The following is a 57,671-nucleotide window of genomic DNA, read 5'->3' as shown; positions in this document are numbered from 1 at the left end:
GCTAGCTTTTGCTCGCTCCGTCCGACGCTCTTGCGAGCTGCAGCCAAATAGATTTACATTTCTAGAAAAATAGATATACTAGGCTTATGGAAACTTTATCGATCATCAAGGCGCTGTCGAACGAGACGAGAATTCGCATACTGGAGTGGCTGAAAGAGCCTGAACGGCATTTTGGCCCGCAAAGCCATATGCCTGCGGACTGCGATTTTCAAGGGGGGGTATGCGTAGGATCAATCGCGGATAAAGCAGGACTCGCTCAATCGGTCATATCGGGCTACCTTGTAAAGATGCAGCAGGCGGGCTTGCTGGAGTCCAGAAGACATTGCCAATGGACGTATTACCGCCGCAATGAAGAGGGGATCCGCCAATTTATCGAACGGCTTCAAGCCAGTCTCTAGGCTGCGGCTTTTCCGCCTTGGCGTATATCTAAATTTATGTATATACAGATTCATTACATTGGAGGTTGTGGAGTGAGCAAAGAAACCTATAGCGCGCAGCAGCGTGCGTCCGAAACGTTGTTTAAGCCGTTCGCGTCGGAGAAGCTTCAATTGTCTAATCGGATCGTCATGGCACCGATGACTCGGAGCCGTTCCCCGGGAGGAGTGCCGGGACCGGACGTGGCGGCTTATTACCGGCGCAGGGCGGAGAACGGAGTCGGGCTGATCGTCACCGAAGGCACGATCATCGATCATCCGGCGGGGACGGGAGACCCTAACATCCCGTTGTTCCACGGCGACGCGTCGTTGAAAGGCTGGGCGAAGGTCGTCTCCGAGGTGCACGAGGCAGGCGGCAAAATCGTGCCGCAGCTCTGGCATGTCGGCATGACGCGCCAAAACGGCTCGCTCCCGAACCCGGAAGCGCCTTCGGTCGGCCCCTCGGGTCTTACTCTAGCGGGAGAGAAGACGAACGAGCCGCTGTCTGTGGAGGAGATCGAATCGATCGTGGAAGCGTTCGGTCGGGCCGCCGGGGAAGCCAAGCGCCTCGGTTTCGACGGCATCGAGCTGCATGGCGCGCACGGCTATCTGATCGACCAGTTTTTCTGGGAGCAGACAAATCGCAGGGACGATCCATACGGAGGCGATATCGTCTCCCGCACGAAGTTCGCGGCCGATATCGTCAGAGCAAGCAGACGCGCGGCGGGCGAGGACTATCCGATTCTTTTGCGTATTTCCCAATGGAAGTCGGGGTTTTACGATGCGAAGCTGGCGAAGACGCCGGAGGAGCTGGAGCGATTTCTCGCGCCTCTTGTCGACGCCGGCGTCGATATTTTCCACTGTTCGACGCGCCGCTTCTGGGAACCGGAATTTCCGGGATCTGACTTGAATCTTGCAGGATGGGTGAAGAAATTGACCGGCAAACCGACGATCACGGTCGGCTCCGTCGGCCTGGACGTCGAATTCAACGGAGCGTTCCGCGGGCAAAACTCGGACGTAGCCGACATCGGCCAGCTCATCGATCGGTTGGAGCAAGAGGAATTCGACCTCGTCGCCGTCGGCCGCTCGCTGCTGGCCGATCCGCTCTGGGCCGCGAAAATTCGCGACGGCCGTTTCGACGAGCTGCAGACGTTCAAGGCGGAATCCCTCCGGACGCTGTATTAAGCCTGGACGGAATTCCTAGGCCAACACGCGCGGAAAATCGACTCATCCATCATGGGCTGGACACGAGCGGCAGAGCGCATCGGGAAGCGAAACGCTTCGCTGGGACCGCGTTAAATGGTCGCCGTCTGCCGGCTTCGGGAGCGGAGATACGCCAATCCGCACGCGATCGAGGCGAGAACGACGACGGCCAACCCCCAGTAGATGTTGGAGAAGGCGCGGGGGAGCGTATACGTCTTCTGCCAGCCGAGGGCGCTCGCCGTCAAGGCCACGCCGAAAGCCCCGCTGAAAAACTGCAGCAGCTGGAACAGCCCCATGCCTGAGCCGATCTGCTTAGGCTCCAATATTCTGGACATCTCGTTGGAAATGCTGCTCGTCAGGAACGTAAAACCGACGCTGAGAACCATATAGGCGAGCAGGATGGCGACGTATCCCGATCCGACGAACACGGCGAACAGGACGACGGACAGCAGCATGACGAAGGGAACATAGCGGATAATCGCGTCGTTGCCCTTCGAATCGATGAAGCTGCCGACTTTCCTCGAGACGAGCATCGACAGCAGCGACCCTGGAAAAATGACCATCCCCGCTCCGATAGCGCTTAGTTCGTAATGGGGCACGAGAATTTGGGGGAGCAGGTACAGCGTCGAGAAGCTGCACAAGTAGCCGACGATGCCAACGGCTCCAAGCATCAGATAAGTGCGGTTGCGGAACAGTGCCGGAGCTACGAACGGCTCTGCCGCCGTTCTGATGCGCACGACGAAGAGCAGCAGCGACGCCGCTCCGGCCGCTAGCGCGATCCAGGACGAGCTGGTCAGGAAGAGCAGCAGCCCGGTCGTCCCGATTGCGGCGAAAGCGGCTCCCGGAACGTCGAAGGAGCCCTGCTCCGGCTTCTCCGCCGGAATGAGCGCCGCGAAGAAAGGAACGAGCAGCAGCGTGATCGCGGTGACGACGAACAGGTAGTGCCAGCCCAAGTACTCGACGATCGCGCCGCCCGCGACCGGACCGAGACCGAGGCCGAGCGAAGCCGCCGACATGATGGCGGCCATCGCTTTGCCTCTGCGTTCGATCGGCACGTACCGCGCGATCAGAACGAGCGACAGCGCCGGTACCGCACCGGCTCCGGAGGCTTGCACCAGACGCACGAGCAGCAGCGACAGGAAGCTGTCGCTGAAGTAACCGGCCACGGCCGCCAGGCTCAGCGACAAAATGCCGATCAGAAACAATCTTCTAAGAGGAATGAAATCGGAAAGCCTGCTGTACGTAATCGAGGAAATCGCGAACACGATGGAGTAGCCCGTCACGATCCATGAAGTCGAAGAGGGAGAGAGACGGAAGTCCGCGGCAACATCGGGAAGGGCGAGATTAAACATCATCGTATTCATGATGACGAGAACGACCGTTAGACCGAGAATTAAAGTCACGACGCCTTCTCTCATCGCAGGTCGCTCCGGCCGGCCGCCGGGCAAAGCTTGTCGCGGATTGGACATGTCGGGTTCTCTCCATTTCTATAGTTCGATTGTAATCGAATATTAGAAATATAGCACGGCATATGGTAAAATGCAATAAAGAGCTTGCGAAGGGGAGGCATGACAAACGATGAAGCCGCTGTACCATCCGGATAACGCTGACATCCAGCTTTCCTCGGTGCTCTATGCCTTGAGCGATCCCGTGCGCCTATATATCGTCTCCGGACTGCACAAGGCCGGAGAGCTGGCCTGCGGGAGCATCGACGTTCCCGTGGTCAAGTCCACGTTCTCGCATCACTCGCGCACGCTTCGGGAAGCGGGCCTGATCCGGGTTCGCGTGAAGGGGACGCAGAGATTGCTCTCGCTGCGGACGGAAGACCTGGAGGAGAGATTTCCGGGGTTGCTGGCGTCGGTATTGGATGCGTATGACAACTCGGGAGACAAAGCTGCGCTCGCTCCTGAAGAGTAATCGGCCATCAGCGTCAAGACCGCGAGCATCGCGGTCTTATTCCGCGTTCCACGGCGTAAAAATCCATTAAAAGAAAAAAGGAATAGGGAGGGGTCGCGCAGAAAGTTATGGTGAGTAATTAATAACGTTAAATAGAAGGGAGTGGCCGCTATGTTTCATTACCGCAACGCCACAGACGCGGATTTCCCGGTGATCGCATCTTTTCCGCTAAACGAAGACGAGGCTTTCTACATGTATCCGAAAGCGACTTATCCGTTGACTGCGGAACAGCTTCGCGCGGCCGCCGCCGACCGAAGCTGCCCGACCGTCGTTACCGATTCGGACGTCGTCATCGCATACGGCAATCTGTACGAGGTGAGCGACGGTGAAGATTGCTGGATCGGCAACGTCATCGTTCGTCCGTCATGCAGAGGCTCGGGGGCGGCCGGCTATTTGATCCAGACGCTGATCAATCGGGCGGCCGAGGAGCATGGCGTCAAGACGGTTCGGCTAATCTGTCATAACACGAATACGCGCGCGCTGTTATTCTACGCCGGCCTGGGATTCACGCCCTACGAGGTCCGTCTGCAGGAAGGCTCGCGCAAGCTCGCGGGAATCCGGATGAGCATGCCGGTCGAGGGGCAGGTGACGATATGAAGCGGACGCTGATGATCAGCGACATTCACGGCTGTCTGGAGCCGTTCGAGCGCTTGTTGGAGGAGACCCGCTACGATCCCGGACAGGATCGGCTTGTTCTGCTGGGCGATTACGTGGACAGAGGCCCGAGGAGCAGGGACGTCGTCGACAAAGTGATGGAACTGGTCGAACGTCACGGGGCGGTAGCGTTGAGAGGGAATCACGATCAGAGGCTGGTCGACTTGATTCGTACGAACGATTCGCTCGTGCGATCGAAGTTTATGGAGCATGGCGGCAAGCGGACGATTTTCAGCTACTGCGGACTGGGCCGGGACGAAATGAACGGGGACACCCTAAGCGAAGCGGTCTCCTATATCAAACGCAACTACGGGCATCATATCGATTTTCTGAGCAAACTGCCTCTTTATTACGAGGACGATCGGCATATTTGCGTTCACGCCGGACTGAATCCCGCATATCCGAATTGGAAGGATCAGCCTGTCCGCGATTTCATGTACATTAAGAAGGAGTTTTTCCGGTTTCGAACGAAGGTCGACAGGACGGTCGTGTTCGGGCATACGAGAGCCGAGGAGATCCACGGCGCGCCCGAAGTGTGGTTCCATGAAGACAAGATCGCGATTGACGGCGGATGCGCTTACGGGGCGCAGCTCAACTGCCTCATCTATGAAGAAGGCGCGTACTCTACGCTCGCGATAAGAAATCGTTCGTCATCTCTCTGATCGTATAAATCGGTGAACGCATGGCCGGTTCTGCCGTACACGCGGCAATCTCCGGGCAGCAGTCGGACGATCGCGGCCGTAGGCGTTGATCTGTCGTCGCTTGCGTGTTAAGATGGGCTTGCTATGCGATTGGCGATTTTATCCAGCTCGAAGAGGGTGAACGGATGGAAGTCCGGGAATTTGAATTATCGGCGATAACGCCGCTGCTGAGAATCTTCGACGCAGCGAAGGCGAAGGAGTTTTACGTCGGTTACTTGGGGTTCCGTCTGGACTGGGAGCATCGCCACGAGCCCGACATGCCGCTGTATGCGCAAGTGTCGCTGGGGCGCTGTGCGCTGCATCTGACGGAGCATCACGGAGACGGTACGCCGGGCTCGGCGATGCGCATCGAGACGGCAAAGCTGGCCGAATACCACCGGTATTTGACCGCGAAACATTATGGCTACGCCAGGCCGGGATTGGAACAGGCTTTTGGCTGTCTGGAAGTGCGGGTCGTCGATCCGTTCGGCAACCGGCTTACGTTCTTCGAAAGGTTGGGCGGTCGGTCTCCCGAAACTTGACGGTGATAAGCCGATCGTCTGCCGTATAGAAGGAAAGGAGCGAGGGCTTGGAAACGTTCGGAAGGGGCTGTCTTTATTTGATCGGCTTTGTCGTGCTGGTGATGATTCTGGCGGCGATTACGCAAAGCACGATCCATATTCCGTGGTTTATTCTCATTCCGGTCATCATTTTGGCGTTCTGGATCGCAAGCAAGAAGAGCAGGAAGTAGGGCGTAAGCGAGCCTTGCTTCCTGCTCTCTTATTACTTGGGATGGATCATATGCTCCGGACGGACGATCTCGTCGAATTGCTGCTCCGTCAGCAGTCCGCTGCGCAGGGCGGCCTCCTTCAGCGTTAAGCCCTCCGCATGCGCGGTCTTGGCGATCGAAGCCGCGTTCTCGTAGCCGATGTGCGGATTCAGCGCCGTCACGAGCATAAGGGAACGTTCGAGATGTCCCTGAATGACGGGGATATTGGCCTCGATGCCGACGGCGCAGTTGTCGTTCCAGGAATGGATCGCGTCGGCCAGCAAGCGCGCCGATTGCAGGAAATTGTAGATGATGACCGGCTTGAACACGTTCAGCTCGAAGTTGCCTTGGCTTGCGGCAAAGCCGACCGTGACGTCGTTGCCCAGCACCTGGGCGACGACCATCGTCATCGCTTCCGATTGGGTCGGGTTCACCTTGCCCGGCATGATCGAGCTTCCCGGTTCGTTGGCCGGGATGGTGATTTCCCCGATGCCGCTGCGGGGGCCGCTGGCCAGCCAGCGAACGTCGTTGGCGATCTTCATCAGATCGGCGGCTAACGCCTTGAAAGCGCCGTGAACGTGGACCAGCTCGTCGTGGCTCGTCAGGGCGTGGAACTTGTTGTTCGAGGAACGGAACGGCTTGCCGCTTAACTCGCTCAGCTTCTCCGCCACTTTGTCCCCGAACTGTGGATGGGCGTTGATGCCGGTTCCGACGGCCGTTCCGCCGATCGCCAGGTCCCGCAAATATTCGGCGGAGTCCCGGATCATCCGCTCCGATTTGTCCAGCATCGCGACCCAGCCGCCGATCTCCTGGCCAAGCGTAAGGGGAGTGGCGTCCTGCAGATGCGTTCTGCCGATTTTGATCACGTCCGCGAACTGCTCGCTCTTGGCTTGCAGCGTCGACTTCAGCTTGCCGATCGCGGGCAGGACGAGATCCTCCACGGCGATAAGCGCGGCGACGTGCATTGCGGTCGGGAACGTGTCGTTGGAGCTTTGCGATTTGTTGACATCGTCGTTCGGGTGGATGCGCTGCTCGGAGCCGCGGTCGGCCAGCAATTGGTTGGCGCGGTTGGCGATCACCTCGTTGACGTTCATGTTCGACTGCGTGCCGCTGCCTGTCTGCCATACCCCGAGAGGGAAGTGCTCGTCCCAATCGCCGCGCGCGATTTCGTCCGCCGCGTCCACAATCGCCTGCGCCTTGTCGGCGTTCAGCTTGCCCAGCTCCGCATTGGCGAGAGCGGCGCCCTTCTTGAGAAGGGCGAACACGCGGACGAGCTCCAGCGGCATTTTCTCCGTGCCGATCCGGAAGTTGCTCAAGCTTCTTTGCGTCTGCGCGCCCCACAGCTTATCCGCAGGAACCTGCACCTCGCCGAGCGAGTCTTTTTCAATCCGGTAATCCATCTTCATGCACCTCGACTTCTTCAGAAATTGAGCAAGAACGACCACGGCCTCGACTGTAGCATCTAACTGATGGAAGCAAAATAATCATGACCGCTTTAGAGTTCCGGCGCTCTGATGTTAAAAGGGGAAAGTCGTCCCGCTTTAAGCTTCTTCCCTGCGCCGGTCGATCGCTTCGGCCATCGTCTTGTCGGTGAGATGGGCATAGATTTGCGTCGTCTCCGGGGAAGCGTGGCCAAGCTGTTCCTGGGTTTTGTACAGATCGTTGCTCAAATAATAGTCGGTGGCGAAGGAGTGTCTCAGCTTGTGCACGGACAAGTAGGGCTTGCCGAACCGTTTGGCGTACTTAAGCACCATCGCCTGGATCGCCCGCTTCGTCATGCGAGAGCCTTCCTTCTTGCCGTTGGCGATCGCCAGAAACATCGCCTTTTCCCGCTTGGGCGCTTTATACCTCGTATCCCGCTGGGCGACGTATTCCTCCAGATCGGGAATCGTATCCTGGCGAAAATAGACGGGCGTCTTGAACGTATCGTCGTTTTTCCCTTTGCGGTAGACGTAGACGAGCCGTTTCTTGATATCGACGTCGTCCACGTTCAAGTTGACGAGCTCCGACACGCGCAGGCCCGAATTGAGAATGAGGCTGACGATGCAGCAGTCTCGGACCCGGTTAAGCTCATGAGAGTAAACCGCCTGCTTGTTCGCGGCGACGTCGTGGGCGTAATCTTGTTTAATGTAATGAATGAATTCGACGATCTCCTGTTCCTGCAGCAGCTTGCCTTCCAGCTTGGCGGCGGTATCCTTCGGCTTATGCGTGCGTTTGACCGACACTTTCGCCATCACGTTGCGCTTCAGCAGCGGGTAGAAGTTATCGTCCTCGGCAATCTGGCTCAAATAATGAAACAACGATCGGAGGGAGGACAGCTTGCGGGAGATCGTCGTTTTCGTATTGGCATGATCCCGCTTCGTCGCCAGGTGCATCCGAAAATGATCGACGCTGTCCATATGCAGGCGCTCCAAATCCTCCAGCGGCACGTCCGCCATTTTCGACGCAGAGGTCAGCCCTTCCGCCATCAGCCAGGAGAGGAAAATCTCGTAGTCTCTGACGTATTCGAGCAGAGTGGAAGGGGAGAGATCGGGCAGCTTATAGTTGATGAACTTGTCGACGTACCAGGGCATGGCCGGAATGCGCCGCTCGAGCTCTTCGCGGTCTTTGCGTTTTTGCAGATTCATGCGCTCACCTCGTTAGGGATAATTTTACTGTAAACGGACGAAGGCCCGAATTCAAGAGCCGCAGGGCTTAGTTACACGATTCAGAACGGTTCTGAGGATGTCGAAGGACATGGCGCGCATGAAGCCCTTGGAAGGGCAGCGTGGAAGAGGCGGCGGGAGGTTTCGTTTTCCTTGGCCGCGGAACGGTCATTTCGCCTGGCTGCCGGATTTTGTTACAATGAAAGAGAGTTCGAAGTCGTCTTCGAAAGGAGAGACCGCATGCACGGACCGGTGTACGTCATCGTTTGGATCGTATTCGTCGCCCTGCCGATACTGGCCGGATTCAGGAGAAGATGGTGGCCGCTTGGCATCTATGCGACCGGCTGTCTGATCATGCTGCAGGCACAGCTGCGCCACACGGGGGAATGGGACGATCTGGGCGACTTTGCGACGATGCTCGTCATCGTATTTCCGCTTTATTTAATCGGTTCAATCGTATGGGGCATCCAAGCGGCATACGATCGTTTCCGGCCCAAGAAAAATATCGATCGACCTTAAAGGTGACATAACAAAATTAAAGTAAACCGAGGACATAGCCTTATGATTAATGCCATTAATTTGAATTCGAAGCTGGAAGGAAAGGAGGGGTTGAAGTGGCAATCGTACAAGTGACGATTGTGCCTCTGGGCACAGGCTCGCCAAGCGTGGGCGAATATGTCGCGGCCGTTCACCGGGTGCTGGAGCAGTCCGGAGACCGGATCCGCTATCAGCTGACGCCGATGAGCACGATCATCGAGGGAGAGCTGGACGAGCTGCTGACCGTCGTTCGCCGCATGCACGAGGTTCCGTTCGAGTGCGGAGCGGCGAGAGTGTCGACGACGCTGACGATCGACGACCGCAGGGACAAGCGGGGAACGATGGAGCAGAAGCTTCTCTCGGTGGAAGAGAAGCTTAAGCGGTAACGGAGGCGAACGCCGATCCGTATGCGGCCGCCGGATAATTCGGCTCGTAGCGGGACAGATAGCCGGCGATCGTCCCCCGGTAAATCTGCTCGCCCGAGAGCGACTGCTCGAAATCTCCGGGCGTAATGAAGCAGGCCGGCTTGTCGACGGGACGGCAGCCGCAGCGCTCCAATACGGAAGCGACGAAGTGCGAGCAGAAATAAGCGTTCTCCCTAGGAATTCTGCGCCGAAGCAGCACGCCGATCAGACCGAGCAGATGATACTTGTAGCGTTCGGGATTTTGCTTCATCTCGCCGATGAGACGGCGGGCCTGCTCGAAGCCTCGTTCTCCGACTCGGATCCGGTATACCGCGCAGCTCGCCTGGCCGTAGAACGGATGCTTGAAGTTTTCTTGAATAAAGCCGGCGAAGAACGGATTGCGAAGCTTCTTCCGTCCGAAGCTGTACACCTCGTTAAGCTCCGGATCAAAGGCGATCGAGGCGTGATTGAGCGGCGCTTTCGTAAACCACTTGATCGTCTCGCTGAACAGCGTTCCGGTGGCGGTCAAGACGATGTAGACCTCGTTTTGGTTCATCAGGGGCAACTCCTTCCGCACATTTCTTCTGTGTTCCATCTTATCGAATAGACCGCCTGTTCATAACGCACCCGAGTTGTGTTCGCACTCAAGACGTTGGTCCGAGCCCAACCCCGACTAAAGGCGGATTCGCGGCAAGGCCGGCGGCAACTAGAATTTGGTTTTAAGAGTTACAAGATTTCGATTCGGGAAGGGGGGATGCTTGTGCACCGGATTATGATCTGCGAGGACGATCCGAAGCTGGCGGCGCTGCTGCAAGCGAACATCGAGAAGTACGGCTACGAGACCGGAGTTGTCGAAGATTTCGCTCTTGTGACCGATTTTTTCCGCAAGTACGATCCTCATCTCGTTCTCATGGACGTCAATCTGCCGAAGTTCGACGGCTTCTACTGGTGCCGCCAGATCCGCGCCATCTCCACCTGTCAGATTCTGTTCATCTCGGCGCGCGCCGGAGAGATGGATCAAGTGATGGCGCTCGAATACGGAGCGGACGACTATATTACGAAGCCCTTCCACATGGAGGTCGTCATGGCCAAAATCCGCAGCCAGCTAAGACGAGCTTACGGGGAGTATGCCGAGCGGAGCGAGGAGAGAATCGTGAAGCTGGCCGGACTTCGACTGTTTCCGGAGAGGCTGGAGCTGTCGCTTCATGGCGCGGGCAGCGCGCTGACGAAGAAGGAGGCCGTCCTGCTGGAGACGCTGATGAAGCGGTCTCCGCGGATCGTCGGACGCGAGGCGCTGCTGGAGGAGCTGTGGGACGACCAGGCGTTCGTCGACGAAAACACTTTAAACGTGAACATCGCCCGCTTGCGCAAGAAGCTGCAGGAATTCGGCATTGAAGACAGTCTGGAAACGGTGCGCGGGGCGGGATACCGGCTTCTGCCGGTCTGGGAGGCGGGCGACGGGGAATGAGATTGTTTATCCGCGAGCATCTGCCGCTCATTCTGATGCAGATTGCCCAGCTTTTTCTCGTTCTGCTGATCTACTGGCTGGACGGCTATCGCCATTTTCTGACCGGATTGTATGCGGTATTTATCGGGCTTGTATTTCTTGCCGGGTATTTGATCTATCGCTATGTCTCGCACCGGTCGCTCTACCGCGCCTTAAGCGAGCCGACGGCTTCGCTGGACGATTCGATTCACGGGCTTGGAACCGCTCCGCTGGCCGAAGCGGCCGACGGCCTGCTGCAGGCGCAATACCGCCACTTTCAGCAGCAGATCAAGGCGGCCGAGAAGTCGCGCAAAGATCATCTGATCTTCATAAACCAATGGGTGCATCAGATGAAAACGCCGCTCTCGGTCATCCGGCTTACGATGGAGGAGGAGGACGATCCGCGCTCGGCCAGCGTGAGGGAAGAGGCGGACCGGATGGAGCGAGGGCTGGAGACGGTGCTTTACGCGGCCCGTCTGGAGACGTTCGAGCGAGACTTCCAGGTAGAGCCGGTCTCGCTCAGGTCGATCGCCGAAAATGCGATTCGCGAGAACAAACGGCTGTTCATCGGCAGCAGCGTGTATCCGGACCTGCAGGTCGACGCCCGCCTGCTCGTGGAGAGCGACGCCAAATGGCTCGGCTTTCTGGTCGGTCAGCTCGTGACGAACGCCGTCAAGTATTCGGCGGATTCCCGCGAGAAAGTCAGCTTTTCTTCTTTCGTTCGGGGCACCGAGGCGGTTCTGGAAATTCGCGACCGGGGGATCGGCATTCCTCCGGAAGATCGCAAGCGCGTGTTCCAGCCGTTCTTTACCGGCGACAACGGGCGCAAATACCGGGAATCGACCGGAATGGGCCTCTATTTCGCCCGCGAGATCGCCGATCGGCTCGGCCACCGGCTCGAGCTGGAGTCGGAGCTTGGCGTCGGCACCCGCGTCCGCGTCGTCTTCTCCTCTTACCTTACATCGATGTAAGGAAGCTGAAAGACAAATCGATAGGCCGTCATTCTCTCCGCAGCTACAATGAGATCATCAAGCCGGCTTCGGACGGCCGGATAGGGAGAGAAAAAGAAATGGAAATTCTGAGCGTACGTCAACTTACCAAAATCTACGGAGGGAAGGTGCCTTCGAAGGCGCTGACCGACATCAACCTGTCGGTCGAGCAAGGAGAATTCGTCGGCATTATGGGCCCGTCCGGCAGCGGCAAAACGACGCTGCTGAATCTGGTCGCCGCGATCGACTCCCCGACGACGGGGGAGGTGCTGATCGACGGCCGGAATCCGCATAAGCTGAAGAAGCGCGAGCTGGCCCGCTTCCGTCGCCGGGAGCTCGGCTTCGTGTTCCAGGATTTCAATCTGCTGAACACGCTGACGGTGGAGGAGAACATTGTGCTGCCGCTGACGCTGGAGGGGGAGCCGGTCAGAGCGATGGAAGGCAAGGTTCGGGAGATTGCGGGCAAGCTCGGGATCGAGTCGATTCTGAACAAGAGAACCTATGAAATCTCCGGCGGCCAAGCGCAGCGGACGGCGATCGCCCGGGCGATGATCCATCGGCCGAAGTTTCTGTTCGCGGACGAGCCTACGGGCAATCTGGATTCGAAGTCGGCCAAGGACGTCATGGAAATCCTCAGCGCGATCAACCGTTCCGAACGGACGGCGATGATGCTGGTTACCCACGACGCGGTCGCCGCCAGCTATTGCCATCGCGTCGTCTTCATCAAGGACGGACAGCTGTACAACGAGATCCACCGCGGGGAGAGCAGGCAGGCGTTCTTCCAGAAAATCATCGACATGCTGTCGCTGCTGGGAGGGAACGCGCATGACCTTTCGACGATTCGCGTATAACAACGTCATGCGCAATAAGCGCACGTACGCCGCTTATTTTTTGAGCAGCGCTTTTTCCGTTATGGCGTTTTTCGTCTATGCCGTGTTCGCGTTTCATCCCGACATGTCCGGAGAGAACGTCCACAGCAACGTGTCGGTCGCGATGCATTTTTCCGAAGGGCTTATTTACGTGTTTTCGTTTTTCTTCGTGCTCTATTCGATGAGCGCGTTTCTGAAGACGAGAAAAAAGGAATTCGGCTTGCTGGTCATGCTCGGCATGAGCGACTCCCAACTGAAGACGATGGTGTTTCTGGAAAATGTGCTGATCGGCTTCGGCGCGACGGCGGCGGGCATCGGCCTGGGACTTGTGATGGCCAAGGTGATGCTGCTGGCGGCGGAAAACATGCTCGGGCTGGACGAGACGCTGAAATTTTATTTGCCGTGGGAGGCGCTCGCCCTGACGCTGGCCGCTTTCCTCTTGCTGTTCGTCGTCATCTCCGCCTTCACGGTGGTCATTCTGCGCGGCCATCGCCTGATCGATCTGATTAAAGGGAGCGCGATGCCGAAGAAGGAGCCGAAAGCTTCCGTTCTGCTGTCGCTGCTGGCCGCGCTGCTGATCGGGGCGGGCTACGCGATCGCGCTTACGGTTAAAGGCTTGAGCGTCGTCGCGGCGATGATTCCGGTGACGCTGATCGTGATCGTAGGGACCTATTTCCTGTTTACGCAGCTAAGCGTATACGTCATCCATAAAGCTCGCCGCAAGCGTTCCTTCTTCTGGCGCGGGACGAACATGCTGTTTCTGTCTGACCTCGCCTATCGGATGAAGGACAATGCCCGGACTTTTTTCATGGTGGCGATCTTGTCGACGGTCGCGTTCTCGGCGATCGGCTCTCTGGTCGGTTTTCGGACGCTGATGACGAACGCGCTGATCGAAGAAAACCCGTTCGCCATCGAATACACTCCGGCATCGCCGCGCGGCGAGACTTCGTCCGACGCCGAAGGAACGCCGGTCGATGCCGATCAGGAAAAGACGGAGCTTGCGGCGATCGAACAGACGCTGCGAAACGAGAGCATCGAGTACCGCAAATTCCAGGTGTCGATGTCGTCGCAGATGAGATCGGATTCGGAGAAAAGCGTGGTCGTCGTGAAGGCTTCCGAATTCAACGCCGTGGCGGAGGCTGCCGGAGAGAAGCCGGTCGAGCTCCAATCGGACGAGTCGATGCTGATCTACTATGCGAACCCGTCGTTATCCGGCCATCCGGTGCCCTCAGCCGAGAAGGCCGTGCTTGAGGCGGGAGCGGTCGAGCTGAATCCGAGCGGAGTGCAATCGTCCGTTATGCTGCCGATCTTCGAGCCTTATTACGTCGTCTCCGACGAGAAGTACGAGCAGCTGGAGCACCCGTCCGTCCAACGCTTCTACGCGTTCGACGTCGACGAATGGAGGAAGACGAAAAAGGCCGGCGAAACGCTTGAGCAGCAGTTGAAGGAGAGCCGCAGCCAGTTCGTATCCGTCGCTTACGAGCTCTACTTGGTCAACCAGAGCTTCGGCATCATTTTGTTCATCGGTCTGTTTATCGGCGCCGTATTTTTCGTCGCGTCGGGAAGCTTCCTGTACTTCCGTCTGTACGCGGATTTGCCGGACGACCGGGCCAAGTTCAAGTCGATCGCGAAGCTCGGTCTGACCGAGCGGGAGCTGTCCGGCATCGTCACGAAGCAGCTGATGCTTCTGTTTTTCGTGCCGATTGTCGTCGCTCTCGTGCACGGCGCGGTGGCGCTCACCTCGATGCAGAACATGTTGGGCACCTCGCTGATGACGACGTCGCTGTCGGTGCTCGGGACGTTCCTGCTCATTCAGATCGCGTATTTTCTGCTGATTCGGGCGCGTTACGTGAAAGAGGTCAGGGTATAGATTTCGTGCAAGGAACGGGGGATGCAGGGGCGCGGGCGCCGTTCCGTCCGGTTGCGAAAGAAGGGAGGGGTGTTCTATACTAAACGAATATTCGACGAAGGGAGGTTGATGGGATTGACAATCAAAGATTGTCGGACTCGCCGGACTCATGCAAAGCCCGAACCGGAGGCGATACTTTGCATGAGGCGAATTTTGATTCATCCTATCGCCCCTTAAGCAAGACGTGCATCGTTTCCGTCATTCGGCTTTGCGCCTGTTTGTACCCAACAAATAAGGAGCTGAAGTCCAAATGAGGGACGCGTTTATTGTCAATTATCAACTGAATGCCATTAAGAAGCATGCGGAATCGGTGCTGAGCGCCGTTCGGAACGCTTCCGACCGCAAAGTCGTCGAATCGGTCAAAGCCGGAGCCGAAGCCGGCATCGCCGGAATGTTCCCGCATGCGACAAGCGAGCAGCTCGGACGGCTGGGGGAGATCGTCAACATTCAGACGCCGGACGACTACGCCCGTTACGTCCGTTCTCTGGAGCCTCATCTGGCCGAGTTCCCGACCATCGACAAGGCGCAGATCACGAAGCTGTTCCCCAAAAGCAAAAAGCTGAAGCTGCCCGATCTTGCCGCGATCGACTATCGTTACGTGACTTACTTGAACTGGGTTGACATCGCGACGAACAGGCTGTTTCTCGTCTATCCGCTGGACGGAAAATTCGTCGGCATTGAAGGCAAGTATACGCCCACGAACAAAAAGAACTACTGCTTTATTTGCCGCCGGTACGACGAGCTCGCGCTGTTCTCCGCCGTTACGAGAAAACGTCCGCCGAACAGCACGCCCGACTATTACAAGGCGGTAGGCAACTATCTGTGTCTGAACGGAAGCGAATGCAACCGGAACATTACCGATCCGTCGGCGCTGGAAAGCTTCATACGCTCGGTGCTGGATTAGGCCGCCGGGCTGCAGGCCAGCGGGCCGGAAGGGCGAATCAGAATAACGACCGAGAGAGAGCGTCTTAGGCGCTCTCTCTTCATGAGCAGGTTCGGATTAGGGACGCCTCCGAATCTCCATTTTAGCTCTCATATCTATTTTAGTTTACATAATAATTATTATGTGTATTTAGCTCGCGATCCGTTCGCGGGCGTCTTGGCGTTGCCTGGCATGAGCGTCTCGGCTCCTTCATATATTGACTATACGACTTCTTGTCCGAATGGAATGGAAAGGAGGTTTGCGCGATGGATCGGATCGCCATTACAGGCATCGGCACGGCCGTTCCGCCTTACCGGCTGGAGCAGGAGGACGCTTCGCGTCGGCTGCGGGAGGCGATGAGAGAGCGCCCTGCGGACGCCAGATGGGTGCAGCGGATTTTCGCCCATAGCGGAGTGGAGACGCGGTATACGTGCGAGCCCGAATTGCTGGAGGCTGCGGACGGATGCCGCTATGTCCCGGGAGCTCCCCCGCACCTGGTTCCGACCACGGAGGAGAGGCTGTCGATCTATCGGACCGCATCCGTCCCGCTCGCCGTGGAAGCCGCCCGCAAGGCGCTCGGCGACAGCGGGGTTCTCCCTTCCGAGATTACGCATCTGACGGCGGCAAGCTGCACGGGGATGTTTCTGCCCGGACTGGACGCGGAGCTGGCCGCGCGACTGGATATGCGCGCGGACGTGCAGCGCGTCCCGCTGACGTTTCTCGGCTGCGCGGCGGGACTGACAGCGCTGAGAAGGGCGGAGGAGATCGTTCGCCGCGATCCGCTGGCGCGCGTGCTTGTCGTCGCGGCGGAGCTGTGCACCCTTCATATTCAGCCGTCCTTCGAGCGGGATCAGCTGCTCACCGCCTCGCTGTTCGGCGACGGCGCTTCGGCCTGCGTGGTGGAGCGGGCAGAAGCCGGACGAGCGGGCCAGCTCGTCCTGCACCAAGCCGAAGCGGCCGCGATACCGGGCTCCGCAGACGACATGCAGTGGACGATCGGCAACTTCGGCTTTCGGCTGCGGCTTTCTCCGGAAATTCCGGAGCGGATCGGCCGCGAGGCTCCCGAAGCGGTTCGCGCTTTCTGGACGGACGAGCGAATGCCCGAGCGATGGGCGATTCACCCGGGCGGCCGAGGCATTATCGACGCCGTTGCGTCGGCCTTCCGTCTGACGGACGAGCAGACTGCGGACAGCCGGGCCATCCTCCGCGAGTACGGCAACCTGTCGTCGGCGGCCGTGCTGTTCGTGCTGAACCGAATGAGGGAGCGGCTACGGCAGTCGGGCGGGACGGAAGAGCAGGGCCTAGCCTTGGCGTTCGGTCCCGGAATGACGGTCGAGATGGTCCGCTTCTCGTATGTTCCATGAGCGGATCTCGGGGATTGAAGCGGCGTTCTGGCCAGCCCGAACGGATGGACGATTTCTCGACCGGGGGAGAGCCGCTGCGGGAAGCGCTCCGTCATCTGCGCAGGCTGAATCGGCTGTTCGGCGCTAGCGGTCCGATAATTTATGGCATTAATCAATTATGGAAACAGGCGGGGAGACCGGATACGCTGACGGTTCTCGACGTCGGCTGCGGCTGCGGCGATATTAATCTGCGGGTGCTGAAATGGGCCGAACGGCGGGGCGTTAAGCTGAACGTCGTTCTGACGGACGTGACGGAGGAAGCGGAGGCGGAGGCGGCGATGCTGTTTCGCAACGAGCGCAGAGCGACCTTCAGGAAGCTCGATCTGTTCGCGCTCGAAGACGGTCAAGCGGACATCGTGACAGCCTCGCAGCTCGCGCATCACTTCGCCGAGGAGCGGCTGCCGGACGTCGTCAAGCGAATGCTCTCGGCTTCGCGGCTGGGCGTCGTCCTGAGCGACATTCACCGGCACCGGCTGGCGTGGGCTGCCGTATGGCTGGCCGTCCGTCTTCTGTCGCGCAACCGGTATATCCGTCATGACGGCCCTCTGTCTGTGGCCAAAGGCTTCCGGGCGGGCGATTGGCGCAGGCTGGCCGAGCGGGTCGAGCCCGACAAGCTGGCTTACCGCTGGCGGCCGCTGTTCCGCTATGCGGTAATCGTGAGAAGACAGGAGGCCGAGGACGATGCGAACGGACTTTGACGTCGTCGTGGTCGGCGCTGGCATTGCCGGAAGCGCCGTCGCGCATGCGCTGGCCAGACGAGGACGGGAGGTTGCGCTGTTCGACAGAAGCAGGTTTCCTCGCCATAAGGCGTGCGGGGAGTTTCTGTCGCCGGAGGCGCTCGGGACGCTGCGGGCGCTGGGACTGGACAGGACGATCGCCGCCCTGCGGCCGGCGGAGATTACGACCGTCCGCCTGCATGCGGACAGCGGAGGCGTATCGCTGGAAATCCCGCTGCCCGGACCCGCGCTGGGACTGAGCCGACGAGCGCTGGACGCCGCCCTGCAGCAGGCTGCGCATAACGAAGGGGCGAGCGTCTATACAGGAACGACGGTCGCCGAGGTGGCGGAAGCCGAAGGCGGCCGTCTCGTCGCGCTCTCGGCCAAAGACGGCGGAGCAAGGCTGAGGGCGCGCGCCGTCATCGCCGCGTGGGGACGTCATCCGCTCACTTCGCCGAGCGCACCGGGGAGGACGGCGGACGCCGGCAAGGCGTATGTCGGCATGAAATCGCACTATGCGACGGTCGACTCCGACGCGGCGGTCGATCTTTATTTTTTCCGGGACGGTTATGTCGGACTGGCCCCGATCGAGGACGGACGTCTGAACGTCGCGGCGATCGTCACCCTGTCCGCCTGCCGCCGGTACGGACCTGCCGACGCGCTCGGGAGCATTCTGGATAGAGCCGCAGAGCGCATTCCGGCGCTGGGCCGCAGGCTGCAGAGGGCAGTTCCCGTGCCGGGGACGCAGGCGGCGGCGGCTCCTGTGCCGATCCGCTCCCGGCCGATCCCCTGGAACGGAATCCCCGGCGTTGGCGACGCGTTGGCGGCGATTCCGCCGTTCTGCGGGGACGGCATGTCGATGGCTCTGCGCTCCGCCGAGCTGTGCGCGCCGCTGGCCGACGCTTATCTGCGCGGCGATTGCACCTATAGACAATGGGAGAAGATCTACTCGCAGCACATTCGCCGGCAATTTGCCGGGGCGCTGAGATGGGGCGGCTGGCTGGAGCGTCTGCTGACCCGTCCGGCGCTTGCCGCCTGGCTGCTCAGAGCCGGAGCGCTTCTGCCCGGGGCGGCGGAGCAGCTCGTGCGGGCGACCAGATGGAGAAACTAGTCGGGAGAGGGTATCGATGAACAGACGAGTAGCGGTTACGGGGATGGGCTGCGTCACTCCGATCGGAGCGGATGTGCCGGAGACCTGGCGCAGCGCGGTGAGCGGCGTATCGGGCATTCGGCTGCTGTCCGGCGAACGGACGGCGGAGCTGCCGGTGAAGCTGGGTGCGGCGGCCGAACGCTTCGATCCGCTGCGGACGATGTCGGCCAAGGAAGCGAGAACGACCGATCGCTTCGCGCAGCTGGCGATCGCCGCGGCGGCGGAGGCGCTGCAGGACAGCGGATTGGCCGCCGGCGACAACGCGGATCCGCTGCGGACGGGAGTGTGGATCGGCAGCGGCGTCGGCGGCATTGCGACGTTCGAGACGGGAATGACGGAAGCGCTCCGGCACGGATTCGGGCGGGTTTCGCCGTTCGCGCTCCCGATGTTTCTGCCCAATCTCGCGGCCAGCCGGGTGGCGATCCGTTTCGGCGCGAAGGGGATCACCTCTTGCACGGCCGCAGCCTGCGCTTCGGGCTCGCAGTCGATCGGGGAGGCGCTTCGCGCAATTCGCAGAGGCGACGCGGACGCGATGATCGCCGGAGGCGCGGAAGCTCCCCTCTGCCGCATCGGACTCGCGTCGTTCGCCGCGATGCGGGCGCTGTCCCCCCAAAGCGATCCGTCGCTCGGCTGCCGCCCGTTCGACAAGCTCCGGGACGGATTTGTGATGGGAGAGGGCGCCGGCGTTCTGGTGCTCGAGGCTTGGGAGCACGCCAAGGCGAGAGGAGCGCGCATCTACGCCGAGCTGCTCGGCTACGGCTCCGGCGGCGAAGCTCACCACATCGCGGCGCCGCGCCCGGACGGAAGCGACTGGGCCAGAGCGATCCGCCTTGCGCTGGAGGACGCCGGCCTGACGCCGGAAAGCGTCGGCTACTTGAACGCTCACGGGACCAGCACGCCGCTGAACGACGCGGCGGAAACCCGCGCGATCAAAACGGCGTTCGGCTCCCGCGCCTACGAGCTTTCCGTGAGCTCGACCAAATCGATGACCGGGCATTTGCTCGGTGCCTCGGGGGCGGTAGAGGCGGTGCTGTCGGTGCTTGCGCTGCGAGACGGAGTGATCCCGCCGACCGTTCACTACTCGGAGCGGGACGAGGAGCTGGACCTGGATTACACGCCCAATAAGGCGAGACGCCGACGTCTGGAAGCGGTCATGTCGAACACGTTCGCCTTCGGCGGCCACAATGCCGTGCTGGTTTTCGGACGATGACGTTCCGCCGGCTTGCGGACTTCACCATTCGGCATCGCCGCCGTGTGATCGGCTTCTGGCTCGCGCTCGCGGCCTGTCTGGCCCCGTTCGCGGCGCAGCTGCCGCAGGTGCTCGGCGATCACGGTCTGGAGACGGACGGCCCGTACGCCGAGGTTCGGGGGCTGCTGTCGCGGGAGCTCGGAGTGCCGGAGGAGCCTGTCATCGTCCTGTTCCGCAACGCGGGCGGCTTGCCCGAGGACGATTTCCGGACGTCGATCGCCGGCATGCTGGACCGGATCGGCCGAATCGGCGGCGCCTTCGTCGCCGCATCTCCTCTGGAGCGGCCGGAGATGAGGAACGGCGAATACGCCTTCGCCGCAGTAGACCTTCTCCCCGGGCGAGCCGAGGACAAGCGGCTTGCGCTGGAACGAATACGCGAGCAAGCTTCCATAGGCGGTTCCGGCATAGAGGCGGCTTTGACGGGAAAGCCGGTCGTCCAGCAGGACGTCAACCGGTTAAGCCGGACGGATATGCGCGCGGCGGAAACGATCGGGCTGCCGGCGGCCTTCGCGCTGCTGGCCGCCGCTTTGGGAGGCCTGCTGCCCGCGATCGTGCCGATCGCGGCCGGCGGCATTACCGTAATCGTCTCCATGGGCATCCTGTACGGAATCGGCGCGTACGGCGGCCTTTCTCTGTCCGTATTCGTGCATAACGTCGTGCCGATGGCGGGGATGGCCGTATGCATCGACTTCGCGCTGCTGATGGCGGGCCGATTCCGCGAAGAGCGCAGGAGCAGCTGCGCCCGGGAGGCTCTCCGGAAGACGACCGCCACATCGGGGAGAGCGGTGGCCGTGTCCGCAGGCTGCGTCGTTCTGGCGCTGATCGGCGCGTTCTTCATTCGCATGCCCCTGTTCCATACGGTGGCCCTCGGCGCGCTCGTCGTCCTCGCGGTCTCGCTTCTCGTCAATCTGACTTTTGTTCCGGCGATGCTGTATGCGCTCCGGCGCCGCCTGCCCGCCCCGAAGGCAGCCCTTCGAGCGACGCGAAGGGACACCTTCGGCCAGGCGCTGTCGAACGCGGTCATGAAGCGTCCTCTGCTCGCGGCGTCGCTAGCCTCCGTCGCGCTGATCGTCTGCATGAGCCCGCTTCGCTCTCTGGAGGTGGGCGTGCCGGGCCCCGAATCGCTGCCGCAGAGCCGGGAATCGCGTCTGGCAGCCGAGACGCTGGCTCAGCATTTTAACCCCGGGCCGGCATCGCGCGTCTGGATCGCGGTAAGTCCGGAGAACCGTTCGGGTGCCGGGCGAATCGCTTACGATCTCGAACGGGATCCGCAGGTCATTCTCGCGGAGCCGTTGGAAAGCCGGCTCGGCGAGGAAGGACATCGCTGGTTCTCCGTGTGGCTGAGAGGGGAGGAAGCGTCGAAGGAAGCGATAAGCTGGGTGCGCGACCGGGAAAGGGAGTATAAGGGACTCGAGGTAAAAATCGGAGGCGAGCCGAAATATCATCAGGAGGTGAGAGACGAAGTGTTCGGCCGACTGAAGTTCGTGCTGCTCTTCGCCGTTCTCTCCAACCTGATCGTCCTGGCGGCGGCTTTCCGTTCCCTTCTCATTCCCGTCAAGGCGGTTGCGATGAATCTCGCTTCCATAGCGGCTTCTTACGGCTTGCTCGCCTGGCTGTTCCAGGAAGGGCGCTTCGGCCTGGAGGCGACCGACATCGCGATCATGGTTCCCGTGTTCATCTTCGGATTGACGTTCGGAATCAGTATGGATTACGGCGTATTCCTGCTGTCCCGGATGTATGAAAGCTACTTGAAGACGAGGGACAACGAACGGGCGATCCGCGAGGGCATGGCCGCTTCGCGCAGCCTGATCGCGCCGGCGGCGGCGATCATGATCGCCGTTACCGCACCGTTCGCGCTGGCCGGAGTGTCGGGCGTGAAGCAGCTCGGAATCGGCATCGCTGCTGCGATCTTCCTGGATGCGACGGTCGTGCGCATGGTGTTGGTGCCGGCCTGGATGAAAGGTTTCGGAAAATGGAATTGGTGGATGCCGTTTGCGAGAAACTAATCCAGGATGTCCAATCTCTAACGGTCAAAAGGAGCCTACCCGATGAATCAGCTTCCCCAATTTCCCCAGTCGTACTGGACGTCGTCGGTCCGTCTGCCGGAATATCCCCGATTGACGAAAGATACGGACGCCGACGTCGTCATCGTTGGCGCCGGAATAACCGGAATTACGGCCGGTTACCTGCTGTCCCGCGCCGGCAAGAGAACGGTCATTCTGGAAGCCGGACGCGTTCTACACGGAACGACGGGCCATACGACGGCCAAGATGACGGCTCAGCACGGCTTAATCTACGATGAGTTCATCCGCCACTTTGGCGAGGAAAAGGCTCGTCTGTACTATGAGGCCAATCGCGACGCGATCGATTTCATCCGTGAAACTGCGGCTCGGGAGAACATCGCATGCGATCTGTCGGATGAGGCTTCGTATGTCTATACGGAGTCGGATTCGTCGGTCGACAAGCTGGAGAACGAACGGCGCGCCTACGAGAAGCTCGGGATCGAAGGCGAGCCTACGGACCGCGTCTCGCTGCCGATAAGCGTCCGCGGAGCGTTGGTCATGCACGGCGCGGCAAGGTTTCATCCGGTCGCTTATTTAACGGCATTAATTCAAAAGGCGGCCGAGTCGGGAGCGCAAATCTACGAGCATACGACGGCGATGAAGATCGAGGAGGGGAATTCTCCTGTCGTCGTGACGGAAACGGGCGTGCGAATCCGCTGCGGCCATGTGATCTGCGCATCCCATTTTCCATTTCCCGACTGGAAAGGCTTTTATTTTGCCCGCATGCATTCGGAACGGTCGTACGTGCTGGGAGTCCGAATCGCGCAGAAATACGGCGGCGGGATGTACTTGAGCGCCGACAAGCCCAAGCGTTCGGTTCGGGTTGCGCAGGACGGAGAGGAGCCGCTCATCCTGATCGGAGGCGACGGGCATAAAACCGGACAGAGCGACTGCACGATCCGTCATTACGAAGCGCTGCGATCGTTCGCCGAATCGACGTTTAAGGTGAAGGAGATCGCTTATCGCTGGTCCGCCCAGGACCTGGTCACGCTGGATAAGATGCCGTACGCGGGGAAGATCGCGCCGGGCTCGGACCGCGTGCTCGTCGCCACGGGTTACCGCAAATGGGGCATGTCCAACGGAACGGCCGCCGCCCGCCTGCTGGCCCGTCTCGTTCTGGAGCAGGAGGACCGCTACAGGGAATTGTTCGATCCGAACCGGCTGCATGCGGATCCGGATATCAAGTCCTTCGTTGTCGACAATGCGGACGTCGCCAGGCAATGGATCGCCGGGAAGATGGATATCGTCTACCGCACGCCGGGCAGCCTGATTCCCGGCGAAGGCGCGACCGTCCGGATTAACGGCAAACGGGCGGGCGCCTACCGCGATGCCGAAGGGAACCTGCACCTCGTCGATACGACCTGCACGCATATGGGATGCGAGACGAATTGGAACGACGGGGATCGCACCTGGGATTGCCCGTGCCACGGCTCGAGATTCTCGTATACGGGCGAGGTGGTGGAAGGCCCGGCCAAGGAGCCGCTCGCCAGACTGGAGAACCCGGTCATTGAAACTGGCTCTCCGACTTGACGAACGGGGACTCTCCGCTCTGGACGCCGGTGTTCAGCAGCTTGACATGGACTTGAATCGAAGAATCGGCGTCTGCGAAGCGTTTGGGCCATCCCGGCTTCCACCGCTGCCACAGGTGGGGGCGGTAACGAGAAAGCTGCTCGCCGACGCCGATCACGTCGGCCTTCTCCTTCTGCAGCCGCTCTAATGCCTCTCCTAACCGGTCTTTCGAGAATTGCGCGACTTGCTCGTTAAACGCCGCGATTTCTTCACGGGTAACGGCTTTACGGCAGCCGAGCTCGCCGATCGAGCCTTCGAGCCGAACCTGAATTCCGATCGTAAGAGCGTCTCCGCGGACGACGGGACGGATTTTCGTCCCGACCTTCAAAATTTCGAAGGAGTCCGAGAGCGAGTTTTTCCCGCCGCCGCCTTCGCAGGGCAGATCCACGACCCCGCCCGCAAATACGTTCATCAGTATCAGCGTATAAGGCGTCAAAGGAGGAGGGATGTAGCCTGACATCATGCCTCCCGAGAAGTCGACAATGGCAAGCCCGTGCGCAGTGGACAGCCTGTGATGATCCTTCTGCAGCCGGAAATACGGAACGATCGCCATGGGGACCTCGCTCTTGGAGCGAATGTCCAGGTCGGTCAGGGTAACCGGAATCGATTTGCCCGAATACGAGGACGATTTGTGTTCGATTTCCTTCAACTGCTGGCCCAGCGTCGATTCGATAAACGGCGGAATGAGCAAATAACGGCCCGCGCTTCCTTCGGTAATAATGACCGAGACGTCCCCGCGCGGCTCGTGATCCCGCGTAAAGAAATCGAGCAGCTGGCCGATATGTCTCGTCTTGGCGATTTGGTCGCTGATAAGCAGAGCTCTCATATGGCTCAGCTGAAGCTTTCTGCCCAGATCGTTCGTTGCGTCCCGGACGGCGCCCAGCAAGGAGCGGTTTTCCGTCATAATGGCGATATAGGAGTTTTGGCTGCTGGGCGTCGGCGATTCCTTCATCGCGCCGCCGGGCTTGTAGACTTGCGTGGTGAGGCGGTAGCCGCCCAGGCCGGGAGCCGCATCGATCGCCGCAGCCTGCACGAATCCGCGGTCGGTCAGCTCCATATTGCTCCAGCATCCGGTCAGAACGAGCGCGGCGGCTCCAACGGTCAGCATCGAAACGAGCGGTTTCATGCACGGCAAGCTCCTTCGCTTCAGGATTGGTTTTGTCCGCTTCGGCGCAGCTGCCGGTTGCGCGGCGATCGCAGGAACGCCTTCAGCGGAACCCGAATGAACAGATCCCGGAAATTTCTCGGCTTGAGCGGGGCCAGCGTGGACAAGTACGGCTGACCCAGCGTATGCAGCCGGGTCATATGGAGAAGCGTGAGCAAAGCGACGATCATGATGCCGAAGCCCCCCAGCAGACCGGCGGCGATGATCAGCGGAAACCGGATGATTCGAAGAGCGACGCCCATTTCGTAATGCGGAATGGCGAACGAGGCGATTCCGGTCAGCGCGACAACGATGACCATGATCGGAGAAGCGATCTGGGCCGTAATCGCCGCCTGGCCGATAACGAGCGCTCCGACAATGCTGACGGCGGATCCGACCGGACGCGGCAGGCGAATGCCCGCTTCCCGCAGCAGCTCGAACAAGATCTCCATCACCAGCGCTTCCAGGAAAGCCGGGAACGGGATGCCCTCCCGAGTGTCCAGAATGGCCAGAAGAAGAACGGTCGGGATCAGCTCGGGATGGAAGGTCGACAACGCCACATACATGCTCGGCAGCGTCAGCGCGATGAAGAAAGCCAGCAGACGAAGCAGACGAATGAGCGATGAAATAACGGTACGCCCGTAATAGTCTTCGCTGGTGCCGAAGAAATCGACGAACACTGACGGACAGATGAGAATGTTCGGCGAGTGGCTGACCATGACGAGAATTTTGCCTTCAAGCAGCGCCGCAGCCGCCGTATCGGTACGTTCCGTATACCGGTATTGGGGAAAGGGCGAGTAGGTGGAGTCTTCGATCCAGTCCTCGACATAGGAGGTTTCCGGAACTTCGTACCGCTCGATTCCCTGAAGTCGCTGCAGAAACTCGTCCAGTACGTCCGGGTTGACCGCCTGCTCCAAATATGCGTATGCGATCGTCGTCCGCAGCTCGCTCCCGGCCGTCACGTAACGCACTTTAAGACGCGGAGACTTGACCCGCTGCCGAATCATGCCGAGGTTGGCCTTCAGACTCTCGATCGTCCCTTCGCGAGGGCCCTGCACGCTCGGTTCTCTGACCGACTCCGTCACCTGTCGCTGCGGCACCTGGATGGCGTTGTAGCCGAGCGCCCGGTCCCATTCGTCGAAGAAGAGAACGATGTAGCCGTTCAGCACTTTGTCGATCGCTTCGTTCGTCCCGCTCAGCAGAGCGTAGGGCGTCGCGGATACTCCGCCCCGCTCGAAGAAGCTTCGAACGTGTCCGGGCGTGACGTTCTCCGCAGGACCCAGCTCATGAGCGATCAGGCTCTGCAGCGTCGACTTCATCGCATGGTTGGAGGCGTCGTCGACCAGGGCGTGGCTGTATACGGAAAAAGCGCGATAGCGCAGGTCGGGCCCGTAATGCCAGCAATCGACGATGATGTCGTCGCTGCCGCCGATCGCTTCCTTCATTCGTTCCAGGTTGTCGGCTAATGAAGGAGAAATCGTATCGTTGCCTGGTTTGGCGTTCATCTTCGCGCACCTCCGCCTTTTGCGGGTCGCCGCATCATCGTTCTGAGCAGGGTCACGAATGTCAGCAGGACGACGTAGCTGCCGCCGACCGCGATGACCGTAAAGGGCCAGATTCCGTACACCTGATCGACGAACGAGGCCGGATTTTCGAACATCGTAATCGACAGCATCAAGCACACGAGCCCGGTCGGAAAAATCAATATCCGGTCGTCGTCCAAACGAAGCCACTCCGCGAGCACCCGATTGAAAATAAACAAGAAGATGGAAGCTTTCATATACGAGCCGAGAATCAGGGCAATCCCAATGACGGCCTCGATTCTTTGAATAATTTCGGCGATTTCGATCTCTCCGGCCAACCGGAACAGCGAATACTTCATCGTCCCCGCCACCGGACCGAACGCCATGAGCGTGCTCAGCGTCGACAGCATGAGCAGCGTCCCGCTGACGGCAAATCCCAGCAGCAGTTTGCGGCCGAGCTCCTTGCGCCGGGCGCTGGCGAAAGGAAGAAGCATGGAGAAAAAGAACACTTCGCCGAAAGGAAACCCGGCCACGATGAACGTCCCGTGCAAGATCGGACTCCATCCGTGCGGAAGCAGGGGAAGCAGAAATTCCGGCCGATAGTCCGGGATGGCCAGCACGATGACGGCGACCGCGCAGACAATCATGACCGTGATCAGCAGAAGGAACATTCTCGCCATCACCTTGATGCCCGAACGCGCGGTCAGCGCCGCCGTATACAGGCTGAGCGAGTTGAACACGTAACCTGGCGTTTCCTTCATCATCACCGTCGTAAAAAAGTCGCCGATCCCCGCAGTGATGGCGGAGACCGCAAACAGACACATGGCAATCAAAAGGACGGCCGCGACGGACGTGAGGAAGCCGCCGATCAGTTCCCGGCTGTATGCGATCAAGCTTCTGCCCGGATGCTTGCCGTGCAAATAAAGAATGCAGGCGAGTATGAGGAGTCCGAACCCGAACGCCGGAATCATCGAGAGCCAGGCGCCGTTCTTGGCCTTCTCGCTAATCGGGTTGGGAATGTAGACGATCGCCGAGCCGGCGGAAAAGGCGACCAGCATGCAGGCCAGCTGAAACGAATTAACGGAGGCGGACTCCGCTTTCATGGGACGGTCAGCAGCCGAATCAGCTGCTCCGTCGGCCATCCGTATACGGCCTGGAGCAAGTCGGTCAGATTCGGCCACGGCAATTCCCCTATGAAGATAACCATCAGATAGAGCGCGGCGATCAGGAAAGCCGCATACGGCAACGCTTCTTTTCGTTTCAGCTTGCTCAGACGGCTGGCGTCGCCCATCAGAACGACGAAAAAGAACAGCAGACTGAGCGCGGTTTTCTCCAGCATGGCAGGCCCGTCCTCTAAATTTGTAAATGTGGTCGGTTAAAGCCGGATTAGTATTTGTTGGAAAAGAGAAAAGTATACGCCGCTCAAGCGAAAGCGGCGAAGAAGCGGGACGCGATGTGGCCGACGGATTGAACCACGCCCGGCTTCATTCGGACCAGGATGCCGCCGCTCAAGCCGGTAACGGCGACGGCGATTGTACTCAGCGCGCTGCATATCTGGAACGATTTTTCGCTGCCGGAGACATCCTTTGTTTTTTTCAGAAAATCGTTCATCGCATCGTTCATATCCCCTGTTAAACGATATAAATAAGGATATCGAATCAGAATATTATCCATCACAAACCGAATTCCGTCGATTGGATCTCCGTCGCTTTCGGCGTACATTGGAGAGGTACAGAAGCGAGAAGGAGTGATAGCGAATGGCGGTTACGATTAAGGAGCAGCTGGTGGACATTCCGACCTACGGCATCGGAGAGCCGGATCGGAATCCGATGTTTCTGGAGAAAAGGGTGTACCAGGGAAGCTCGGGCAAAGTGTACCCGTATCCGGTCGTCGACAAGATTCTGGACGACAAGCGCCCGCAGCCGTATCGGATTGTCGTGCTGGAGAACGAGTACGTGCGCATTGAAGTGATGCCGGAGCTTGGCGGACGCATCTATCGGGCGCTCGACAAGACGAACGATTACGATTTCGTCTACTACAACCGGGTGATCAAGCCGGCGCTGGTCGGCCTGGCCGGGCCCTGGATTTCCGGGGGCATCGAATTCAACTGGCCTCAGCATCATCGGCCGAACACCTACGGACCGGTGGAATATCGGCTGGCTGAGAACGGCGACGGCAGCGCGACGGTGTGGGTGAGCGAAATCGACCGCATGTACGGCACGAAGGTGACGACCGGCTTTACGCTGCACCCGGGCAAAGCGTATCTGGAAATATCGGCGCAGCTTTACAACCGTACGGCGATGCCGCAGACGTTCCTCTGGTGGGCCAATCCGGCCGTCGCCGTCAACGATTATACGCAATCGGTATTTCCCCCGGACGTTACCGCCGTATTCGATCACGGCAAGCGCGACGTATCCCGGTTCCCGATCGCGACGGGCACGTATTATAAGCAGGACTACTCGGCGGGCGTCGACATTTCACGCTACCGCAACATCCCGGTGCCGACTTCGTACATGGCGTACAAGTCGGACTACAACTTCGTCGGCGGTTACGATCACGGCGTTCAGGCCGGACTGCTGCATGTGGCGAATCATCACGTCTCTCCCGGGAAGAAGCAGTGGACGTGGGGCAACGGCGAGTTCGGCCAGGCGTGGGACCGCAATCTGACCGACGAGGACGGGCCTTACATCGAGCTGATGACCGGCGTCTACACGGACAACCAGCCGGACTTCACCTGGCTTGCCCCGTATGAAGAGAAATCGTTCAAGCAGTACTTCATGCCTTACAAGGATATCGGCGTCGTGAAGAACGCCTCGATCGACGCGGCGGTCAACCTGGAGGTGGACGAAGGCACGCGTCAGGCGACCGTTATGGCTTATGCGACAAGCGTGTTCGCGGGAGCCGTCGTCGAGCTGCGCGGGCGCAAGCGGACCTACATTCTCGAGACTGTCGAACTGTCGCCGACGTCGACGTTCAAGTCCATCGTCCCGCTGGACGAAGAGGATCGCGCGTACGATCTGACCGTATTCGTCCGCGACCGCGAAGGCCGCACGCTCATCTCGTACCGACCGGCGAAGCCGTCCATCGAGCAGGTGCCGGAAGCCGCGAAGCCGCTGCCGGAGCCGACCGAGCTGCGGACGAACGAACAGCTCTATTTGGCCGGCTTGCATCTGGAGCAGTACCGCCACGCGACGTTCGAGCCGGAAGCCTATTACCTCGAAGGATTGAAGCGCGATCCGTCGGACATCCGGATTAATGTCGCCTACGGCACGCTGCTGCTGCGAAGAGGTCTGTTCGCCGATGCGGAGCAATGCTTCCGTACGGCAGTCAAGTCGCTGACGTGGCGCAACCCGAACCCTTACGACAGCGAAGCGCTTTATCAGCTCGGTCTGGCGCTGAAGCTGCAGGATCGCATGGAGGAAGCGTTCGCGGCGTTCTACAAGGCGACCTGGTCGTCGGCCTGGCAGGACGCGGGCTTCTTCTCTCTGGCGCTCATCGCCGCCGGACAGGGGAACTATACAGAAGCGCTCGGGTTGGTCGATCGCGGGCTCGTTCGCAATTCGCACAACTACAAAGCCCGCCATCTGCGCGCCGCGCTGCTGCGCAAGCTGGGGAGAGCGTCGGAAGCGATCGCCTACGCCGAAGAGACGATCGGGCTCGATGCGCTGGACTTCGGATCGGCATGGGAGCGCGGACTGGCGCTGGCGAGTCTTGCGGAGAGCCAAAGGGCGGAGGCGGCCGAAGCGGAGCTTGCCCGGTTAATGAGGAACGATGCGCACAACTATATGAATCTGGCGGCGGATTATGCGGAAGCAGGCCTGTACGAAGAAGCGGCCGGCGTGCTGAACCGGCTGCTCCGTCTGAGCGGTTCGGAAGCGGATGCGTATCCGACGGTGCATTACGCGCTCGCCTATCTGTACGAGCGCTCGGGAAATCCGGAGCAGGCGGCAGTTCACCGCGCCGCAGGACGCGCGTCGAAGCCCGACTATTGCTTCCCGAACACGCTGTTCGAGCTGCTGGCGCTGGAAAGCGCGGTTCGCGCGGATGAGACCGACGGTTTCGCCCATTATTATCTCGGCAACTGGCTGTACGACAAGCGCCGTCATCGCGAGGCGATCGCCCGCTGGGAAGCGGCCCGTTCGTCCTGCGGAGGCTTCGCCACCGTGCATCGGAATCTGGCGCTTGCTTACTACAACAAGCTGGAAGACGCCGAAGCGGCGCTGCGCTCGCTGGAGACAGCGTTCGACTGCGGACCGGACGACGCTCGCGTTCTGTACGAGCTCGATCAGCTGTACAAGAAGCTCGGACGCTCCGCCGAGCAGCGCCTCGCGAAGCTGGAATCGCATCCCGAACTGGTCGATAAGCGGGACGACTTGTATCTCGAACGCGTAGCGCTGCTGAATGCGCTAGGTCGGCACGTAGAAGCCGCCGCAGCGCTCGCCGATCGCAAGTTCCATCCGTGGGAAGGCGGAGAAGGGAAGACGACGGGACAGCATGTGTTCTCCCGCGTCGAGTGGGCGAAGAAGGAGATGGAAGAGGGACGCTTCGAGAAGGCGGCGGCGCTGCTGCGGGAGGCGCTCGTCTATCCGGAGAACCTGGGCGAAGGCAAGCTTGCCGGCGCGCAGGAGAACAATATCTACTATTACTTGGGCTGCGCCTATCTGGGGCTGAACGACGCCGAAGAGGCCCGGAAGCACTTCGCCATCGCATCGCAAGGACTGGAGGAGCCGGCGAGCGCGATGTATTACAACGATCAGCCGCCCGATATGATTTTCTATCAAGGCATGGCTTGGCAGAAGCTCGGGAACGAAGCGGAAGCGCGCCGGCGCTTTAACAAGCTGATCGAGTACGGGGAGAAGCATCTGTTCGACGACGTGAAATTCGATTATTTCGCCGTGTCGCTTCCGGACTTCCTCGTGTTCGAGGACGACTTGAACAAGCGCAACGAAATTCACTGCCGCTACATGATGGGGCTCGGTTGGATCGGACTTGGCCGCTACGAGAGGGCGAAGGAGGAGCTGGACGCCGTGCTGGCGCTGGATCCGAACCATTCGGGCGCGGCGGCGCATCGCAGGCTCTGCGAGTAACGGCCGCGAAGCCAGTCTCGCTGCCCAGGGCTAGAGAATGCGGAACGGAGAATAAGCGACCGGGGACAGAAAACGGCATCGGGCCGTCTCTGTCCTCGGTCGTTGTTTTATCGGCGGGCTCCAGCGGAATCTGCCCGAACTGGCGTGGCCCGGTTCCGTACGAAGTGGTCGGTCGCTGCTGGACGGAGCGTCCGTATACGGTAACTCGTCCAACATTATTAATCACATTAAATTTATTTTCAAAAAGGGTACCGATGGGGATTAAAAATGAAATAAGATGACATAAATAATATTATGTAAACTAAAAGCGGAACGGTCTCCCCAAATCGCCGTTGGTTGAGGAATACGGAAACAAATCTGCCAAAGGAGAACGGGCGCTCAACACAGGATTGCGGATGAACATAAAAAAGGTTGGGTCAGAATCATCTCTGCCCAACCTGTCTTTCTATGATAATAAGCTGCTTAATGGTCTACGAGGAGAGCTAACGCCTCAATTAAATAAAGCACAAAAAAACGTTTCGATTGACAAGAACGGAAACATTGATTAGAATTTAAATTACAAATTTAATCGTATCACAAAATAAATAAGATGTCAACGATTAATTTGGTTCTTCGAGAAAATTGATGGCATGGTGAGAGCGATGGGCTGTATATAGAGTCAAAAAGGGGGATGACTACATGTATTTGTCTCGGATTTTCAACTCCCTGAACGTGCCTATGCAGGAACAGGATATGACCGAATTACTGGAATTGAACGAGAAGACCAAGGAAAATGGCCTGGTCCTGACTCTGAAGGATGTTCAATCGATGATGGCGGCAAGAAGCCAGATCCTTTACAGCTACGGGCGGGTGGAATTAAGCATTGAAGTGACCAAGGGGCTCGTCGAGGTATTTTCGACGTCATCGTTCATCCAGCAGGAGAACTATGCAGATACCCTGAATGAGCTGCATGAGATTTTTTATTATCTTAAAAATGAAACAGAAGACAGAATCAGCGACATGAAGCTCCTCCATAGGATGAAGGAAGTGTTCGAAGAGGATTGCGAGGGCTCATTGGACTTGTTGAAAAGCAGACTCGAAGAGTACGCCGAAGATTTTCGAAGACAATTGCTGAAGAAAGAATCTTTACCTGAAGGAGAAGATGACTATTGGGATCTGAAAATCTAAAGGACAGGCGCGAGTTGACCGTTCAGGGCGGCATTCGCAAATCTCGGCTGCAGCGAAATCAATATACGATCTCCTTAATGAACGAAGGCTTGCAAGCGGGGTTGCTCACGAGCCAAGACATGATGCGCATTCAGAATGCGTTCATGCAGATCCTGCAGGAGCTGATCAAGAAATACACCCAGGGCGAAAGCAGCTCAGTCACCACGGAAACAGCAGAAAGCATCTTAACCTCTATCATGTATGCTGCAGACGCGTATCTGTTCAGCTTAGAGGAGCCAGAGAAGGCGATAACGCATCTCAAAACGATTGATGTTCGCCAAATCTATGAAAGAGGTGTCGAAAAGGTCAGTCAATGCTTTGAAGAGACCAAGCAGCTATTTAAGGAAATCACTGCTAATAAGCTGGAGGTGCCGGTCGACGCTTATAATATGACCATCGATGAATCACTACCTGTCTTTCTCAGGAAATACGGCATCATCTTCGATGCCCACAATACGATGGCCAGTATCGATTACCCGTTGGCTCTCGATGACATGCGGCTTCAAGGCGTTTTCTATATGAAGCAATACCTGGAACGGCTGAAGCTGGAGACCCAATTTTGCGCGTTGTTCGATCAGCAGGAGCTATTGGACTTGCTGGTCCACTACGGAAGGGAATGCAGGTTTAACTACCGAATCGAGCTGTTCAACATTTATGAGTTAGTGCTGAATAATGCGATATTCTCGATTTTATCGGGTGGAGATGCCGATGAAATCAGGATTTCCGAGGGTCAATACAAACGCTTGGAGCAGCAACTCTCGAGCCTCGCTGAACCGCAAATTCGATCTGTCATCTCTGATGCGATGGGAAGGCTTCAGCAAGAATTGCCGATGGATTCGCAATTAAAGGAGTATATGGACGGGTACGAAGAAGCCCTCGCTCGGCGAGTGGCCAATGCCGCAAAGCACAACAGCTTACGGACTGTCATTATTACAGAGAGGGAGAAGGAAGTGAAGTCCATTGTCATTTTGTTCAACGAAAAGGACAGAATGAGCGATGTCCAATTAAGAAGACTGCTGCATGAGATTTTGGCATGCGAGAGAAAGGAGGACAAAGTCAAGCTCATTTTGTCCAGCTTTCATTCCTTCCATGACTACCTCGATATGCTTGAATCAGACTGCTTATACGGGGATGAGTATGACGCCCTTTTCCATGAATTTAGCGATATGGAATTGGCTATCCTGGCGAAAATTGTTTTTTATGAAGAGCTGCGAAGCGAGACTCTGGACTTGCCATCCATTCTGTTATTGGAGAATGAGTATCCAATGGAGTGGCAAATGCGATTTGCCCAGTGCCTTCGGGGGATGAGCCGAGAGCGGCTGCAAGCCGTCGAAAAGTATATGAATGAGATGGATTATGAACAAATGAAATTTTAAATTCTATTGATCACTTCTAATCCTTATTGCTAGACTATTTCACAAAACCCGTATTTTATACATATGTCAATAAATCTAATTAAGACCTTGTAATGACTGTTTATATATACAGTGACAACCTTATATGTACTTCTATCTCGGGTTCAAAAAATAACTTTGTATGTCCCTGTAAGGCCTCAACTAAGTCTTCAGGAGTCTTTTCGTCTTGAGATTTCCAAGTCATAAAAAGATCCAGTGCCATTCGAACCGGCAGTCCCAATCTCGTCATTGCCGCCAAGATCCATTTGAGTTTATTTCCGACATCGTTGATGGGTTCGATAGTTGGCCTTGTATTGCTTGGGCAACCGTGTCATCCACCTTTCAATAAAATCATCCTCATTGCCAATTTCTATTATTCACCATATTTCGTCATGAAATTAGATAATCCTCTAGAAGAGTAATGATATTATCCATTGCGGGAGACTATCTATCCACTATGGTCTCGATAATTAGGTTTAACTAAATTAATAAAGCCGCCCACATAGGCGGCTATTACACATCATAGAATTCGCTTGAGTGAATCATCTCTATTCTTCTTGCGTCTATTCCACAGCTAATCAAGCTATCAAGCATACGTTGCCTTTCGCCATCGCAGTAATAGTAAACCTTCCATGTTGTCCTTCGCTGCGTGATTCTTTCGATTTCTTCAAAATAAGGAATGTCTACACCTGCAAGAGAATGCCCTATGATTATAACTTCATCAACCTCTTTATTACTCAAGCGACTTAGTTTATATATGTAATTTCTTATATTCTTAAAGGTTCGCTTATAATAATTCTCCACAGCTCTGCAGATACTCATTGCTTTTTCATCAAATATCTCCTCAGCATCATAACGCTTCCCCTTGATATCATTAATTCTCTTTTCATTTCCATGTCCTAAAATAGGATCATCATCATTTTGCCGTAAAGATCCGTGTATATGTAATATTGTATTGTCGTTTACTTTGTAGACTGTTTCTAACACAGCCGTATAATTAAACGTAATATAAAATGCATCATTTTCATTTTTAATCATGGTTGTTTTAGGCATCACATCTCTAATTCTAATGGTTCGTACCCACAGCTTCAGGTACCTTGCTAACTCTTCTATGTATTTATATTCGTTCTCGAAATACTCGTCCAACGTATCTAAAATGCCGACATCACCACTTTCTAATCCCAGATCCATATGGAGTGCATCTTCAATTATGACATCTTCATCGATATTAGCGAGATTTGTTTCTAATTCATTCCATAGTAACCGTTGCTTTTCCTCATCAAACCAAGCTGGATAGATATCATAATGTTTCTCAAATTCATGTAAAAATCCAGGGTACATGTTTTGTAAGTAAGTCCTAAAATTCCAATATGAAGTTGATAAACCGTGACCTCTATCAAAGCCGTTACCTATTACAAATAACTTCACTCTTACTCACCCTTATTTAGATTGTTTCTGCACTTAGGCAACTCCACTCGAACAGTAAATTTATTCAACTTAAGATCAAACTATCCTGCCTGTTCGTTAGTATAATTCACAAATTTTAACTAAAAAAGCCCGCGAATTACGCGGACTTCATTCGGACAATGTTCTTGTCATCCGACACCTTCGGAGCATCGTCTTCTATTTGTTCTTCATACCGCCTGCGCACCCAAGCAAGAAAAGACCGCAACGAACCGGACCGCGTGTCCGCAGCCCAACGTTGTGGTCTCTCCCATTCACCAACCCGTTATTAACTTGTCGTCAAGCCTGCGGTTGTATGCCGCGACACAGGGCGCTCCCGCTCCATAGCTGCCTCCGCGACAGAACCTCCGCGTATTATTTGAACGCCCTTGCCGCTTGGACAGCTTTTTTCCAACCCGCATACAGCTCCTCGCGGCGCTCCGGCGCCATCTCTGGCTCAAATCGGCAATCCAGCTTCCAGCCCTGACGGATATCCTCGCGGCTCTTCCAGTAGCCGACCGCAAGCCCCGCCAGATAGGCCGCCCCGAGGGCCGTCGTCTCGTTCACCACCGGCCGCTCCACCGGCACCTGCAGCATATCGCTCTGGAACTGCATCAGCAGCTTGTTGCGAACGGCGCCGCCATCGACGCGCAGCGAGGTCAGCGCGATGCCGGAATCCTCCTCCATGACGGTCAGCACATCCTTCGTCTGATACGCCAGCGCCTCCAGCACGGCCCGGATCAAATGCTCTTTCGTCACGCCGCCGGTCAGGCCGAATACCGCGCCGCGGGTGTCGCTGTCCCAATACGGGGTTCCCAGCCCGACAAACGCCGGCAAAACATATACACCCTCTGTTGACGATACCCGGGACGCGTACAGTTCGCTGTCGCTTGCCGTCTTGATCATCCGCAGGCCGTCGCGCAGCCATTGGATCGCCGAGCCCGCCACGAATACGCTGCCTTCGAGCGCATATTCCACTTCGCCGCCGATGCTCCAGGCAATTGTCGTCAGCAGCCCGTGCTTCGACTGGATCGCCTGCTTGCCCGTATTCATCAGCATGAAGCAGCCGGTGCCGTAGGTGCTCTTCGCCATCCCGCGCGAGAAGCACGCCTGCCCGAACAGCGCCGCCTGCTGGTCGCCCGCCATGCCGGCGATCGGGATGCCTTGGCCGAAAAAGTGGTGCTCCACGGTATGACCGTAAACCTCGGACGAGGAGCGCACCTCGGGCAGCATCGACGCCGGCACGCCCAAAAGGTCGAGCAGTTCTGTGTCCCACCGCAAATCGTAAATATTGAACATAAGCGTCCGGGAAGCGTTCGTATAATCCGTCACGTGCCGCTTGCCGCCGGTCATTTTCCAAATGAGCCAAGTATCAACCGTTCCGAACAGCAAGTCGCCGCTCTCCGCCCGCTCTCTCGCGCCTTTGACATGATCCAGTATCCACTTCACTTTGGTCCCCGAAAAATAAGGATCGACGAGCAGCCCTGTCCTGGAACGGAATGTCTGCTCATGCCCTTGCTCGATCAATTGCTGGCAAATATCGGCCGTCTGGCGGGACTGCCACACAATGGCGCGATGAACGGGACGGCCGGTATGGCGATCCCATACAATCGTGGTTTCACGCTGGTTCGTCATGCCGATGGCTTCGATCTGCTCCGGACGAATATCGCCCTTAAGCAGCGCCGCCGCCATTACGCCAAGCACCGACAGCCATATTTCGTTGGCGTCCTGCTCCACCCAGCCCGGCTTCGGATAGTAGGACTTGATCTCCTCCTGGGCCGAGCTGACGATCTCACCGCTATGATTGAAAATCAAGGCCCTTGTGCTTGTCGTTCCTTGATCGATGGACAAAATATACGTATCTCCCATAAGTGCCTCCTAACCGTTTCGTCTATCAAAATACTTCCACAAATCCGCGTTGGACGTAGTGACCGCCTCCGCGCCGGCCTCAATCGCCTGTTCCACATCCCGCACGGAGCGGATAAGACCGCCGGCCAATATCGGGATGCCAGTTCGCTCCTTCACTTCCCGTATCATGTGCGGCATAACGCCGGGCAGCACCTCGATATAATCCGGCCGCGAACGCTCCAGCAGCCTATAGCTTTTCTCCAGCGCGCTCGAATCGAGCAGGAACAGACGCTGGATGGCGAGCAGACCCTTCTGCTTCGTCTTGGCGATAACGCCGGTCCGCGTCGAAATCAAGCCGGCCGGCCGCATGGTCTGGCATAGAAACTCCGCCGCATATTCGTCGTTCTTCAAGCCTTCGACCAGATCGGCATGCAGCAGCATGCGTTTGCCGCTGGCCCGCGCCAAATCCATGATCGGCTGCAATTGACCGACATGGCAGTCAAGCAGCACAATATAGACATAGGAGCTGCCAAGCAGCTTCTCCAAGTCCTTCATTCTGCGTACTGCCGGAAGAATGGGCTGTTGCAGCGTCATATGTACCTCTTTCCCGGAAAGCCCAAGCTGCCTCCGCTTCGCTAAAAAATCCACATCAAATTGCACTCCTCCCCGGAATTACAATCGATGTGGATCTCCATTTTCTCCATCACGCTATGAACTTAATCACATTATAAGCAACCTACGAAAAAAATGTCAATCCGACAACGGATATTTGCTTCGGACGTTTGCTTAATGAAATATCGGGAATCGGTACTATTCCGTTATTTCGATGGTTGGTCCAGCATCCTTAGCAGCATGACGACGGCTTCCGCGCGATTAGCCCTATCGTTCGGAACAAACCGACTGCCGGCTCGCCCGTTCACAATACCAAGCTCTCTAGAGGCCGCCGCCGCCGTTTTCGCCCAATTTGGAATTTCAGCATCGTCCGCAAAGCCGGTCGAATCGACGGCTCTGCCGCTTGGAAGTCTCAATGCTCTCATGATCATCGTTACCATCTCCGCGCGGGTCAGGCTGTCTCCCGGCCGGAAGCTGCCATCCTCATAGCCCGAAATAACGCCTGCCTGAACGGCCGCCGACACAGCATCCACAGCCCAGCCGCCAATGGCGGCGCGATCCGTAAATTCAAGCTGGGCTTCGCCTCCTTCGAGCCCGAGCGCCTTTGTCAGCATCACCGCAAACTCTGCGCGCGTGACGAAGGCATTCGGGAGGAAGGTCCCGTTCGAATAACCGTCCACTATGCCCATTTGGCGGGCTCGATAAATGGCTGCTTGCGCCCAATGTCCGGATAGATCGGTTAGCTCGGCAGCCGGCTCCTCCGGCATTCCCGGGTTCTCCGGTTGATTAGGCGGCTTCGGTATCGTCCGGCGGATGATCACGGCATACGCCTTAACCGATCCATCGGCCGCTCTCACTTCCAGCTCGAACGCATTGTCTCCTTCTTGCAGTTGGATGCGCCCCTGCGCGTCGCTCGCGATTTTTTTCAATTGGTACGTAGCCCCGCTGTCGGCAGGATTGGCCTCAATCATCGCCCATTCGGCATTCGTCTCCGCCCAGTACACTCGTTTGCCGTTCTGATCGATGATCACAAGCGGCAGCGATTCCCCGCCGACACGCAGTTCTACCTGATTCAAGCCGGCATTGCTTGATGGCGGCGCCGGAATGACGACGCTCCCGCCGCCGCAGCTTCCGCATCCGCCCGACACTCGCAGCGTGTATACGGCTACCGCCATTCCCGAATTTTCATTGCCCTTTGTATCGAACGCCGTTACCTTAAAATCGTATTTGTTGTCCGGCGCAAGACCCGTCACCGTATATGACGCCGCTTCTTCTCCGACTGTCGCAAGCTCCGCGTCCCCTTTGTAGATCCGATAGCCGGCTACGCCTGTAGCGTCCTCCGCATACGGCCAGCTTAGCTTAACGCTCATCGGCGTAATTTCCGAGACGGTTACGGAGCTGCCGGCAGGCCACGCAGGCGGCTGCGTATCGGAGCCCTCAAGAACAATGACGGTGCGGGACACCCGTTCGGCCGCGTTGCCTGCCCTGTCCGTCACGTCGTAATGAATGACGTAATGGCCAGGTGCGCCTGTATCGACGGCATCGCCACCGACCCGTACGTTCGCCGATATATCCCCGTCGAACGTGTCCGTCGCGTCAGCTCCCGCATCTCGGTATACGCTGCCATAAGCCACCTCAGTCACCGCGTCTCCTCTCAGCGTAATCACCGGCTTATCGCGGTCGATATTCGAGATTTCGATCTGTTTCGTCCGTTCGTTGCCTATTCCGTCTTTCACGTAAACGGTGAGCCAGCCATTCTCCGACACCTCGATGGGAGCAGCCGGGTCAGCTTGCGAGATTCCACCGGTTTTAAAATAGGTCGTATCCAGCTGTCCCCAGTCGTATTTCATTTCCTGCAATCCGCTGGTGACGCTCACCGCGGCAACAACGTTTACCCTTCCATTCGTCGGAGAGCTCGGATTCGGCACCAATAAAATCGTCGGCGCGCCGCGGGTGATGTTCCATACCTCGATCGTCCGTACCGCTTCATTGCCTGACAAATCCTGAGCGTATACGGTATAGACGCCATTGATGGTGGCGGCGAAATGATGGTCAAAGGGGATTCCGCCGTCTGCAAAATAGCTTGCCGGCTGATTGCCGTAAGCCCACTTTTTCACCCCGATGCCGCCATCGTCATAAACGCTCGCCGTAACCGTTACGTCCTGATCCGTCGGTTCGAGCCGGTCGGCTGCCAGAACGATAACGGGCGGCGTCTTATCGGATGTGTCGTGGCCGGCCCGGAAGCTGAACCAGTTAAGCGCTGCGACGCCGAGCGTATTCGTCTTCTTGACGTACATGATATACAGGTCATGCACGCCGCTTGCTCCCGTGAGCGGCACTTCAACGTTAGTCCAGGTCGACCAACTCCCGGTGCTCGTAACGGGATGCGAGCCGATCAGCGGCCCCGTCGTGCTGTCCAGACGAAGCTCGATCGTGCCGCCTGTATTCGCGGTAGCCATACGGAGAGTCATGCTGTCCGTTCTGTCACCAAAGTCCAAGCCGGTGTAAGACATCCACGTTCCATCCGAACCGGAAATATGATAGTTGCCGCTGACGTCGGTCGTGACGGTTCTTGTCGGCTTGTTCGCGCTAGCATAATTTTCTGCTTCAATGACCGTCTCGGACGACGGCTCCAACTCGAAGCTTGCTTCGATCTTGCGACCCAGAGAGCCGCCTACGTCGACGGTCAGTTGAATGTAAGGGCTGAGCCTGTTCACCGTGATGCGAGGGTCCGCGGCAATAACGCTTTTTGCGCTTTTGGCCAGCTTAAGGGTTACGACTCCGGACGCCGGCTGATTCGGATCGGATACGGACAGCGACAAGCTGCTGTCGCCTTTCTCCCGCACCATAACTGCCGCTTTGCCGGAGCTTGTAAGCATATCAACCGTTTGCTCCGAATTCGTCCAGAAATTAGCGCCCATAACGCCAAGAGTCTTCTCCTTCACCGCCTGGACGCCCGAATTGTTCGCAAGAACGATAAAGTCGGGATTTTCCGTGTAGCTGTTCACCTCGGACGCCGTCTTGCCCGGAAGCAGCGCGTAAGCGTACGAAGCATCTGTCGGCGCGGTGCCGTGATTGAGATACAAATTCAGGAACCGGTTCGTATGCGTAGGATCACCCGGCTCGAGCACTCCGGTATATTTCGAAATGTCGAACCACTTGCCGCTTCGTTCCTCGCGCAAGCCTTCCAGGGTCGCCACACCGGGGAAATAATACCCGATATCCGCACCTGCGGTGCTGCCCGCAAGATGCGCCCATTTCACGCCCGTCATCGTTTCCGTCCAGCCGGCAGCGGAAGATTTAAGCACGCCGTTAACGGTCAGCGCGTTGTCGCCGGCGGCGTTCAGCCTCCGGTTCTCTACGATGGTCTCCACGTCGTTCGACGGGTACGTAGAGGTGATGCCGGTTCCCAGCGCCACAACCTCGTCGTCGAACATGAACCAGGATTTCTTCGCGCTCATGTCCGCCGTGATATCCGCGTCTACATGCTCAAACGACATGCCGACGACGCTATATTCGTCCCCAAGGCTTGTGCCGCCGACCCACGTCTGATGGTTCAACGACTCGGCCAGCATGGTTTTGCCTGCGACGGCCGTCGTTCCCGGAAGTCGGTACGAATTGACCGTCGGCCAAAAGTTGCCTCCGTACTGATCGGAGTCTCCGTTATACAGATAGGTCATGCCCGCCCCCGTATACCATCCCTTCAGATTCTGGCCGTTCGTCGTTTCGTAGTTGGCGATCCGCTTGGAAAACATACTGACGCCCACTCCGAAGCCTGGCCGCAGGTGAAGCGCCCGGTCCATCGCCGGATAGAGCTTGGAGGCAATCGGTTCCGGCGCAGGCGTGATTGTAGAATCGTTTAACATGGCTTTGGCCTGCCGTATAAAGTCGAGGGACAGCCCTTCGTAGAAGTTATGGCTGGTATCGTTTAGGAGCCAATATTTGATCACGCTTTTGTAACGAGCGGCATCCGCGGGTTCGGCGGACTGCGCCATTCGAAGCAATGCCGCGGCCATTCGGTGGCCCGTCTCGTGGTCCTCCCGGCTAAATACGGAGATGTCCCTCCCCCGCACCATATCCATTAACGCGCCCTTGTACACGAACGGGATAAACGAGTCGTCCACCCATCGATAAGCGTTGGCAGCATCGGGATCGGTAACGTCCCAGCTGGAGCCAGTAACGAAATAGAGCACCGTGCTCAAGTTTTCGATCAAGCTTAAGCCATACGATCCGTTATACGCGAATTTCTCATGCTGGATGAAGGAGCCGTCCTCGTAAAATCCGTCCCCCGATGTCACATAGTCGAATACCGGACTCAGACCGTCGACGCCCCGCTTAATCGTTGCACCGTCCTTGGTCAGGATTCCCCTGCCCACCGCCACCGCACACGACCATACCCGGTTCGCTCCGGTATCTCTCGGACCGGCTACAAAATGCTTGATGGCGTCCATGTACGTTGAGACTGCCGAAGACGGCAATTCGTCGTACAACAGCACGACGGTATCGTTCAGCGCTAGCGGCGCTCCGATCTGCCACTCCCACCAGTTGCCGTACGGCGTAACGGTGTTGTTGTAATACGTTTCGTTCAGGAATTGAAGTCCGTCCAGCACGCTGTCCCTGATCGCGCTGTTGCCCTCCAAGGAAGAACCGTTCGTCCGGTAAGCAAGCGCCATCTCGTACAGCCTGAGATACGACAGACGAATATGCGTCGGGTTCGTCGCCCCGTTCGCGAGATCGCTCCACAGATACGTTCTGCTGCCCGGTCCGGCGCTTATTGTCTCCCAGTTCGACTGCGCTTTGTTCGTGATAGCCAGAATTGCGCTTGCGATATCCGGATCGGCGGGGTCGTAATTCCCGCCTGTCAGCATCTCGTACCACCGCTGCCTCAGCCCGTCATACTCGTCGCCAAGGTCTGCCGCATGAACCTTCCCTAAGGTCGGGAGCCCCGCCCAGACGACGGCCAGACCTAAAAATAAGATGATATACCTGCACATTGCCGTTGGTCGTATCAATCTTATTCCCTCCGTTTCATTTGTTAGCGCCAAAAAAACGCTTACATTTTTGATCCCGAAAGACCGGAAGAAGATCGCCTTTTCCACCGTTACGGAATGGTCCTTTCGGAAGTTATATAGAAGCCTTTAGTTTCCTAATTGCATGCAGCTGCTCTTTCATTATAGACACCCGAATGCGGGTAAACGATGAACAATATCCCTCATTACATAGAACGAAATTACCGATCCATTGGCGAGATCTTACATTTTCATGAGCTAATAGAACAATCTCTTCATCCATGGAGCGGCCGCCGCACGGAACGTGCCATCCTCAAAAGAGCTGCCGCCCGGCAGCTCTTTCTGAAAGGAACTTGCTTCCCCCGCTCTGTTACTCATACACTCGCACTTCCACCAGCTCCGCACACGGAGCGCCGTTTGTTTCCAGGATGACGATGCGAAGAGCGTCTGCGGCAACAGGCTGGTCGAACCGAAACCGGTTCGTACGGCGCCGGTTGTCGCGCACTTCGGACAGGCTCGTCCAAGCTCCGCCCATACGTGCCTCTAGACGGTAATGCTTCACGAGCTCGGGGATCACGTCGAAAGGCGTGCGGTGATGGTGAAGATTGATCAGATCTTCGTTCACGTCGTCGTTCCATGTCACGATGATTTCGCGGGCCGCGACAGCGCTGTCCCAACCGAGCTCAAGCCATTGCTCCGCGCCTGCAACCATCCGTTCGGACGCCCACAGGTTCGGGCCGCCATACGGGCGCTTGTAGCCGCCAACTGCCTTCTGGGGCGAATATGCGCCGGTCGCTGACCCTATACGGAAACAGAACGGACGGCGCACGAGCTTCTTCATGCTCCAGTCGACGATCGGCTGCGATGCGTCGTGATCCTCCAGCTCCGCCACGGCGTGCGGTGCCGCTCCCCTCTCGAAAGACAGCACGCCGGTCAGCGGTTCGTCCGACAGATGCAGAGCAATCTTCTCATTCGCGCGAATAATGACAAACGCATTACAGGCGCGATCCGGCTCCCAGTCCAGACCGCTCACGGGAACCCACAAGCCTGCGCCGGCAGGCACTTCAACCTTTGCGCTCGCAACGGGCGAGCGCGGCACATAATTTTCCGCGAGTCCCGTGTCCCACAGCTCCACCGTCAGCGTCGTGTCCTCGGAAGCGTCAACGAGCAGCTCCAATCCTTGCAGGGAAGGTTCGACCGGAAACAGGATACCCGCGTCATGCGTGAGGGGATGCTGCCCGCGGCTCTCCTCCACTGCGATTTTTGTGCGCGCAGACGACGCCGACACCTTCGCCCGGCGCGCCAGATCCTTCGCATCCTCGTTCGCGATCCCGATGACCGAAGCGTCCTGCCGCAGCAGCGTCTGCTGAAGCGCGCCCATCTCGCGCTCGTACAGACTGCGCGGCGTCACGCCCTTCTCCACGCAAAGCGCCGCAGCCGTTCCCGCCGCTTCTCCCATCACCGCACAGGTGGCCATCACGCGCGTCGTTCCGAAGGCGACGTGCGTCGCGCTGATGTTTCGTCCCGCGAACAACAGATTCGTCACGTTCGCCGAGTAGAGCGAGCGATAGGGGATATGGTAGATGCCGTCCGCATGCATATGCTTGGAGCCGCTCTCCGTCGCGTACATCCCCTGCGGCGGATGCAGATCGATCGACCAGCCGCCGAAGGCGATTCGATCGTCGAACTGCCGCTGCTCGATGACATCGTTTTGGTTCAGCACATAGTCTCCGATAAACCGGCGGTACTCGCGCTTGCCGGGAATCGAACCGACCCATTCCAGCGTCATATGATCCGCGTCGAATTGCCCGGAGTTTTTAATATAATCCCAAATCCCGTAAATGACCGACCACAGCTCGTCGCGGATTCGCTCGTTGTCATGCACGGTATCGAGCTCGCCGCCCCATTCGATCCACCAATAATGACAGCCGGAGTCTCCGCTGCGAATGACCCGATTCACCGGAATCGGCGTCTGCGTAATCTCCTTGGCGAAGCTTGGCGGCACAAACTTAACCGGACGGCCCGCGTCCTTCGTATAAAAAAGCAGCGTGCTGCCAAGCGTAATGTCGTCCGCGACGTCCGGCGCCCATGCTTCGCCGTATTCGCGCGCCGCCTCACGGCCAATCCGATAGCGCGCACCCGCAAGGAATCCGATCAATCCGTCGCCGGTGCAATCAAGGAAATACGAGCTTTCGTAGCGGATCCGGCGCTCGGAGCCCATCATCCAGCCTGTCACCGAGCGGATGCTCCGGTTGTCCTCTCCGCCGACCGCCTCCACCTCGTGAACGTCGGTATTCAGGAACAATTGAATATTCGGCTCAGCCTTCACCGTCTCCATCACGACCAAGTCCCATAAATACGGATTGCCTTCCGGATTGCGGAATTGGTTCTCCACGAACATTTCGCCCATAATGCCCGTCTCCCGAGCATATCGGTTCGTGCCATGGGCCGTCGCCCCGCACACCCAGACGCGAACCTCGCTGCTGGAATTGCCGCCGAGGACGGGACGATTCGTCACTAGCGCAACCTTCCGGCCGAGCCTTGCCGCCGCCACCGCCGCACACACGCCAGCCAAGCCTCCGCCGACGACCGTAACATCCGACCACACCATTTCGCTGCGCATCCTTCTCACCTTATCCCTTCACCGCTGAATTGGTTATGCCTTGAATAATGTAACGCTGCCCGATCGCAAATACCGCAATCATCGGCAGAATGCCCGCTGACGCTGCGGCCATCATTCCGTTGTAATCAACCGTGTTCTCTAAAATAAAATTTTGCAGACCGAGCGGAACGGTGTACAGCTTTTCGTCAATCAGGAAGACGAGGGCGTTCTCGTAATCATTCCACTGCCACGAGAAGTCGATGATCGCTAGCGTAGCGAGCGCCGGCTTCGCCAGCGGCAGGATGAGCCGGAAAAAGATTCGGAAGTGTCCCGCGCCGTCGATGAACGCCGATTCGGTAATTTCGTTCGGGATGGTTAAAAAAAACTGACGGAGCATGAATACCCCGAATATCGTAAATAATCCGGGCAGAATCAGCGCCAAATGCGTGTTATAAATGCCTGCCCATTCGAACATGAGGAACTTCGGCACGAACAGCACCTGAGGCGGCACCATCATCATGGAAAGGTACAGCATAAACAACGCGTTGCGTCCTTTAAATTGGATGCGCGCGAAGCCGTAGGCGGCGAAGGCGGACAGGAAGGTCGCGCCGGCCATGCCGATGATCGAAATCTTGAGCGAATTCCAGTAGTAGACGCCGAAGCTTTTCGGGCCTGTCCACACCTTTATATGATGCTCCCAGGTCGGATTGGCAGGAATCCACCGGATGGGATATTCGAACACCTGCGCCGGGGTTTTGAGCGATGTGCTGATCATCCATAGGAACGGAATGACCATCAGGATCGCCAGCAGCAGCATAAGGAGCGTTAAGCCCAGCCGCTTCGGCGCGTCCGAGGACAGCCTTTGTTTAATTTCCATCGTCTGTGTCTTCCTCTCTCTGCGTCTTAGTAGTGAACCCAGCGTTTCTGACCGATCCATTGAACCAGCGTTATGAGCAGGATCACGATGAACAGCGCCCAAGAAAGCGTCGACGCGTATCCCATATCATAGTAGCGGAAGGCGTTCTGATAGACGTAGAGCGACAGTATCGTCGTACTGTTGCCCGGTCCGCCATTCGTGATCGCCTGGATGATGCCGAACGTCTTGATCGTCATAATCAGTCCGGTGATCAGCAGCAGGAATGTTGTCGGACTGACGAGCGGCCAAATGATGCTGCGCAAAATCTGCCCGCGCTTTGCCCCGTCGATTGTAGCGGCCTCCAGCAGCTCCGGCGATACCTCCTGCAGCGCGGCCAGGTAAATGATCATGTTGTAGCCGAGCAGGAACCAAACCCAGATGATATCGATCGCGAACATCGACGACGTTGTCGTGGACAGCCAGCCGGGCGGATGGTCAATTCCGATACTGTGCAGCAGACCGTTAATCGGTCCTTGCGTTGGATGGAACAGAAGCATCCAGACAAACGCAACGGCGACGCCGCTCGTAATGTACGGCATAAAGTAGAGGCCGCGCAGCAGCTTTTTGAGATAAACTTTCTGGTTAAGCACGACCGCCACGACAAAACCAAGCGCGATCGATACAGGTACGGCGAGCAGGAACACGGCCGTATTTTTCAGCGACAAGTAGAACATCGGGTCTTTGAACAAGCGGATGATGTTGTCCAGACCGACAAACTCGACGTTCGGATTCATGAACTTATAATTCGTAAACATGAGCCCGAACGAATACAACGCCGGAATCAGAAAAAATAGCAGGATCCCGAGCATACTGGGGCCAATAAAAATGTAGCCGAGCAGCCGTTGTCTTTTCATCCAGTTGTTAGTCATGCGTCTGTTCCTCGTTTCTTCATGGAATACGTAAAGTGTAGCAACAGCCCCTTGAATCGGTAATGAACATTCTTACCGGATTAATCCCACGTTTTTACGCAAAAAACCGCCCCGGAAGGGCGGTCTCGACGATCGCATACATCAAAATGTTCTATTCGCCGACAAGCGGGCGCATAAACCGGGCCAGTCGCTCGCCGATCCGGATCATGCCGGCGTTGCCGGGATGGAGCAGATCATGGGATAAGCCGCGCCAGTCGTCCAACAGTTCGCGGCCGTCCGCATAGTGAACGTTCGGATAGCCGCTTCCTTCGGCGATCCGCTTCAGCGTCCGGCGGTACTCCTCGCTGCTGGCTTGCACGTCGCGTCCCGGCCACGTCCAGCCGAGGTCCGCGAAGCTCGGGAACAAGCTGATGCATACCAGCGGCTTGCTGGGATGCGCGGACGCGATCCTCCGAACCATCGCTTCCGCCTTCTCCGCGAACTCGCGCACCGTTACGCCCTGATTCAGCATATTGACGGAGATGCATAACGACGCAATATCCCAGTCATTTCGGCCTGCGATATGCTCCGCAATCGCCGTCTCGCAATATGCGGATCCCGGCATTCCGAGATTGATCGTATCGAGCCCGAGCCGCCATGCCGTCTGGCCCACGTAGGTCATGTCCGGCGTAGCCGCCGAAATGCCGAACGTGATCGATGTGCCGTATGCGAGATAGGTTAACGCCGGCTTCTCCTTCGCCTCCGGCGGTCGAAGACCTTCTCCGCTTCTATCCAGCAAATGCACTTCAAAGCCTTGAAGGACGAGCCGCCACACCGGACCGTATGACAGTCTCGGCACCTGTTCCTTCCACGGGTATTGAAACTGAAAGCCCGGTTCGGGCTCCTTAACCGCAATCCGCTTCGGCTCCTCTCCTAGCTCATGATCTTCTAGCCAGTAATCGCCGTAGTATACTTGAACGGTACTGGTACCGCCATAGCTGGCAAGCGTGACGGACGAATCGCTTCCTGCCGGAGCGCAGAACCGGATTTCTACAGCCGCCGCGCGGCGAATTTGCTGACTTCCGAGCTCCCCGAGGCCCGCTCGCACCGATTCGGGCACACGCTGCAGAAGCAAGCCCGGCCGCCCTTCTACCGGCACTAATTCCTCTACGTTATGCAGTTCCATCTGTCGGTAAATCATGGCTGGCTTCCCCTCCCTATGAAAAGAGGACAGCCGCAAATACGGCCGTCCCCTCCTGCTGCCGGGCAATCTCCCTATTGGTTTTGCGCGATATATTCGTTATGGCGCTTCACCATAGCGGCGATCGTATCGTCAACGGACTGCGTGCCGAGGAAATACTTCTCATATTCCTGAGCGCGCGCATCCATCACTTCTTGAGGCAGGCTTCTGACATAAGTTGGAGCCGGGTTGTTAAACATGACGTACATCAAGGAGTCGACATCATACGTATCCGCCTTGTCGCCGAGCAAGCTGTCCAGCGCCGCATCCTGATCCGCGTCCTTCGACGCAGGCAGCCGTCCGCCGGCGGCCATCGGCGCCATACCGCCGTCGGCATACCATTTCAAGAACTCCCAGGCGGCATCCTGATGCTTCGATTTCGTATTGATCGAGATATAGTCGCCGAGTCCGCCGCGAGTGACGAAATCAGCCGCGTTGTCGGCGAGGCGAGGCACCGGCGCGAAGGCGATTTTGAAATCGCGCGGGAAGTCCGTGAAGTTGTTCGAGCTGCGCAGCAGCCATGCGCCAATATTAAGCATCGGCGCTTTGCCGCTTAAGAACTCCTGCTCGACCGGCATCTTGGACGTGAGCTGCTCGCCGAGCGGCGGCGTCGATTTGTCTTCCGTCATCATGGCGTTCAGCGTCTCCAGCCATTTTTTCACGAGCGGATGATCCAGGTTGGACGTGCCGTCCGCCTTCGTATAGCCTTCCTTCGCCAGGACCGAATCGATCGGATCGACATACGGCTCCGTATGCTGGATAAAGCCGTAGCCTCCGTCTTGCTTCAGCTGCTTCGCATATTCGCGCAGCTCGTCCCATGTCCAGTCCTTCGGCACCTCGAGACCCGCCGCATCAAGTGCATTCTTGTTTAGCGCGACGAAGAACGGACTTTTTGTCGTCGGCACGCCGTAGTACTTGCCGTCGATCTGAAAATTTTGGGCGTCGGGCCCCATCTTCTCGTCGATATTGTAGTCCGTGAACTTGCCCAGGTCGAGCGCCAGACCGGCTTCTACCCTTTTGGACACCTGGGAAATCGTATAATTGACGAACAAGTCAACGTTCTGGCCCGTCATCATGGCCGTGTCCAGCTTCAGGTTGCCTTCATCATCATTAACGAATCGGACATATTCCACTTGAATATCGGGATGCTCCGCGTTCCATGCGTCGACAACAGCCTGCGGTCCGGATTCCGGCGGAACGCCTCCCCACATCGTCAATTTGACTGGATCCCCGGACGATGCCGGCGCGCTTGCGGGCAGCGATCCCTCCGGACTCGCATTAGCGTTGCCGTTGCCGTTACCCGAACAGCCTGCCAGAACGCCCGTGACGAGCACAAGCGATGCCAGGCCTGTGAACCACCGTTTCTTTCTCATTCGCTTACGACCTCCTTGAATGTCTTGTTATGGTAATGCAAATCAAGGATAGCAAGTTCGGAGGGTGGGTTATAAGTAACAAAATCATGTATTGGATGGAATAGAACTTCGCAATTTGTAAGCGCTGCCGATGCCGCCGCGAACCAAATCGTTCTATCTCGTAAGCCGGTATTGGCTTGGCGTCGTCCCTGTTATCCTTTTGAAAATTTTAATAAAATAGTTATCGTTCATGAATCCGACGTTCTGGCCGATCTGATTGACCGGCAGGTCGGTGGTGCGCAAGTACTCTATCGCCTTCTCAATGCGGATGCGGTGCAAATAATGAATAAGCGTCTCGCCGGTTTTCTTTTTGAATAATGCGCTGACGTAATTCTCGCCCATCATGACATGGCGCGCCAGGGAAGCCAGCGTAATCTCCTGGTCGTAATGCTGCTCGATATATTGAATGATCTTCTTCAACTCGGGATGGGTAATGTTGTGGATCGCGGACCCCCGCTCCTCCTGCTTCCGCAGCCCGACGGCCGTTCCTTGCTCTGCGGACAGGGCCGGTTTCGCGGCGCTTAACTCCGCGCTGATCTTCGCCAGCGTCTCCCTCAGATCCTTGACGCTCATCGACAGCTTCAAGATGTAGTTGGAGGCCCCAAACTCCATCGCCTGCCGCATCGATTCGAAATCGCCAATGCATGTCAGCATTACAAATTTGGAGGCGATACCGGCGCGCCTCGTCTCCTTGAGCAGATGAAGGCCGTCCATTTTCGGCATGACGATATCGCATAAGACCAGGTCGGGCGGATCCCTGCGGATCATCTCGAGCGCGTCTTCACCGTTGCTCGCTTCCCCTGTCAGTATAAAGCCCATATCCTCCCAGCGAATGATCTCCTTCACGGATTCCCGGACGAACGTCTCGTCTTCAACAAGCAAAACCTTCCACATAGGTCATCCCTCACTTTCGTCTTCAAGCTGCTGCAGCGAATGGGCACGATCGTCGTATGGCTCTGACAATAGAAACGGCATCGTCATCCGGAACCGTGTGCCTTGAGCAAGCGGCACCCTCTCAAGCGCGGCCTGTTCCTTGAATAGCAGTCTGAGCCGCTCCTTGATGTTTTCCAGCCCGATTCCCGGCCTCTTGCGGCTAGTCTTCCGGGTCAGCAATGACTGCTCCACGCCAATGCCGTTATCTTCAACCTCCAGCACCAGCTGATGCTGATCCGAGCCGGACAGGCCCATTCGGATACTGATCCGGCCCCCGCCGCCCATCGGCGCGATGCCGTGACGAATCGCATTGTCCACAAGCGGCTGCAGGCTAAGCTTCGGTACAAGCGCGAACTGGATATCCTCCTCGTAGCTGAATTCCACCTCGAAGATGTTGCTGTACCTCACTTGCTGAATGTAGACGAACGCTTTCGTCAGCTCGATTTCCTCGCGCAGATGAATCAGATCGACGTCGGAGTTCAGGCTTGTCTCCAGCAGCTTGCCCAGCGACAGGCAGATTTCGACGATCTCTTGGTTTTGGCTGCGCAGTCCGATCCATTTCATCGTGTTCAGCGTATTCAGCAGAAAATGCGGATTCACCTGGGCAAGCAGCATTTGGAAGTGTACGGCGTCCCGCTGCCGCTCCTCCGCCTTCAGCCGATGAATCAACCCGCTCATGTCGACCATCATCTGGTTGAACGTTCGCGTCAGCTCGAGCACTTCGCCTTTATATTTTTTTTCCGGCAAACGGATTCTTAAATCCTTGCGTACCGCTTCCTTCATCTTAGCCTGCATATGGGACAGCGGTCTCGTGAAGGCGTAGGCGATCATAAACGCCACCACGATAAAAGCCCCCGTTATCATATAGAACGTCACGAAGTATTGCTGCTTCAAGCTCTCGATTTCCTTAAATAAGACGCTAATCGGGATCTGATTCACCATGTACCAGTCGAGCGAAGGCAAATAGCTGTAATTGACAAGCGCGTTGTTCGTATTGTCTGTCCAGTAGCCATTAGCCGGCGCCTGCGTCACTTGCTTGACAGCCTCCGGCGTCAACGCCGCGCCTTCCGAGGATCTCGCGATGACGTCGCCCTTGCGGGAGACGATAAAATAAGCCTGATCGCTGGCCGGCTTCTGCAGCACCGAATGGAACCAGAAGGAGAAATCGATGCTCACCCTCGCCCATCCGTACGTCCGGTTCCGGTTATCCCTCAGCCCCGAATACAGGGAGAGCAGCGTCGGGCTTCTCGAAATATCACGCGATACGTAATTCTCATCGTCCGGCACCCAGAAATACGTGGCGCCGGTTTCCCGTATCGAAACGAACGACGGCGTCGCTGCAATCTGGTCATAATCGATCTTCACCCTCGGCTGATAGGACGTGTATACATGGCCCTCAGCGTCTAGCAGCGTAAAATATACGGAAGGATTGTAGAGAAAGAAGCTGTTATTCAAATTTTTGAACTTGTTCTCGATGATCTCTTTATTTTCGAGTACCGTTCGTTCCCCAGGGTCACGCAAAATCTCGCGCACGTCCAAATCCTGCTCGAGAAAAATGAGCGTCTTAAATGCGATGCTCAGCTGATCCTCCAGCGAACGGCGCAGGTTATCTAGCTGCTCGTGGCTCTGCTCGCTGATCTTGTTCTGAACAAGCGTCTCGATTTTCTGGTAATTGTATATGTTCAAAATGCTGAAAGGCAGTAAAATCACGAGGACAAAAACGGCAAACAGCCGGTACTTGAGTTTATGGGGAATTAAAAATTCCAGCCATTTCAGCATGCAAAAATCCCCCTAGCCTATGGTGGTTTCATTATATCACCATTAGATCAGGGGGATTATGCTTCAAGCCGAAATGCGTAATTCTGTGAGATTAAAAGGACTTTGGCGCATCAAAATGTTCTATTCCGCCCCTCGATTTTCCTATAGCTTAATATTGTAATACACCGTCGAGAACGCCCATCCTATCAGATGAACGAACAATACAATCCCCAGGACGGGAGCTGCAGACATTTTCGCGCCGCATACCAGTATGGTGAATAAGATATAGATGACTGCCAGCGTAATTTTCCATGCGGCTGCTTGAGATTTACTTGAAATCATTTGAAATCTTTCATCAAGTCCCCTCTGGCGCGCTGCTTGCTTGAGACCCCACCGCAACCCGAGAAATCCCACAGAAATGCTGAGCAGTATTATCAGCAAGACTCCCACTTGATCCAAACTCATCATGACTCACTCCCCCTTGTCAAAAATAAATACCTCTTCAATGTAGCAACCAAACACTTTCGCAATTTTATAAGCCAATTCTAAGGATGGATTATATCGACCATTCTCTATGGATATGATCGTCTGTCTCGAAACGCCAACTCGCTCGGACAGCTGTTCCTGCGTTAGCCCAAAAGATGCTCTTAGAACTTTGATACGATGTTCCATCCAACCCCTCACCTCTATGTAAAAGCAACTTTACGTAAAGGTTACTTTACTTTTTGCTTGGTGTCAACTTCTGCGCCGGAAAAATCCGTTCGCATAGGCGGCAATGAAGCGGTTCATTTTGCGGTCAACTTGAGAAGCATTGCAGCGGCTTTCCAAACAACTTTCGCAAAATCGGGATCCAAGTACGAAAGTCCCCACCGCATGCGGTGAGGACATCGTTCAGACTCATGTCAGACTTCTATTCTACCCTATTTTACTCCAGATTGGCATGATTGAGAAACATGCGGCCCGAATCGGACCGCTGCTTGTCCATCAAACGGAGTACGATCGAGTCGTAAAATAAGAGCAGCGTCTGTTCAAAAAGGGAAGCCATCGGTTGTATCGTGCCATAATCGGCTCCGGCTTTGTCCTTAGGCGTTCCGGGCAGCCTAACCGCAACGTCCGCCAGCGACCCCAATGTAGATTCGGGATGGATCGTGACGACGGCCAAAGCTGCGCCGACGCTTCTCGCCTTCTGTGCCATCGACACGAGGCTTTTCGTCTCTCCCGAGCCGGAACCGATAACCAGCAAGTCCCCTTCGGCGATGGCTGGCGTAATCGTCTCCCCGACGACATACGTTTCGATGCCGAGGTGCATAAGACGCATTGCGAACGCTTTGCCCATTAATCCCGATCTTCCGGCACCTGCCAGGAAGATTTTCCTCGATTGGCCGATGATGGCAATCAATCTGTCCGACTCCGCTTCGGAGATCAAAGAAACGGACTGCGCAACCTCGTTTGCGATTCTTTTGGCGTCGATCACGGCTAGACTCCGCTAACCAGTCTTTTCATTTCGGCGGCAGTCGATTTTTTATCCGCTTGACCGGTAATTCCTCCGCCTACGATGACCAAATCCGGTTTCGCGCTGATGACCTCCGGAAGCGTGCTTAATTTGATCCCGCCAGCGATCGCCGTTTTGGCTTGCTTCACGACGCGTTTAATCGCCGCCAGCTCCTCGAAGGAGTTTTTCCCGTCCGCTTGATGATCGTAGCCGGAATGAACACAAATGTAATCCACTCCGAACGCGTCGATCTCTCTCGCCCGACCTTCGATATCTTTAACGTTGATCATGTCCACCATGATCTTCTTCCCATGTTTCCTCGCTTCGGCTAAAGCGCCCTTAATCGTCGAGTCGTCGGATACGCCGAGCACGGTGATAATGTCCGCTCCGGCTTCGGAAGCCTTCATGACCTCATATCCGCCCGCGTCCATAATTTTCAAGTCGGCAAGTACGCGAAGCTCAGGGAACGATTCCTTGATTTCCTTAACGGCTCTTAGCCCTTCGTTAATGACTACAGGCGTTCCGATTTCCACAATATCGATATGCTCCGCCACTTCTGCGACCAGTTGCTTCGCGCCGGGAATGTCGACGAGATCCAATGCCAATTGAAGTTCCATTGCTGCACTCTCCTTAAGATCGGGTTGGGTTATAAGCCCCATTGTAAAGGGGGACGCCCGATTCGGAAAGTAGGCACTTTGGCGTGCGATAGTAACCCGTAGGAAACCGTCAAATCGATCAAGGCCCACGAGAGGATCAGGCGGCGGATCACTAACCATCCTGCTCAGCTTTGTGCGGTCAAGATCATCGGGCCATCCGCAGTTATGGCGATCGTATGCTCGAATTGTGCGGAAAGCGAGCCGTCGGCGGTTCTGGCCGTCCATCCGTCGGCATCGATCGTCATGAACGCTGTTCCGGCATTAAGCATCGGCTCGATCGTAAACACCATCCCTTCCTTCAATCGGAACCCTTTGCCCGGATTCCCGACATGGGGATAATTAGGCTCCTCGTGCATCTTCCTTCCGACACCATGACCGAGCAGATCCCGTACCACCGAGAAGCCGTTTCGCTCGGCATGGGTTTGAAGCGCATGCATCACATCGCCGATCCGGTTGCCGACGACCGCTTTTTCGATGCCAAGATATAAGCATTCCTTCGTGACCCGCATCAGATGGCGGGCTTCTTCCGGCACTTCGCCGACCGCATAGCACCAGGCTGAATCGCCAACCCAGCCCTCCGCCTCCGCCGCGATGTCGATGGTGACGATGTCGCCTTCTTTAAGCGGCTTCCGACTCGGAAATCCATGCGCAATAACGTCGTTGACCGACGCGCATGTCGCAAAGGGATAGCCTTTGTAGCCTTTCATATAAGGCTTGGCGCCGTTCTCCTTCAGGAATCGCACCGCGAACGACTCGATATCGAGCGTGGTGACGCCCGGCCGGATCATCCTTGAGATGGCTTGATGAAAAGCAGCGACAATTCGGCCGGCTTTCCTCATTTCTTCAATCTCAGCTCTCGACTTCAGCGTGACCATTCCGTTCTCCTCTCCTATGCGGTATGCCTGAAAAAATCAGATCGACGATTCCTTCCACATCCGTCTCGTTGCGCATATGGTGGTGGATGTTCAATGCGGTGCAGCCGACTAGCGACCCAAAAATCAAACGGGCCGTTTTTTCCGGCGACTCGGAATCGACTCCTTCACGAACCATTTCCACAAACGGCAAGTAGATTCGTTGCTGAAAATCGGCGAACAGCTTGCTGAACCGGTTTCCCGGGAAGTGATGAAAATTGTCCGCTACCGTCTTAAGCAAAATAAAGACGGAAGGATCCTGGATGCACGTCTGCAAGAGCCGTCTGGAGAACGACTCCGCTTGATGCAAGCCGCCGCCTTCCCCCGTCCAAGCGCGCTGCACGGTCGACTCCGCCCGGTTCAGGGCGTCCCACAGCAAATCCTCCAACAGCATGTGCTTGTTTTTGTAGTAATGATACACGGTTCCGTAACCAAGCTCTGCCTGGACCGCAACATCGCGGATTTCCAATTGAATGCCTTTCTCCAAATACACTTCCGCAGCCGCCTGCATAATTTGATTCATCCGCTTCTCGCGGATCGCGTCATTCTGTTCTTTGGTACGCGGGGACATGGGCTCCTCCTTTTTTTGACCTACTGTAATGTCAATATAAAAAGAATATACCTCACTGGGGAGTCAGACGCAAGGCCTTCGTAACGCCTGACGGCTGCTTTTTTGGAAGCAGCCGTGTTTGTGACTAAAGTTCTTTTTTCACTTTTAGTAGTCGCAAGCTATTGAAAGTGACGATGAGCGTTGCTCCCATGTCCGCTAAAATCGCAAGCCAGAGAGTCAGCCATCCTGGCACGATTAGGATTAGAGCAAGAAGCTTGATCCCTAATGAAAAAGCAACGTTTTGCTTGATGACCGCTAGAGTCTTCTTGCTTAGTTTGATCGTGTAAGGCAGCTTACGCAAATCGTCTGCCATTAAAGCGATATCGGCTGTTTCTAAAGCCGTGTCGGTGCCTGCCCCTCCCATAGCGATTCCCACGCTGGAAGCCGCCAGCGCAGGTGCGTCATTGACTCCGTCCCCAACCATGGCGACACTTGAATAGCTCTGTCTAAGTTGTTTAATGTACGCGAGTTTATGCTGCGGGAGCAGCTCGGCTTTTACTTCGATTCCTAATGGCTTGCCGATGGCATTGGCAGTGGCTTGGTTATCGCCCGTAAGCATAATCGTCTTCTGAACTCCGATGGAATGAAGCTCTTCGATGACGGCCTTCGCCGAAGGGCGTACAGCATCAGCCACCGCGATTAAGGCAAGGACTTCGTATTCCGTTCCGAATACGATGACCGTTTTTCCTTGAGTTTGAAGTTTTAAAATCTGTTCGCTTATCGTTTCAGGGATGTCCGCTTGCAGTTCCTTGAACAGATTCGGACTCCCGATGAAATAGGGCTGACCGTTAACCGAAGCCTTTACCCCTTTGCCAGTTAGGGATTGGAAGTCATCTACTGCCAGGGAGAGATCTGCGCCTATTTGTTCCGCTTTACGCACTACGGCGGATGCCAGTGGATGCTGCGACCCTTTTTCAATGGCGGCCGCAATCGAAAGCAGCTCGCTTTCTCCTCGGCCGCCAAATACGGCGAAATCCGTCACTTCGGGAACTCCTTTGGTTAGCGTGCCCGTTTTATCGAAGGCTGCCGCAGTAATCCGACCGGCCTCTTCCAGATGAATTCCGCCTTTGATAAGCACGCCGTTCTTGGCGGCATTTCCAATTGCGGTAACGATGGAAATGGGGGTCGATATGACCAAGGCGCAAGGGCAACCGACGACAAGCAGCGACAGTCCGCGATAGATCCAATCTCCCCAGTCAGCGCCAAACAAAGGCGGGAATATGGCCATGCTTATCGCGATCGCCATAATCGCAGGAGTATAATACTTGGCGAATCGATCTACAAATGCCTGTGAGGGTGCCCGTTCAGCCTGCGCTTCCTCGACAAGATGAATGATCTTGGATAACGTCGTATCTTCAACCCGTTTTGTCACTCTGACTTCGAGTAAGCCTTCCTCGTTAAGCGTTCCGGCAAACACTTCGTCATCGACGGTTTTCGTAAC

The 57,671-nt window shown here is 56.9% G+C and carries 50 protein-coding genes (1 of these 50 only partly in view); 23 read left to right on the top strand and 27 right to left on the bottom strand.

Translation table 11 applies throughout. The features are described from left to right. Positions 1-86 precede the first annotated feature (86 nt). Both ACFO3S_RS06295 and ACFO3S_RS06290 read left to right on the top strand, forming a co-directional pair. The gene (locus ACFO3S_RS06295) at positions 87-398 is read left to right on the top strand and encodes an ArsR/SmtB family transcription factor (protein ID WP_378093470.1); all 312 of its coding nucleotides are present in this window, start codon (positions 87-89) and stop codon (positions 396-398) included. Between the two features lie 72 nt (positions 399-470). Next, positions 471-1,598, top strand: a complete 1,128-nt coding sequence (locus ACFO3S_RS06290; RefSeq protein WP_378093468.1) for an NADH:flavin oxidoreductase — start codon at positions 471-473, stop codon at positions 1,596-1,598. Between the two features lie 110 nt (positions 1,599-1,708). Here the strand turns inward: ACFO3S_RS06290 and ACFO3S_RS06285 are convergent, their stop codons facing one another. After that, on the bottom strand, positions 1,709-3,085 hold the full coding sequence (locus ACFO3S_RS06285; RefSeq protein WP_378093466.1) for an MFS transporter: 1,377 nt from the start codon (positions 3,083-3,085) through the stop codon (positions 1,709-1,711). A 109-nt stretch (positions 3,086-3,194) separates the two neighbouring features. On the opposite strand from ACFO3S_RS06285, the gene ACFO3S_RS06280 reads away from it, so the two are divergent. From ACFO3S_RS06280 to ACFO3S_RS06260, 5 genes are all read left to right on the top strand, one after another. Beyond that, positions 3,195-3,533 carry an ArsR/SmtB family transcription factor gene (locus ACFO3S_RS06280; RefSeq protein WP_378093464.1) on the top strand — a complete coding sequence of 113 codons (339 nt, stop codon included), beginning with the start codon at positions 3,195-3,197 and terminating at the stop codon, positions 3,531-3,533. Between the two features lie 150 nt (positions 3,534-3,683). After that, positions 3,684-4,169 carry a GNAT family N-acetyltransferase gene (locus ACFO3S_RS06275; RefSeq protein WP_378093462.1) on the top strand — a complete coding sequence of 162 codons (486 nt, stop codon included), beginning with the start codon at positions 3,684-3,686 and terminating at the stop codon, positions 4,167-4,169. Then, positions 4,166-4,888, top strand: a complete 723-nt coding sequence (locus ACFO3S_RS06270; RefSeq protein WP_378093460.1) for a metallophosphoesterase family protein — start codon at positions 4,166-4,168, stop codon at positions 4,886-4,888. The genes ACFO3S_RS06275 and ACFO3S_RS06270 overlap by 4 nt, the downstream gene beginning before the upstream one ends. A 164-nt stretch (positions 4,889-5,052) precedes the next feature. Next, the gene (locus ACFO3S_RS06265) at positions 5,053-5,448 is read left to right on the top strand and encodes a glyoxalase superfamily protein (protein WP_378093458.1); all 396 of its coding nucleotides are present in this window, start codon (positions 5,053-5,055) and stop codon (positions 5,446-5,448) included. A gap of 47 nt (positions 5,449-5,495) precedes the next feature. Further along, positions 5,496-5,657 carry a hypothetical protein gene (locus tag ACFO3S_RS06260; protein ID WP_378093456.1) on the top strand — a complete coding sequence of 54 codons (162 nt, stop codon included), beginning with the start codon at positions 5,496-5,498 and terminating at the stop codon, positions 5,655-5,657. A gap of 32 nt (positions 5,658-5,689) precedes the next feature. Here the strand turns inward: ACFO3S_RS06260 and fumC are convergent, their stop codons facing one another. Beyond that, positions 5,690-7,075, bottom strand: coding sequence for a class II fumarate hydratase (gene fumC / locus ACFO3S_RS06255; protein ID WP_378093910.1), 1,386 nt, complete (start codon positions 7,073-7,075; stop codon positions 5,690-5,692). A 141-nt stretch (positions 7,076-7,216) separates the two neighbouring features. Then, on the bottom strand, positions 7,217-8,302 hold the full coding sequence (gene xerS / locus ACFO3S_RS06250; protein ID WP_378093453.1) for a tyrosine recombinase XerS: 1,086 nt from the start codon (positions 8,300-8,302) through the stop codon (positions 7,217-7,219). 258 nt (positions 8,303-8,560) lie between these two features. On the opposite strand from xerS, the gene ACFO3S_RS06245 reads away from it, so the two are divergent. Beyond that, positions 8,561-8,839: a hypothetical protein gene (locus tag ACFO3S_RS06245; protein WP_378093451.1), complete on the top strand. Its 279-nt coding sequence runs from the start codon at positions 8,561-8,563 to the stop codon at positions 8,837-8,839. A 95-nt stretch (positions 8,840-8,934) separates the two neighbouring features. After that, complete coding sequence (locus tag ACFO3S_RS06240) at positions 8,935-9,243, top strand: MTH1187 family thiamine-binding protein (RefSeq protein WP_378093449.1); 309 nt, start codon at positions 8,935-8,937, stop codon at positions 9,241-9,243. Here ACFO3S_RS06240 and ACFO3S_RS06235 read toward each other — a convergent pair. Further along, on the bottom strand, positions 9,233-9,817 hold the full coding sequence (locus ACFO3S_RS06235; protein WP_378093447.1) for a hypothetical protein: 585 nt from the start codon (positions 9,815-9,817) through the stop codon (positions 9,233-9,235). The two genes, ACFO3S_RS06240 and ACFO3S_RS06235, sit on opposite strands and share 11 nt — an antisense overlap. Before the next feature lie 204 nt (positions 9,818-10,021). Here ACFO3S_RS06235 and ACFO3S_RS06230 point away from each other — a divergent pair, with 204 nt between their 5' ends. From ACFO3S_RS06230 to ACFO3S_RS06180, 11 genes are all read left to right on the top strand, one after another. Continuing rightward, complete coding sequence (locus tag ACFO3S_RS06230; RefSeq protein WP_378093445.1) at positions 10,022-10,729, top strand: response regulator transcription factor; 708 nt, start codon at positions 10,022-10,024, stop codon at positions 10,727-10,729. After that, positions 10,726-11,718, top strand: a complete 993-nt coding sequence (locus ACFO3S_RS06225; protein ID WP_378093443.1) for a sensor histidine kinase — start codon at positions 10,726-10,728, stop codon at positions 11,716-11,718. The genes ACFO3S_RS06230 and ACFO3S_RS06225 overlap by 4 nt, the downstream gene beginning before the upstream one ends. Before the next feature lie 104 nt (positions 11,719-11,822). Continuing rightward, positions 11,823-12,587: an ABC transporter ATP-binding protein gene (locus tag ACFO3S_RS06220; protein WP_378093908.1), complete on the top strand. Its 765-nt coding sequence runs from the start codon at positions 11,823-11,825 to the stop codon at positions 12,585-12,587. Further along, entirely contained in the window at positions 12,562-14,475 is a 1,914-nt protein-coding gene (locus ACFO3S_RS06215) for an FtsX-like permease family protein (RefSeq protein WP_378093441.1), read from the top strand. The genes ACFO3S_RS06220 and ACFO3S_RS06215 overlap by 26 nt, the downstream gene beginning before the upstream one ends. 289 nt (positions 14,476-14,764) lie before the next feature. After that, a complete protein-coding gene (locus ACFO3S_RS06210; RefSeq protein ID WP_378093439.1) occupies positions 14,765-15,418 on the top strand; it encodes a FusB/FusC family EF-G-binding protein in 654 nt (217 codons plus the stop codon). Positions 15,419-15,702: 284 nt separating this feature from the next. Then, positions 15,703-16,800 (top strand): type III polyketide synthase, encoded by a 1,098-nt coding sequence (locus tag ACFO3S_RS06205; RefSeq protein ID WP_378093438.1) that lies wholly within the window; start codon positions 15,703-15,705, stop codon positions 16,798-16,800. Continuing rightward, a complete protein-coding gene (locus tag ACFO3S_RS06200; protein WP_378093436.1) occupies positions 16,797-17,537 on the top strand; it encodes a methyltransferase domain-containing protein in 741 nt (246 codons plus the stop codon). Before ACFO3S_RS06205 ends, ACFO3S_RS06200 begins: the two co-directional genes overlap by 4 nt. After that, entirely contained in the window at positions 17,521-18,666 is a 1,146-nt protein-coding gene (locus ACFO3S_RS06195) for an NAD(P)/FAD-dependent oxidoreductase (protein WP_378093434.1), read from the top strand. Before ACFO3S_RS06200 ends, ACFO3S_RS06195 begins: the two co-directional genes overlap by 17 nt. A gap of 16 nt (positions 18,667-18,682) precedes the next feature. Further along, positions 18,683-19,915 carry a beta-ketoacyl-ACP synthase II gene (gene fabF, locus ACFO3S_RS06190; RefSeq protein WP_378093432.1) on the top strand — a complete coding sequence of 411 codons (1,233 nt, stop codon included), beginning with the start codon at positions 18,683-18,685 and terminating at the stop codon, positions 19,913-19,915. Further along, positions 19,912-21,960: an MMPL family transporter gene (locus ACFO3S_RS06185; protein ID WP_378093430.1), complete on the top strand. Its 2,049-nt coding sequence runs from the start codon at positions 19,912-19,914 to the stop codon at positions 21,958-21,960. Before fabF ends, ACFO3S_RS06185 begins: the two co-directional genes overlap by 4 nt. A gap of 42 nt (positions 21,961-22,002) precedes the next feature. Then, positions 22,003-23,547: an FAD-dependent oxidoreductase gene (locus ACFO3S_RS06180; protein ID WP_378093428.1), complete on the top strand. Its 1,545-nt coding sequence runs from the start codon at positions 22,003-22,005 to the stop codon at positions 23,545-23,547. On the opposite strand, the gene ACFO3S_RS06175 is transcribed toward ACFO3S_RS06180, so the two are convergent. From ACFO3S_RS06175 to ACFO3S_RS06155, 5 genes are all read right to left on the bottom strand, one after another. Then, the gene (locus ACFO3S_RS06175; RefSeq protein WP_378093426.1) at positions 23,522-24,712 is read right to left on the bottom strand and encodes a Ger(x)C family spore germination protein; all 1,191 of its coding nucleotides are present in this window, start codon (positions 24,710-24,712) and stop codon (positions 23,522-23,524) included. The genes ACFO3S_RS06180 and ACFO3S_RS06175 overlap by 26 nt on opposite strands. A gap of 20 nt (positions 24,713-24,732) precedes the next feature. Next, on the bottom strand, positions 24,733-26,235 hold the full coding sequence (locus tag ACFO3S_RS06170; RefSeq protein WP_378093424.1) for a spore germination protein: 1,503 nt from the start codon (positions 26,233-26,235) through the stop codon (positions 24,733-24,735). Then, positions 26,232-27,356 (bottom strand): GerAB/ArcD/ProY family transporter, encoded by a 1,125-nt coding sequence (locus tag ACFO3S_RS06165; protein WP_378093422.1) that lies wholly within the window; start codon positions 27,354-27,356, stop codon positions 26,232-26,234. The genes ACFO3S_RS06170 and ACFO3S_RS06165 overlap by 4 nt, the downstream gene beginning before the upstream one ends. Next, a complete protein-coding gene (locus ACFO3S_RS06160; RefSeq protein WP_378093420.1) occupies positions 27,353-27,592 on the bottom strand; it encodes a hypothetical protein in 240 nt (79 codons plus the stop codon). The genes ACFO3S_RS06165 and ACFO3S_RS06160 overlap by 4 nt, the downstream gene beginning before the upstream one ends. A gap of 83 nt (positions 27,593-27,675) precedes the next feature. Then, a complete protein-coding gene (locus ACFO3S_RS06155; RefSeq protein WP_378093418.1) occupies positions 27,676-27,876 on the bottom strand; it encodes a hypothetical protein in 201 nt (66 codons plus the stop codon). A gap of 134 nt (positions 27,877-28,010) precedes the next feature. Between ACFO3S_RS06155 and ACFO3S_RS06150 the strand changes: the two genes are divergently transcribed. From ACFO3S_RS06150 to ACFO3S_RS06140, 3 genes are all read left to right on the top strand, one after another. Further along, positions 28,011-31,340 (top strand): DUF5107 domain-containing protein, encoded by a 3,330-nt coding sequence (locus ACFO3S_RS06150; protein ID WP_378093416.1) that lies wholly within the window; start codon positions 28,011-28,013, stop codon positions 31,338-31,340. A gap of 678 nt (positions 31,341-32,018) precedes the next feature. Next, positions 32,019-32,507 carry a DUF6323 family protein gene (locus tag ACFO3S_RS06145; RefSeq protein WP_378093414.1) on the top strand — a complete coding sequence of 163 codons (489 nt, stop codon included), beginning with the start codon at positions 32,019-32,021 and terminating at the stop codon, positions 32,505-32,507. Next, the gene (locus tag ACFO3S_RS06140) at positions 32,489-33,922 is read left to right on the top strand and encodes a DUF6179 domain-containing protein (RefSeq protein ID WP_378093412.1); all 1,434 of its coding nucleotides are present in this window, start codon (positions 32,489-32,491) and stop codon (positions 33,920-33,922) included. The genes ACFO3S_RS06145 and ACFO3S_RS06140 overlap by 19 nt, the downstream gene beginning before the upstream one ends. 531 nt (positions 33,923-34,453) lie before the next feature. On the opposite strand, the gene ACFO3S_RS06135 is transcribed toward ACFO3S_RS06140, so the two are convergent. The 18 genes from ACFO3S_RS06135 to ACFO3S_RS06050 form a co-directional block, all read right to left on the bottom strand. Then, the gene (locus ACFO3S_RS06135; RefSeq protein WP_378093410.1) at positions 34,454-35,368 is read right to left on the bottom strand and encodes a bacteriophage abortive infection AbiH family protein; all 915 of its coding nucleotides are present in this window, start codon (positions 35,366-35,368) and stop codon (positions 34,454-34,456) included. A gap of 390 nt (positions 35,369-35,758) precedes the next feature. Further along, entirely contained in the window at positions 35,759-37,252 is a 1,494-nt protein-coding gene (gene glpK, locus ACFO3S_RS06130; protein ID WP_378093407.1) for a glycerol kinase GlpK, read from the bottom strand. A 9-nt stretch (positions 37,253-37,261) separates the two neighbouring features. Further along, positions 37,262-37,825 carry a glycerol-3-phosphate responsive antiterminator gene (locus ACFO3S_RS06125; RefSeq protein WP_378093405.1) on the bottom strand — a complete coding sequence of 188 codons (564 nt, stop codon included), beginning with the start codon at positions 37,823-37,825 and terminating at the stop codon, positions 37,262-37,264. A 224-nt stretch (positions 37,826-38,049) separates the two neighbouring features. After that, entirely contained in the window at positions 38,050-42,855 is a 4,806-nt protein-coding gene (locus ACFO3S_RS06120) for a polysaccharide lyase family 8 super-sandwich domain-containing protein (protein ID WP_378093403.1), read from the bottom strand. 367 nt (positions 42,856-43,222) lie between these two features. After that, positions 43,223-45,475, bottom strand: coding sequence for an FAD-dependent oxidoreductase (locus ACFO3S_RS06115; protein ID WP_378093401.1), 2,253 nt, complete (start codon positions 45,473-45,475; stop codon positions 43,223-43,225). Positions 45,476-45,485: 10 nt separating this feature from the next. After that, positions 45,486-46,331: a carbohydrate ABC transporter permease gene (locus tag ACFO3S_RS06110; RefSeq protein ID WP_378093399.1), complete on the bottom strand. Its 846-nt coding sequence runs from the start codon at positions 46,329-46,331 to the stop codon at positions 45,486-45,488. A gap of 26 nt (positions 46,332-46,357) precedes the next feature. Continuing rightward, positions 46,358-47,239, bottom strand: coding sequence for a carbohydrate ABC transporter permease (locus ACFO3S_RS06105; RefSeq protein ID WP_378093397.1), 882 nt, complete (start codon positions 47,237-47,239; stop codon positions 46,358-46,360). Positions 47,240-47,390: 151 nt separating this feature from the next. Then, the gene (locus ACFO3S_RS06100; protein WP_378093395.1) at positions 47,391-48,419 is read right to left on the bottom strand and encodes a GDSL-type esterase/lipase family protein; all 1,029 of its coding nucleotides are present in this window, start codon (positions 48,417-48,419) and stop codon (positions 47,391-47,393) included. Between the two features lie 74 nt (positions 48,420-48,493). Next, positions 48,494-49,831: an ABC transporter substrate-binding protein gene (locus ACFO3S_RS06095; protein WP_378093393.1), complete on the bottom strand. Its 1,338-nt coding sequence runs from the start codon at positions 49,829-49,831 to the stop codon at positions 48,494-48,496. Positions 49,832-49,984: 153 nt separating this feature from the next. Continuing rightward, a complete protein-coding gene (locus ACFO3S_RS06090; RefSeq protein WP_378093391.1) occupies positions 49,985-50,764 on the bottom strand; it encodes a response regulator in 780 nt (259 codons plus the stop codon). A 3-nt stretch (positions 50,765-50,767) separates the two neighbouring features. Further along, on the bottom strand, positions 50,768-52,582 hold the full coding sequence (locus tag ACFO3S_RS06085) for a sensor histidine kinase (RefSeq protein WP_378093389.1): 1,815 nt from the start codon (positions 52,580-52,582) through the stop codon (positions 50,768-50,770). A gap of 141 nt (positions 52,583-52,723) precedes the next feature. Further along, positions 52,724-53,029, bottom strand: a complete 306-nt coding sequence (locus ACFO3S_RS06080; protein WP_378093387.1) for a DUF2178 domain-containing protein — start codon at positions 53,027-53,029, stop codon at positions 52,724-52,726. Positions 53,030-53,032: 3 nt separating this feature from the next. Beyond that, entirely contained in the window at positions 53,033-53,233 is a 201-nt protein-coding gene (locus ACFO3S_RS06075; RefSeq protein WP_378093385.1) for a helix-turn-helix transcriptional regulator, read from the bottom strand. 253 nt (positions 53,234-53,486) lie between these two features. Beyond that, positions 53,487-54,035 (bottom strand): 6-phospho-3-hexuloisomerase, encoded by a 549-nt coding sequence (hxlB, locus tag ACFO3S_RS06070; RefSeq protein WP_378093383.1) that lies wholly within the window; start codon positions 54,033-54,035, stop codon positions 53,487-53,489. Between the two features lie 2 nt (positions 54,036-54,037). Then, positions 54,038-54,670, bottom strand: a complete 633-nt coding sequence (hxlA, locus tag ACFO3S_RS06065; protein ID WP_378093381.1) for a 3-hexulose-6-phosphate synthase — start codon at positions 54,668-54,670, stop codon at positions 54,038-54,040. Positions 54,671-54,834: 164 nt separating this feature from the next. Next, complete coding sequence (gene map, locus ACFO3S_RS06060) at positions 54,835-55,584, bottom strand: type I methionyl aminopeptidase (protein ID WP_378093379.1); 750 nt, start codon at positions 55,582-55,584, stop codon at positions 54,835-54,837. Beyond that, positions 55,559-56,191, bottom strand: a complete 633-nt coding sequence (locus ACFO3S_RS06055) for a TetR/AcrR family transcriptional regulator (RefSeq protein ID WP_378093377.1) — start codon at positions 56,189-56,191, stop codon at positions 55,559-55,561. Before ACFO3S_RS06055 ends, map begins: the two co-directional genes overlap by 26 nt. A gap of 124 nt (positions 56,192-56,315) precedes the next feature. Further along, positions 56,316-57,671, bottom strand: the 3' portion of a protein-coding gene (locus tag ACFO3S_RS06050) for a heavy metal translocating P-type ATPase (protein ID WP_378093375.1). The gene runs 762 nt beyond the window's last position; 1,356 of the gene's 2,118 nt are visible here — the last part of the coding sequence; the start codon falls outside the window, past its right edge — the gene reads right to left on this strand; the stop codon is at positions 56,316-56,318.

This window comes from Cohnella hongkongensis, assembly GCF_042654645.1.
GTDB classification, from domain to species: domain Bacteria; phylum Bacillota; class Bacilli; order Paenibacillales; family Paenibacillaceae; genus Cohnella; species Cohnella hongkongensis.
Note: the sequence above shows the minus strand (reverse complement) of the source record. Positions and strands in the feature narration are given on the sequence as shown.

Excerpts from the sequence above, each read along its gene's own strand:
- ACFO3S_RS06295 (WP_378093470.1), top strand. The coding sequence starts at position 87 with ATGGAAACTTTATCGATCATCAAGGCGCTGTCGAACGAGACGAGAATT.
- ACFO3S_RS06285 (WP_378093466.1), bottom strand. The coding sequence starts at position 3,085 with ATGTCCAATCCGCGACAAGCTTTGCCCGGCGGCCGGCCGGAGCGACCT.
- ACFO3S_RS06280 (WP_378093464.1), top strand. The coding sequence starts at position 3,195 with ATGAAGCCGCTGTACCATCCGGATAACGCTGACATCCAGCTTTCCTCG.
- ACFO3S_RS06275 (WP_378093462.1), top strand. The coding sequence starts at position 3,684 with ATGTTTCATTACCGCAACGCCACAGACGCGGATTTCCCGGTGATCGCA.
- ACFO3S_RS06270 (WP_378093460.1), top strand. The coding sequence starts at position 4,166 with ATGAAGCGGACGCTGATGATCAGCGACATTCACGGCTGTCTGGAGCCG.
- ACFO3S_RS06265 (WP_378093458.1), top strand. The coding sequence starts at position 5,053 with ATGGAAGTCCGGGAATTTGAATTATCGGCGATAACGCCGCTGCTGAGA.
- fumC (WP_378093910.1), bottom strand. The coding sequence starts at position 7,075 with ATGGATTACCGGATTGAAAAAGACTCGCTCGGCGAGGTGCAGGTTCCT.
- xerS (WP_378093453.1), bottom strand. The coding sequence starts at position 8,302 with ATGAATCTGCAAAAACGCAAAGACCGCGAAGAGCTCGAGCGGCGCATT.
- ACFO3S_RS06245 (WP_378093451.1), top strand. The coding sequence starts at position 8,561 with ATGCACGGACCGGTGTACGTCATCGTTTGGATCGTATTCGTCGCCCTG.
- ACFO3S_RS06235 (WP_378093447.1), bottom strand. The coding sequence starts at position 9,817 with ATGAACCAAAACGAGGTCTACATCGTCTTGACCGCCACCGGAACGCTG.
- ACFO3S_RS06225 (WP_378093443.1), top strand. The coding sequence starts at position 10,726 with ATGAGATTGTTTATCCGCGAGCATCTGCCGCTCATTCTGATGCAGATT.
- ACFO3S_RS06215 (WP_378093441.1), top strand. The coding sequence starts at position 12,562 with ATGACCTTTCGACGATTCGCGTATAACAACGTCATGCGCAATAAGCGC.
- ACFO3S_RS06210 (WP_378093439.1), top strand. The coding sequence starts at position 14,765 with ATGAGGGACGCGTTTATTGTCAATTATCAACTGAATGCCATTAAGAAG.
- ACFO3S_RS06205 (WP_378093438.1), top strand. The coding sequence starts at position 15,703 with ATGGATCGGATCGCCATTACAGGCATCGGCACGGCCGTTCCGCCTTAC.
- ACFO3S_RS06200 (WP_378093436.1), top strand. The coding sequence starts at position 16,797 with ATGAGCGGATCTCGGGGATTGAAGCGGCGTTCTGGCCAGCCCGAACGG.
- ACFO3S_RS06195 (WP_378093434.1), top strand. The coding sequence starts at position 17,521 with ATGCGAACGGACTTTGACGTCGTCGTGGTCGGCGCTGGCATTGCCGGA.
- fabF (WP_378093432.1), top strand. The coding sequence starts at position 18,683 with ATGAACAGACGAGTAGCGGTTACGGGGATGGGCTGCGTCACTCCGATC.
- ACFO3S_RS06185 (WP_378093430.1), top strand. The coding sequence starts at position 19,912 with ATGACGTTCCGCCGGCTTGCGGACTTCACCATTCGGCATCGCCGCCGT.
- ACFO3S_RS06180 (WP_378093428.1), top strand. The coding sequence starts at position 22,003 with ATGAATCAGCTTCCCCAATTTCCCCAGTCGTACTGGACGTCGTCGGTC.
- ACFO3S_RS06175 (WP_378093426.1), bottom strand. The coding sequence starts at position 24,712 with ATGAAACCGCTCGTTTCGATGCTGACCGTTGGAGCCGCCGCGCTCGTT.
- ACFO3S_RS06170 (WP_378093424.1), bottom strand. The coding sequence starts at position 26,235 with ATGAACGCCAAACCAGGCAACGATACGATTTCTCCTTCATTAGCCGAC.
- ACFO3S_RS06165 (WP_378093422.1), bottom strand. The coding sequence starts at position 27,356 with ATGAAAGCGGAGTCCGCCTCCGTTAATTCGTTTCAGCTGGCCTGCATG.
- ACFO3S_RS06160 (WP_378093420.1), bottom strand. The coding sequence starts at position 27,592 with ATGCTGGAGAAAACCGCGCTCAGTCTGCTGTTCTTTTTCGTCGTTCTG.
- ACFO3S_RS06155 (WP_378093418.1), bottom strand. The coding sequence starts at position 27,876 with ATGAACGATGCGATGAACGATTTTCTGAAAAAAACAAAGGATGTCTCC.
- ACFO3S_RS06150 (WP_378093416.1), top strand. The coding sequence starts at position 28,011 with ATGGCGGTTACGATTAAGGAGCAGCTGGTGGACATTCCGACCTACGGC.
- ACFO3S_RS06145 (WP_378093414.1), top strand. The coding sequence starts at position 32,019 with ATGTATTTGTCTCGGATTTTCAACTCCCTGAACGTGCCTATGCAGGAA.
- glpK (WP_378093407.1), bottom strand. The coding sequence starts at position 37,252 with ATGGGAGATACGTATATTTTGTCCATCGATCAAGGAACGACAAGCACA.
- ACFO3S_RS06125 (WP_378093405.1), bottom strand. The coding sequence starts at position 37,825 with ATGACGCTGCAACAGCCCATTCTTCCGGCAGTACGCAGAATGAAGGAC.
- ACFO3S_RS06115 (WP_378093401.1), bottom strand. The coding sequence starts at position 45,475 with ATGCGCAGCGAAATGGTGTGGTCGGATGTTACGGTCGTCGGCGGAGGC.
- ACFO3S_RS06110 (WP_378093399.1), bottom strand. The coding sequence starts at position 46,331 with ATGGAAATTAAACAAAGGCTGTCCTCGGACGCGCCGAAGCGGCTGGGC.
- ACFO3S_RS06105 (WP_378093397.1), bottom strand. The coding sequence starts at position 47,239 with ATGACTAACAACTGGATGAAAAGACAACGGCTGCTCGGCTACATTTTT.
- ACFO3S_RS06100 (WP_378093395.1), bottom strand. The coding sequence starts at position 48,419 with ATGATTTACCGACAGATGGAACTGCATAACGTAGAGGAATTAGTGCCG.
- ACFO3S_RS06095 (WP_378093393.1), bottom strand. The coding sequence starts at position 49,831 with ATGAGAAAGAAACGGTGGTTCACAGGCCTGGCATCGCTTGTGCTCGTC.
- ACFO3S_RS06090 (WP_378093391.1), bottom strand. The coding sequence starts at position 50,764 with ATGTGGAAGGTTTTGCTTGTTGAAGACGAGACGTTCGTCCGGGAATCC.
- ACFO3S_RS06085 (WP_378093389.1), bottom strand. The coding sequence starts at position 52,582 with ATGCTGAAATGGCTGGAATTTTTAATTCCCCATAAACTCAAGTACCGG.
- ACFO3S_RS06080 (WP_378093387.1), bottom strand. The coding sequence starts at position 53,029 with ATGATGAGTTTGGATCAAGTGGGAGTCTTGCTGATAATACTGCTCAGC.
- ACFO3S_RS06075 (WP_378093385.1), bottom strand. The coding sequence starts at position 53,233 with ATGGAACATCGTATCAAAGTTCTAAGAGCATCTTTTGGGCTAACGCAG.
- hxlA (WP_378093381.1), bottom strand. The coding sequence starts at position 54,670 with ATGGAACTTCAATTGGCATTGGATCTCGTCGACATTCCCGGCGCGAAG.
- map (WP_378093379.1), bottom strand. The coding sequence starts at position 55,584 with ATGGTCACGCTGAAGTCGAGAGCTGAGATTGAAGAAATGAGGAAAGCC.
- ACFO3S_RS06055 (WP_378093377.1), bottom strand. The coding sequence starts at position 56,191 with ATGTCCCCGCGTACCAAAGAACAGAATGACGCGATCCGCGAGAAGCGG.